Raw genomic sequence first — 57,671 nt, 5'->3', positions numbered from 1 at the left:
CACTGATGTGGCCATCAAGCTGGCTTTGCAGTGTCTGCATGCCATCGCCATGATGCGCCGACACTTCCAGCACCGGGTAACCCAGTGTGCGGTAGACCGCCAGTAACGCATTGAGCGCGGGCGCGTTCTGTTCGTCGATCAGGTCAGCCTTGTTGAGCAGCAGCAGCGGACGAATCCCGGCATGCTCGGCGGCCACCAGATAGCGGTCAATCAGGTTGGCATGTGGCTCGGGCATGGGCGCGAACACGATCACGATCAGATCGACGTTGGCAGCCACAGGCTTGAGCTGGCCACGTGAGTCCGGGCGGCGCAGTTCGGTGGTGCGGGGCAGTTGCGCAACGATGACGCCAATGCCCTGATTGCCGGCGCGCCATACAACGCGATCACCCGTGACCAGTGCCGGCAGGTTGGCGCGCAGGTGGCAGCGAAATACCTGACCGCTTGCTTCGCCTTCCTGAGCCTCGACTTCGACCTGTACACCGAAGTGAGCAATCACAAGGCCGGTCTGTTCGGGGCCGAGGTCGCCGCCTTCCAGTGTTTCAAGCGTAGCGGACTCGCGTTTTGCCGCGCGGGCAGCACGCTCGCCCTGAATTTTTTCGATGCGCCAGTTCTGACGACGATTGAGTTGGCGTTTGGCCATGGGTGTTCCGATGTGATGTAACCGATGAATTAGGCAGTACGATTGATCGGCAGGAGTCTAGCACGGCAGGGTGAGCTAAACTGCGCGCCTACGCTGAGGAGTCGACACATGCAGAACAAGCAGAACCTGATCTGGATCGATCTGGAAATGACCGGTCTGGACCCTGATACCGATGTCATCATCGAAATGGCCACGATCATCACTGATAGCGAGCTGAACACCCTGGCCGAAGGCCCGGTGATCGCTGTGCACCAGAGTGACGAAACGCTGGCGAAAATGGACGAGTGGAACACCCGCCAGCACGGTGGCTCGGGCCTGACCCAGCGAGTACGCGAAAGCACCATCAGCATGGCTGAAGCCGAGGCGCAGACCCTTGAGTTCATCAAGCTGTGGGTGCCGGAGCGCAGTTCGCCGATCTGCGGCAACAGCATCTGCCAGGATCGCCGCTTCCTGTATCGCCACATGCCGACGCTGGAAAACTGGTTCCACTACCGCAATCTGGATGTCTCGACCCTCAAGGAACTGGCGGCGCGCTGGTCCCCCGAGCTGAAATTCAAGAAAGGCAGCACCCACCTGGCGCTCGATGACATCCGCGAGTCGATTGCCGAGCTGCGCTTTTATCGTGAGCACTTCATCAAGCCTTGATCAAGACTCGCGCGTGCAGTGAATAATCTTCGCTGCACTCTTTCAGTGCGCTGGTCGGCTGGTTAGACTGCGCGCCTTTGTCGCAGAGTCCCCGCCATGTTGCTGATGCTTTATCTGATTGCCATCACTGCTGAAGCCATGACTGGCGCGCTGTCTGCGGGCCGTCGAGGAATGGACTGGTTCGGTGTGGTGCTGATCGCTTGCGTCACAGCGCTGGGCGGCGGCTCGGTGCGCGATGTGCTGATCGGCCATTACCCGCTGACCTGGGTCAAGCACCCGGAATACCTCATATTGACCAGTATGGCAGCGTTGGTGACGATCTTTATCGCGCCATTGATGCGCCACCTGCGCTCGTTGTTTCTGGTGCTGGATGCACTGGGGCTGGTGGCCTTCACCCTGATCGGCTGCATGACTGCGCTGGAAGCCGGGCATGGTCTGGTGATCGCGTCAGTGTGCGGTGTCATCACTGGGGTCTTCGGTGGCATCCTGCGCGACATCTTCTGCAACGACATCCCGCTGATCTTCCGTCGCGAACTGTATGCCAGCGTTTCATTTCTGGTCGCGTGGTGTTTTTTGCTGTGCCAGTACCTGCAACTGCCGGATGAACAGGCCGTGCTCATCACCTTGTTCGGCGGCCTGCTGCTGCGCCTGCTGGCGATCCGATTCCGCTGGGAAATGCCCAAGTTCGTCTATAAAGACGAGCCCTGAAGAGGGCGCAGAACGCCCGGAGCTGCATGCCCATACGCAGCACTCTGCTTCATTCACATCCTGAGATGCCCGCAGAGTGGTCTTCTGCCCGGAGGGCGTGGGAGCTTCAGGAGGTCACGACGGCTGCGATGGGCTGCGAAGCGGCCCTGAAACCTGCTGACGCTGTTGTGTCTGATGCACCAAGGCGACCGTTTTTGCTGCCGGTTCCCGACAGTTCGCGGACAAGTCCGCTCCCACGCAAGTTAAGCGTCGCTCGGCCCGCTCAGACGCGTTAGCCCCCTGCGTCTGCCACCCCATGCCTCTGCAACGCCCATTCCACATGTTCCCTGACCAGCTCCGACGGGTAATCTCGCCGTGCTTGCAGGGCTTCGATCACCGGGATGGTGGAGGGCGCGTTGCCCAGTCCAACAGCCAGATTGCGTAGCCAGCGTTCGTACCCGGCGCGGCGCAGGGGCGAGCCTTCTGTACTACTGAGGAATTTGTCTTCATCCCATAAAAACAGCTCGGCCAGCCCAGCGTTGTCCAGGTTATGGCGCGGCTGGAAATCGCTCTGGTCGGTTGGTCGTGCAAAGCGGTTCCACGGGCAGACAATCTGGCAATCGTCGCAACCGAACACCCGGTTGCCGATCAGTGGCCGCAGCTCTTCTGGAATCGCGGTCTTGAGCTCGATGGTCAGGTAGGAAATGCAGCGCCGTGCGTCCAGCACATAAGGCCCGACAAAGGCCGCCGTCGGGCAGATGTCCAGACAGGCCGTGCAGCGCCCGCAATGTTCCGTCGCATGCGGCGCATCGACCGGCAGCGGGATGTCGACAAACAGCTCGCCGAGAAAGAAAAAGCTGCCCGCCTTGCGGTTGAGCACCAGCGTGTTCTTGCCGATCCAGCCGAGCCCGGCCTGTTCGGCAATGGCCTTTTCCAGCACTGGCGCGCTGTCCACGAACGCCCGAAAACCAAACGGCCCGATGGCCTGCTGAATGCGCTCGGCCAGTTGCTGCAAGCGCTTGCGGATCAACTTGTGATAGTCACGGCCCAGGGCGTAGCGTGACACATAGGCTTTTTCCGGTTCTGTCAGGCGCTGGGCCATCTCGGTGTCGCCGGGCAGATAGTCCATGCGCAGCGACACCACGCGCAACGTTCCCGGCACCAGCTCGTCCGGATGGGAACGTTTACTGCCGTGGGCTGCCATATAGTCCATTTCGCCGTGATAGCCTGCATCGAGCCAGCGTTGCAGGTGCTGCTCGTGCTCTGCCAGGTCCAGACCGCTGATCCCCACTTCCTGAAAGCCCAGCTCACGCCCCCATGCCTTGATTGACAGGGCAAGGGCGGCAAGATCGTCGCGAGTGGGGAGTGCAGCAGTAATAGCGGACATGCGCAGAGAGAAACCGGGGCCAAGGTGCGTATAATTCTGCCAGACATCGGAGCCTATAGACGCATGTTCGACACGAAACCTCATTTACCCGACGCGCTGTACAGCGCTGCGCAGGTCCGCGACCTCGATGCACGGCTGATTGCTGCCGGTACGCCAGGCCTGGAATTGATGCTGCGCGCTGCCCAGGCGCTATGGCGGACGATACTCCGACGCTGGCCGAAGGCCAATGAACTGACCGTGCTGGCCGGACGTGGCAACAATGCCGGTGACGGGTATCTGGTGGCCGCGCTGGCGCACAAGGCAGGCTGGCAAGTCAGGGTGCTGGCTGTCGGCGACCCGGCTGCATTGACCGGTGATGCCGCTTCGGCGCACGCGGCAGCTTCCGGCATCGACACTCAGGCATGGGCCGGACAACCGCTGAGCGGCGTGGTGCTGGATGCCTTGCTCGGCACCGGGCTCAACGGCGAAGTGCGCGAGCCCTATGTTTCGGCCATCAAGGCGATCAATGCCAGCGGCCTGCCGGTCGCCGCCGTGGACATCCCGTCGGGCTTGAGTGCAGACACCGGCCAGACGCTGGGCGTGGCGGTGCGTGCCGATGTGACCGTTACCTTCATCGGCCTCAAACTGGGCTTGTTGACAGGCGATGCGGCGGACCTGGTGGGCGAACTGGTGTTTGATGATTTGCGCGCCGACCCTGCGCTGGTTGCGCAGGTGCCGGTCAGCGCGAAACGTCTGGGCGCATCCAGTCTGCCGACGCTGGCACCGCGTCCGCGTACTGCTCATAAAGGCATGTTCGGCCGAGTGCTGGTCATCGGTGGCGATCACGGTTTTGGCGGTGCTGCCTTGCTCAGCGCCGAAAGCGCCTTGCGCAGCGGGGCGGGCATGCTGACGCTGGCGACCCGCGCCGAACATATTCCGGCCGCCCTGACGCGCATGCCGGAAATCATGAGTGCGGCCATTCGCTCGGCTAACCAGTTGATGGCTTTGATCGAGCCGGCCAGCGTATTGGTGGTCGGGCCCGGCCTGGGGCAGGCGTCCTGGGGGCGCAGCCTGCTGTCGGCTGCTGCCAACGCTGAGCGGCCCCAAGTGTGGGATGCCGATGCTCTGAATATGCTGGCCGCCGGTCTGGTGAGTCTGCCCAAGGGCTGCGTCATCACTCCTCATCCGGGAGAGGCCGCGCGTTTGCTGGGCGTTGGCATCAAGGACGTTCAGGCTGACCGGGCCGCTGCTGTGCGGGCGCTGGCGCGTAAGTTCGATACGGTCTTTGTGCTTAAGGGCTCCGGCAGCCTGATCGCCGATGCGAGCGGGCAACTGGCGTTGTGCGACCGTGGTCATCCGGCCATGGCCACCGCCGGACTGGGTGACGTATTGGCCGGGTTGATCGGTGCGCTGCTGGCGCAGCATCTAACGCCATTCGATGCGGCCTGTCTGGCGGTGTGGCTGCACGCAAGCGCCGGTCAGAAAGTCAGTGAATACGGTCGCGGGCTGGCTGCCAGCGATATTATTCCTGCCATTCGTCAGTTATTGGAGGAGCTGCAACCGTGTCTGATTTAACGCTGCATGTGGTTGGCGAAGAGGCAATGATGAGTTTTGGTGCACGCCTGGCAACGGTTACCGAAGGCGTGGGCGTCATCTTTCTCGATGGCGATCTTGGCGCTGGAAAAACAACTCTTTCGCGGGGAATGATTCGCGGGTTCGGGCATGCCGGGGCTGTCAAGAGTCCTACTTTCACGCTGGTCGAGCCCTACGAAATAGGTGCCGTCCGGGTCTTTCACTTTGACCTGTATCGTCTGGTCGATCCCGAAGAACTCGAGTACATGGGGGTGCGTGATTACTTCGACGGCGATGCACTTTGTCTGATTGAATGGCCCCAGCGTGGTGCAGGCTTTTTGCCAAAGCCTGACCTGACCATTACCATTGGCCCGCACGGAGAAGGTCGGTCCGTGATATTGAGCCCGCTGGGCTCGCGTGGCGAACGCTGGTGTGCCACTTTGGCTTTGGAATTCAAATAGATATGGGGTTAGGTATGCGCATGCGCGCGCTGGTTACTGTAGTTGGTCTGCTGCTGATGGCCCTGGCTGTCGAGGCGGTTGCCGCTACGCAAGTAAAAAGTGTCCGCTTATGGCGAGCACCGGACAACACACGTCTGGTATTCGACCTGTCCGGGCCTGTCCAGCACAGCGTATTCACACTGACTTCACCTGATCGTCTGGTGATCGATATCAATGGCGCGACACTCGGTGGTCCGCTGAATGTATCGACAGCCAATACGCCGATCAGCAGCATGCGCTCTGCCCAGCGCATGCCGACCGATCTGCGCGTGGTCATCGACCTGAAAAAGGCGGTGACGCCCAAAAGCTTTACGCTTGCGCCGAACCAGCAGTATGGCAACCGTCTGGTGGTCGATCTGTTCGATAACGCCGCAGATGCCAACCCGACACCAGTGATCCAGGATACTGCCGCCAATACCGCGCCCGCTGTCCCGGTCAGCCCGGCCAAGCCTGAAATCAAGCTGACCCCGGTGCCCAATGGCAAGCGCGACATTGTCGTGGTGATCGATGCCGGGCACGGCGGTGAAGACCCGGGTGCCTCCGGCGGTGCCGGGCAGAAAGAGAAAAACGTAGTGCTGTCGATCGCCAAGGAGCTGCAGCGCCAGGTCAATGCCGAGAAAGGCTATCGCGCTGAGCTGACGCGGACCGGTGACTACTTTATTCCGTTGCGCAAACGTACCGAGATCGCCCGCTCCAAGGGGGCCGACCTGTTTGTGTCCATTCACGCCGACGCTGCGCCGTCCACCGCGGCGTTTGGCGCTTCGGTGTTCGCCTTGTCTGATCGCGGTGCGACCTCCGAAACCGCACGCTGGCTGGCGGACAGTGAAAACCGTTCCGACCTGATCGGTGGTGCCGGTGCGGTAAGCCTCGACGACAAGGACCGCATGCTCGCCGGGGTGTTGCTGGACTTGTCCATGACCGCTTCGCTGTCTTCCAGCCTGAACGTAGGCCAGAAAGTGCTGAGCAATATTGGCCGCGTCACCTCGTTGCACAAATCGCGCGTCGAGCAGGCAGGTTTCATGGTGCTCAAATCGCCGGATATCCCGTCGATTCTGGTGGAAACCGGCTTTATCTCCAACGCCAACGAAGCCAACAAGCTGAGTTCTGCGTCGCACCAACAGGCGTTGGCGCGTTCGATCAATTCCGGGGTAAAGCAGTTCTTCCAGCAGAACCCGCCACAGGGCACTTATATTGCCTGGCTGCGTGACAACGGCAAGCTGGCTCAAGGGCCACGCAACCATGTGGTCCGCTCTGGCGAAACCCTGGCCATGCTCGCGGCGCGCTATGACATGAACATTGCCACGCTGCGCAGCGCCAACAATCTGAAAACCGATGAATTGAAGATTGGCCAGGATCTGCGAATTCCAAGTTCCGAGGTGGCGACTCAGCAATGACCGATCTTCTGCTCGACGGCACCGAAGCCGATAACGCTCAGACTGTCCTGAACGCTGCGCGCATCGAATTGCTAAGCCCGCGTCTGGCCAACCAGATTGCGGCTGGCGAAGTCGTCGAGCGTCCGGCATCGGTTATCAAGGAGCTGCTGGAAAACAGCCTTGATTCCGGCGCGCGGCGCATAGATGTCGATGTAGAGCAGGCCGGTATCAAGCTGCTGAAAGTGCGTGACGACGGTGGCGGTATTTCCTCGGATGACCTGCCGCTGGCGCTGGCGCGACATGCCACCAGCAAGATTCGCGATCTGGAGGACCTCGAGCGCGTCATGAGCCTAGGGTTTCGCGGCGAGGCCCTGGCTTCGATCAGCTCCGTGGCGCGCCTGACGCTGACCTCGCGCACCCGCGACGCCGATCAGGCCTGGCAGGTGGAGACCGAAGGTCGTGACATGGCACCGCGCGTCCAGCCAGCAGCGCATCCGGTAGGCACCTCCGTTGAAGTGCGCGATCTGTTCTTCAACACGCCTGCCCGGCGCAAGTTTCTCAAGGCCGAAAAAACCGAATTCGATCACCTGCAGGAAGTCATCAAGCGCATGGCGCTGGCACGTTTCGACGTGGCCTTCCATTTGCGTCACAACGGCAAGACCGTGCTGAGCCTGCATGAAGCGCATGACGACACTTCCAGAGCACGACGTGTCTCGGCGATCTGCGGGCCGGGCTTCCTGGAGCAGGCGCTGCCTATCCAGATCGAACGCAACGGCCTTCATCTGTTGGGCTGGGTAGGGCTGCCGACATTTTCGCGCAGCCAGGCCGACCTGCAATATTTCTTCGTAAACGGGCGTGCGGTGCGCGACAAACTGGTCGCTCATGCGGTGCGTCAGGCGTATCGCGACGTGTTGTTCAATGGCCGTCACCCCACGTTCGTGCTGTTTTTCGAGGTCGACCCGGCTGCTGTAGACGTCAACGTTCACCCGACCAAGCATGAAGTACGCTTTCGCGACGGGCGCATGGTGCATGACTTCCTTTATGGCACCCTGCACCGTGCATTGGGTGATGTGCGCCCGGAAAACCAGCTGGGCGGCAGCGTACCGGTCGCCGTCGAGCCTCGGCCTACCGGGCCTGAGGCCGGTGAGTTCGGGCCGCAGGGTGAAATGCGTCTGGCCAACAACTTGCTGGAACAGCCGCAGGGCGAGCCTTTTGCCCGGCCTGCTGCCGGTGGCGGCGCTGGCAGCGGTTATCAGTATCAATATACGCCTCGGCCCACCTCTGGCGTGCCGGTGGCCGAAGCGCAAAGCGCCTACCGTGAATTCTTCGCACCGCTGCCCAGCACCGCACCCTCGTCGCTGCCGGAGTCGCCCGGCGATATCCCGCCGCTGGGTTATGCGCTGGCGCAGCTCAAAGGTATCTACATCCTCGCTGAAAACGCTCACGGGCTGGTGCTGGTGGACATGCACGCCGCCCACGAGCGAATCATGTACGAGCGCCTGAAAATAGCGATGGCCAATGAAGGCCTGAGTGGTCAGCCATTGCTGGTGCCCGAATCTCTCGCGGTCAGCCAGCGTGAAGCGGACTGCGCCGAAGAACATATCGCGACGTTTCAGCGCCTGGGCTTCGAGCTGCAGCGGCTTGGTCCGGAAACCCTGGCGATCCGCCAGATCCCTGCGTTGCTCAAGCAGGCCGAGGCCAATCGGCTGGTCAGCGATGTGCTGGCGGATCTGATGGAGTACGGCACCAGCGACCGGGTGCAGGCACACATGAACGAGTTGCTCGGGACCATGGCCTGTCACGGCGCGATTCGCGCCAATCGGCGGCTGGCCATCCCGGAAATGAACGGCCTGTTGCGTGACATGGAAAACACCGAACGCAGCGGGCAATGTAACCACGGTCGTCCTACCTGGACCCAGATGGGTCTCAATGACCTGGATAAATTATTCCTGCGCGGTCAATGAATGAATGCTTTACCTCCGGCCATCTTTCTCATGGGGCCTACCGCCGCAGGCAAGACCGACCTTGCGATAGAACTGAGCAAAGTGTTGCCTTGCGAGCTGATCAGCGTCGATTCGGCGTTGGTCTATCGCGGCATGGACATCGGCACCGCCAAGCCTTCAAAAGCACAGCTGGCTGAATATCCACACCGTCTGATCGACATCCTCGACCCAGCGCAAAGCTACTCCGCAGCCGATTTTCGCAGTGACGCCCTGGCGGCCATGGCGGAAATTACCGCGCGCGGAAATATTCCTTTGCTGGTCGGCGGCACTATGTTGTATTTCAAGGCTCTATTGCACGGGCTGGCGGATATGCCGGCTGCCGATGCGCAGGTAAGGGCACAGCTTGAAGCTGATGCACAGGCCTATGGCTGGCAGTCATTGCACGATCAATTGGCGGTGGTCGACCCCGTTTCGGCGGCGCGCATTCACCCCAATGATCCGCAACGACTGATCAGGGCGCTCGAGGTGTATCGGGTCAGCGGAATGAGCATGACGGCACACCGCGAGCAACAAACTGCGCAAAGTACCGAAGCGGCGGCATCAGGGCGTCAGCAATTGCCCTATACTGTCGCGAACCTTGCCATCGCTCCGGCGGATCGCAAGGTGCTGCACCAACGCATCGCGCTACGTTTTGAGCAAATGCTGGATCAGGGGTTTCTGGACGAAGTACTGGCATTGCGCTCAAGAGGCGACCTGCATTCCGGGTTGCCCTCGATAAGAGCCGTCGGTTATCGCCAGGTCTGGGATCACCTGGATGGGAAGCTGACGCGGGATGAAATGCAGGAGCGCGGCATTATTGCAACGCGCCAGTTGGCCAAAAGGCAGTTCACCTGGCTGCGCAGCTGGGAGGATTTGCACTGGCTGGACAGTCTGGCCAGCGACAATCTGTCGCGCGCCTTGAAATACCTGGGATCGGTCTCCATATTGAGCTGAGTCCCTGCAATAGCCGTCTATCCTTGGGGGGTGGCCGGTAAGCCAATCGAATTCGATTTATTATTTATTGATCCTTAAAGGAGTGCGGCACATGTCAAAAGGGCATTCGCTACAAGACCCTTACTTGAATACCTTGCGAAAAGAGAAGGTCGGGGTATCGATCTACCTGGTCAACGGTATCAAGCTGCAGGGCACGATCGAGTCTTTCGACCAGTTCGTCATTTTGCTAAAGAATACTGTCAGCCAGATGGTCTACAAACACGCCATTTCCACCGTCGTACCGGTTCGCCCGATTCGCCTTCCCAGCGCTACCGACGCTGACGGCGCAGACGCCGAGCCAGGTAACGCCTGATAGGAGTCTGCCTTGTTCTTTGAGCGCCACAGTGGTGGTGAACGTGCAATTCTCGTTCATCTGGATGGTCAGGACCCTGAGGCGCGCGAAGATCCGCAGGAGTTTCAGGAGCTGGCCATATCGGCCGGTGCCGATACCGTTGCGTTTATCAACGTGCCGCGTCATCGGCCATCGGCCAAATACCTGATTGGCTCTGGCAAGGTCGAGGAGCTTCGCGACCAGGTCAAGGCCGAACAGGCTGATCTCGTTATCTTCAATCACACCCTCACGCCCAGTCAGGAACGTAACCTCGAACGCGTTTTCGAGTGCCGCGTGCTTGATCGTACGGGTCTGATCCTCGATATCTTTGCGCAGCGCGCACGTACCCACGAAGGCAAGCTTCAGGTCGAACTGGCCCAGCTTGAGCATATGAGTACGCGTCTGGTCCGTGGCTGGACTCACCTTGAGCGTCAGAAAGGTGGTATCGGCCTGCGCGGCCCAGGCGAAACCCAGCTCGAAACCGACCGACGTCTTCTGCGGGTTCGCCTGCGGCAGATCAAGGGGCGGCTGGAGAAGGTTCGCAGCCAGCGCGATCAGGCACGTCGTGGACGCCGTCGCGCCGATATCCCTTCGGTTTCTCTGGTGGGGTATACCAACGCCGGTAAATCGACCCTTTTCAACTCGGTGACCGATTCGGATGTGTTTGCGGCGGACCAGCTGTTCGCCACGCTCGATCCGACCTTGCGTCGTCTGCAGCTCGATGATCTGGGCCCTATCGTGCTGGCCGATACCGTAGGCTTCATTCGCCATCTGCCGCACAAACTGGTAGAAGCCTTTCGAGCGACGCTTGAAGAGTCGAGCAACTCCGATTTACTGCTGCATGTGATCGACTCCCACGAGCCTGACCGCATGTCGCAGATCGAGCAGGTCATGGCCGTGCTCGGTGAGATCGGTGCCGAGGGCTTGCCGATCCTTGAGGTCTATAACAAACTCGATCTGCTTGAAGGCGTGGAGCCTCAGATACAGCGGGATGCCGATGGCAAGCCGCAGCGTGTCTGGGTGTCTGCCCGCGATGGTCGAGGGCTGGATCTGCTCAAGCAGGCCATCGCCGAACTGCTCGGCGACGACCTGTTTGTCGGCACGCTGCTTTTGCCTCAGAGTCTTGCCCGGCTGCGCGCCCAGTTTTTTGAATTGGGTGCGGTGCAGAGCGAAACGCATGACGAGGAAGGTGCCAGCGTGTTGGCCGTACGACTGCTGCGCGTTGAACTCAATCGACTGGTGAGTCGCGAAGGATTGCAGCCGCTGGAGTTCATCGAGCAACACACTTTGCAATAAAAGCACGAGAAAGCCGTTGTACGGCTTTCGCGAGCATTCTGTAGCATTGGTCGGCGCGCCGCGGGCGCGTCTTTGCTTTATCAGATGGAGAGCGCTATGGCTTGGAATGAGCCGGGTGGCAACTCGAATAATCAAGATCCCTGGGGTGGCAAACGCCGTGGCGGCGACCGCAAGGGACCACCTGATCTCGACGAGGCCTTCCGTAAGCTGCAGGAAAGCCTGAAGGGGTTGTTCGGCGGCGGTAACAAACGCGGCAGCGATGGCGGCGGCAGTGGTGGCGGTTCAGGCAAGGGCGGTGGCTTTGGCTTGCTCGGTATCGGCCTGGTCGTGCTCGTCGCTTTCTGGCTCTACAGCGCTATATATGTTGTTGACGAGCAGGAGCAGGCTGTCGTGCTGCGTTTCGGTCAATACCACGAAACCGTAGGGCCGGGTCTCAACATCTACTTCCCGCCGTTCGATCGCAAGTACATGGAAAACGTGACTCGCGAGCGAGCCTACAGCAAGCAGGGCCAGATGCTCACCGAAGACGAGAACATCGTCGAAGTGCCACTGACCGCGCAATACAAGATCAGCAACCTGCAGGACTTCGTCCTGAACGTCGACCAGCCTGAAATCAGCCTGCAGCACGCCACTGAAAGTGCGCTGCGCCATGTCGTGGGTTCCACGGCAATGGATCAGGTGCTGACTGAAGGTCGTGAACTGATGGCCAGCGAAATCAAGGAGCGTCTGCAACGCTTCCTCGATACCTACCGCACCGGCATCACCGTCACTCAGGTGAACGTACAGAGCGCTGCGGCACCGCGTGAAGTGCAGGAAGCGTTCGATGACGTGATCCGCGCCCGTGAAGACGAGCAGCGTGCACGCAATCAGGCCGAAAGCTATGCCAATGGCGTGATTCCGGAAGCCCGTGGTCAGGCTCAGCGCATCCTTGAGGATGCCAACGGCTACCGCGATGAAGTCGTTTCGCGCGCCAAGGGTGAGGCGGATCGCTTTACCAAACTGGTTGCCGAGTACCGCAAGGCTCCTGAAGTTACCCGCCAGCGTCTGTATCTGGACACCATGCAGGAAGTCTTCAGCAATACCAGCAAGGTGCTCGTGACCGGCGACAAGGGGCAGAACAATCTGCTTTATCTGCCGCTCGACAAGATGATCGAGAGCAGCCGCAGCAGTAACGGCAATGGCTCCAATTCAGGTACGCCATCGCAGTCGGCTAATGATGCTGCCGCTGCTGCCGCCGCTGCCCGGGCGAATGAGGCTCAGCAGCGTGGTGAAGTACGTACCAGGGAGACTCGCTGATGAGTAACAAATCACTGATCACCCTTATTGTCGGCGTGGTACTGGCAGTCATCGCCTGGAACAGCTTTTACATAGTGTCCCAGACCGAGCGCGCGGTTCTGCTGCAATTCGGTCGCGTGGTCCAGGCGGACGTTCAGCCGGGTCTGCATGTGAAGGTTCCTTATGTGAACCAGGTGCGCAAGTTCGACGGTCGTTTGCTGACCCTCGATGCACCGACCCAGCGTTTCCTGACGCTGGAAAAGAAAGCGGTCATGGTCGATGCCTACGCCAAGTGGCGTGTGAAGGATGCGGAGCGTTTCTACACCGCGACTTCCGGCCTCAAGCAGATTGCCGACGAGCGTCTTTCGCGTCGTCTGGAGTCGGGCCTGCGTGACCAGTTCGGCAAGCGCACCCTGCACGAAGTCGTGTCGGGTGAGCGTGATGCGCTGATGGCTGATATAACCGGTTCGCTGAACCGCATGGCCGAGAAAGAGCTGGGTATCGAAGTTGTCGATGTCCGGGTCAAGGCCATCGACCTGCCGAAGGAAGTGAATCGCAGCGTTTTCGAGCGTATGAGCACCGAGCGTGAGCGTGAAGCTCGCGAGCACCGTGCCAAGGGTAACGAGCTGGCTGAGGGCATTCGTGCCGACGCTGATCGTCAGCGTCGTGTGTTGCTGGCAGAAGCCTATCGCGAGTCGGAAGAAGCGCGTGGTGATGGTGATGCCCAGGCTGCCGCGATCTACTCCAAGGCATATTGTCAGGACCAGGAGTTCTACGCGTTTTATCGCAGCCTGCGCGCCTACCGTGAAAGCTTTGCGAACAAGAGCGACGTGATGGTGCTCGATCCGAACAGCGAATTCTTTCGCTATCTGGAAAAAGCCAAGCCGTAATTAATCACCCGCCGGGCGGCAAAACCGCCCGGTGGGGTGAACGTACGGTGAAACGTGTGTATCATGCGGCAGCCGGGAAATTCCCGGCTTTTTTGCGTCTGCACGATTGATTGGCCGTATCTGAATCAGAGCACGGCAAGATTTTTCGAGGAAAGTGGTCTGCAAGACCTGTCTCGGGCATTTGTCGTGCCCGTCATACAGCGCACCACTTTCTGCTTCACTCAAGGCTGGCCTGTAGGCTGGCCGCCTGGATCACAGGGGAATGGCGTAATGGCAACGGTCGACCGCTGGCTGCTACCAGATGGCATCGAAGAAGTACTGCCACCGGAAGCGGCGCGCATTGAAGTAGCGCGCCGTCAGGTGTTGGATCTGTTTCAGAGCTGGGGCTATGAGTTTGTCGTCACCCCGCATATCGAGTATCTCGAATCCCTGCTGACCGGCGCGGGTTCGGATCTGGACCTGCGCACCTTCAAGGTTATCGACCCGCAATCGGGCCGGCAGATGGGCTTTCGCGCCGACATCACGCCGCAGGTTGCACGCATCGATGCTCACACCCTCAAGCGTGAAGGCCCGAGCCGTCTGTGCTATGCGGGCAGCGTTCTGCACGCCCAGCCGCGCGCACTGTCCTCCTCGCGCAGCCCCATTCAACTGGGCGCCGAGCTGTACGGCGATGCCAGCCCGAGCAGTGACGTCGAAGTCATCAGTCTGATGCTGGCCATGCTGCAACTGGCCGATGTGCCGGACGTGCACATGGACCTTGGACATGTCGGCATCTACCGTGGTCTGGCGCGTGCCGCTGGCCTGTCGGGAGAAGTCGAGCAGCAGTTGTTCGATGCACTGCAGCGCAAGGCCATTGATGAAGTGGTTGCCCTGACCGCCGATCTCCCGCAAGAGCTCGCAACAATGCTGCGCGCGCTGGTTGATCTGTGTGGTGGACGTGAGGTGCTGGACGCGGCGCGTGATCGTCTGGCTGGGGCACCTGCGCCGGTGCTGGCCGCGCTGGACGACTTGCTGGCAATAGCCGAGCGTCTGGCTGCGCGTTTCCCGCAGTTGCCGCTGTACTTCGATCTCGGCGAGCTGCGTGGCTATCACTACCACACCGGTGTGGTGTTTGCGGTGTTCGTGCCGGGCGTGGGCCAGTCGATCGCGCAGGGCGGTCGTTACGATGACATCGGCGCCGACTTCGGCCGCGCCCGTCCGGCGACCGGCTTTTCCACCGACCTGAAAACCCTGGTAACCCTGGGGCAGGCAGAAATCGTCTTACCGTCTGGTGGCATCTGGGTGCCGGACAGTACGGATGCGGCACTCTGGCAGATGGTTTGCCAGTTGCGCAGTGAAGGTCAGCGTGTGGTTCAGGCTTTGCCTGGGCAGCAGGCGAGCGCCGCGCGTGAAGCCGACTGTGACCGGCAATTGATTCAGCATGGCGAGCACTGGCAGGTAATGCCGCTGGCTTCTTGAGTATTCCTGCCGGCCGCCGCCGGCACCAAGTTTGCGTGAATGAGGACAAGTGTTATGGGTAAGAATGTCGTAGTCCTGGGCACTCAATGGGGTGATGAGGGCAAAGGCAAGATCGTTGATCTGCTGACCGAACATGCTACCGCCGTAGTTCGCTATCAGGGTGGCCACAACGCTGGTCACACACTGGTGATCGACGGTGAGAAAACCGTATTGCACCTGATTCCGTCCGGTGTACTGCGCGAAGGCGTGCAGTGCCTGATCGGTAACGGTGTAGTGGTTGCTCCCGACGCGCTCCTGCGCGAAATCATCAAGCTGGAAGAGAAAGGCATTCCAGTGCGTGAGCGTCTGCGCATCAGCCCGTCCTGCCCGCTGATCCTGTCGTATCATGTTGCACTGGACCAGGCGCGTGAAAAAGCCCGCGGCGAATTCAAGATCGGCACCACCGGTCGTGGTATCGGCCCGGCTTACGAAGACAAGGTTGCGCGTCGCGGTCTGCGCATTGGCGACCTGTTCCATCGCGAACGCTTCGCGGCCAAGCTGGGCGAGCTGCTCGACTACCACAACTTCGTGCTGGTCAATTACTACAAAGAGCCTGCCATCGACTTCCAGAAGACACTCGACGAGTGCATGGAATATGCCGATCTGCTCAAGCCGCTGATGCTCGACGTCACCGCTGCGCTGCATGAGATGCGTCGCGACGGCAAGGACATTATGTTCGAAGGTGCCCAGGGTTCGTTGCTGGACATCGACCACGGTACTTATCCGTACGTCACCAGCTCCAACACCACTGCTGGCGGTATCGCTACCGGTTCGGGTTTTGGTCCGATGTACCTGGATTACATTCTGGGCATCACCAAGGCCTACACCACGCGTGTGGGTTCGGGTCCGTTCCCGACCGAGCTGTTCGACGATGTCGGTGCTTTCCTGGCCAAGCGTGGCCACGAGTTCGGCGCTACCACCGGTCGCGCTCGTCGTTGCGGCTGGTTCGATGCCGTCATCCTGCGTCGCGCCATCGAAATCAACAGCATCTCGGGCCTGTGCCTGACCAAGCTGGACGTGCTTGACGGTCTTGAGACCATCAACATCTGCGTCGGCTACGAGAACGAAGAAGGCGCGGTCATCGACGCACCTACTGACGCCGACAGCTACCTGGGTCTGCGTCCGGTCTACGAGCAGATGCCTGGCTGGAGCGAATCCACGCTGGGTGCCAAGACCCTGGAAGAGTTGCCTGCAGCCGCTCGCGCCTACATCAAGCGCGTCGAAGAGCTGGTTGGCGCGCCTATCGATATCATTTCGACCGGTCCTGACCGTAACGAAACCATCGTGCTGCGTCACCCGTTCGGCTAATACTTCGCCGCGCTGTATCAAGAGGGCCGCGTTTGCGGCCCTTTTTGTTTTCAGCGTCCGCAGGATTCAATCGCGGCAAAAGTGAGACTTGTGTCACGGCACGGCGCTTGCTACAAAGATGACAGAAAAGTGCCATCATTTTAATGGCGCTGAGGGTGGAGGGATTCTCCTGTGTCTGCTGTCTTATCTCTATTGCAAAGCCGTCTGCTGCGCCCGGTCTTCATTGCCCTGGGCATTGCCCTTTTGGTGCAGGTCATCGTGGCGGTTGCTCTTACCCGGAGCACAGTCACAGCGCTTGAGGCTGACCTTGCCAATCGCCTTGGGGTAGATTCGCAACATCTTTCCTCCGAGCTGGAGCTGGCGAGTAGCGAAGTGACGTCGAGCCTCGACTCGCTTTCAGCCAGTACGCGTCAGCGCTTGAGCGTCGGACTTTCTACCCGCCTGAAGGAAGAGCAGGCCCAACTGCGTGCCACGCTGGAAAAAGACCTGAGAGAGTCCGCCACTGACATGGCCGAGCTACTGGCTGCGGTTGCCCCGCGCGCCATGTGGGACAACGACACGCCAACCCTTTCCGAATTTGCCCGACGCGCCCAGCGCAATCCCAACGTGTTGTTTGTGGTCTATGACGACGCCGCAGGTGAGCACCTTACGCGGTACATGAACCGCGATAACCCGCTGGTCAAGGCGCTGCTGGCCAAGGGTGAAGGCGAGCGTGCGATGGACAAGATCCTCATTGCCGCGAAAAACGACCCGTCGGTGTATTACGTCGAGGCCTCTATCAGCCCTAACGGTGTCGAGATCGGCAAGGTGCGCATGGGAGTGTCGACGGCAACGGTCGAGGAAAATCTTGCTGCGCTGGACAAGCGTTTCGCCACCCTGATAACCAGTGGCGAGCAACTGGTTTCCGACAGCCTTGCCAGTGCCTCCAAAGACAGTTCGACCGCCTTGCGCACGCGCTTGCAATCCGCTCAGACGGCGGGTGCTGCAATGACCACCAATACACGTGTGGCGGTTCAGGAAGCCGCCGAAACGTTGCGCTGGCGGATCGGCATGGGGTTGGCGCTGGTCGGCCTGGGCGTACTGCTGTTACTGGCGGTGGTGCTCGGTCGTCGAGTCGTCAGCAAGCTGCATCTGCTGATCGCTGCGCTCAATGATCTGGCGGCGGGTGAGGGCGACCTGACCAAGCGCGTCAAGCTGGACAGTAATGACGAAATCGGCGACATGTCGGCGGCGGTCAATCGCTTCATCGACAAGTTGCAGCCTATCGTTCGTGAGGCGGGCGAGGTGGCGCAGCGCACCGGGCAGGAAATCGGCGTGATGAGCCAGCGCAACGCCGGCGCCGATGCTGCAGCCGAACTGCAGCGAGACGAAGTGGCGGCCAGCCTCAAGGCGCTGGAGCAGATGGCCGATGAGGCGCAGTCGGAAAGCCAGGCGATGCAGGCAGCCCTACGTCAAGTGGTCGATATCAAGCAGGCGACCGATGAAAACACCCGCACGTCCAATCAGGTCGGCGGTTTGATCGAGGCGCTGGCCGGGCAGGTCGAAACCGGTGCGCAGGTCATCGAGCGTCTGGCGCAGCAAAGCCAGCAGATTGAGGTTGTGCTGGAAGTTATCCACGGCATTGCCGAACAAACCAACCTGCTCGCACTCAACGCAGCCATCGAAGCGGCCCGCGCGGGTGAAACGGGCAGGGGCTTCGCCGTGGTAGCTGACGAGGTGCGTGCGCTGGCCAGCAAGACACAAAGCTCGACGGGCGATATCCAGGAACACATCATCGCCCTGCAGCGTGGAGCGAAAGAGGCGGTCGCCGCCATCGGCATCGCTGGCCGACAGGCCAAGGAAGGGTTGGAGGTATTACGTGGCAGCGCCAAACGCCAGCAGACCGTGCAGGCGTCCGTCGAGCAGGTGCATGCGGCCATCGGTCTGGCAACCAAGGCGGCTGTACATCAGGCTGAAGGCGCGCAGGCCGTTCGCGGTCGGGTCGAGGTGATTCACGCACAGGCCGAGCGTGCTGCCGAGGCGGTGGTCGAGACGACTGCTAGCGGCAAGGTACTCAGCGGTCTGGCTGCGCAGTTGTAGGCGAGCCTGGGGCAGTTTCGGGCTTGAGCATCATGCAGCGCTGCAAATGTGGCGCTGCTATGCCCGCGGGATGGCAGCTTTTCTGAAGTCGGAAAGCAAAAAACCGAGCCATTGGCTCGGTTTTTTTGAATTGGTGCCCAGAAGAAGACTCGAACTTCCACGACCTTGCGGTCACCAGCACCTGAAGCTGGCGTGTCTACCAATTTCACCATCTGGGCAGTATCGGAAGGCATCAACCTGCCGATGGCGCGCACTATACGGAGCGCTTTTTAGGCTGTAAACCCCGGCGATGAAAAAAAGTCGAAAAAAATCGCGGGCGGTGTGTTTCGGGTCTTGCAGCGTGGTCGGGGAGGCTTTTTGTCGAGTGGTTTGAGCGTGAAATTTCCCGTTTCATGAGGTCTATGCCAAACTAACCCCTATATATACAAGGTGAAAACTATCTAATGGCCGATTGGCAGTCCCTCGATCCCGAGGCCGCTCGTGAAGCGGAAAAATACGAAAACCCTATTCCCAGCCGTGAGCTGATCTTGCAGCACCTTGCCGAGCGCGGTTCGCCGGCCAGTCGCGAGCAACTGGTCGAAGAATTCGGCCTGACCACCGAAGATCAATTCGAGGCTCTGCGCCGCCGCATTCGGGCAATGGAGCGTGACGCCCAGTTGATCTATACCCGTCGTGGCACGTATGCACCGGTAGACAAGCTTGACCTTATTCTGGGTCGCATCTCCGGGCACCGTGACGGTTTCGGTTTTCTGGTTCCAGATGACGGTTCCGATGACCTGTTCATGAGCCCGGCGCAGATGCGTCTGGTGTTCGACGGTGACCGGGCGCTGGCGCGCGTTTCCGGCCTTGACCGTCGCGGTCGTCGCGAAGGCGTTATTGTCGAAGTCATCTCGCGTGCTCACGAAACCATTGTTGGTCGCTACTTCGAAGAGAGTGGCATTGGTTTTGTTGTACCCGATAACCCGAAAATCCAGCAGGAAGTGCTGGTAACACCGGGCCGCAACAATAATGCGAAGATCGGCCAGTTCGTCGAGGTGAAAATCACCCACTGGCCAACGCCGCGCTTCCAGCCGCAGGGTGATGTGGTCGAAGTGGTCGGCAACTACATGGCGCCGGGCATGGAGATCGATGTTGCGTTACGCACTTACGATATTCCGCACGTGTGGCCCGAGGCTGTACTCAAGGAAGCTGCGAAGCTCAAGCCGGAAGTCGAAGAGAAGGACAAGGAAAACCGCGTAGACCTGCGCCACCTGCCTTTCGTGACCATCGATGGCGAAGACGCTCGCGACTTCGATGATGCGGTTTATTGCGAAGCCAAGCCGGGCAAACTGCGCTTGTTCTCCGGTGGCTGGAAGCTCTACGTGGCCATTGCCGACGTATCGAGCTACGTGAAAATCGGCTCGGCGCTGGATGCTGAATCCCAGGTTCGCGGCAACTCGGTGTACTTCCCCGAGCGCGTCGTGCCCATGCTGCCTGAGCAATTGTCCAACGGCCTGTGCTCGCTGAACCCGCACGTTGATCGTCTGGCCATGGTTTGCGAGATGACCATCTCCAAGACCGGCGAGATGACTGACTACGTATTCTACGAAGGCATCATCCACTCCCACGCTCGACTGACCTACAACAAGGTCAGCACGATCCTGGAACAGCCGAAAACGGCTGAAGCCAAAAGCCTTCGTGGCGAATACGGCGACGTGGTTCCGCACCTCAAGCAGCTTTACGCCATGTACAAGGTTTTGCTGGGTGCGCGTCATGTGCGCGGTGCGATCGATTTCGAAACTCAGGAAACCCGGATCATCTTCGGTTCCGAGCGCAAGATTGCCGAAATCCGTCCGACCACTCGCAACGATGCTCACAAGCTGATCGAAGAGTGCATGCTGGCCGCCAACGTGGCCACCGCGCAGTTCTTGAAGAAGTACGAAATTCCCGCGTTGTACCGCGTCCACGATGGCCCGCCGCCAGAGCGTCTGGAAAAACTGCGTGCATTCCTGGGTGAGCTGGGTCTGACGCTGCACAAAGGCAAGGAAGGTCCGACACCGAAGGATTATCAGGCGCTGCTTGAAACCGTTCGTGACCGCCCGGATTACCACCTGATTCAGACCGTCATGCTGCGTTCGTTGAGCCAGGCCGTTTACAGCTCGGACAACAACGGCCACTTCGGTCTGAATTACGAAGCGTATACGCACTTCACCTCGCCGATCCGTCGTTATCCGGATCTGCTGACGCACCGTGCTATTCGCAGCGTTATCCGCTCCAAGCAGGATACTCCACACGTACGTCGTGCCGGTGCTGCAACGATTCCGAAGGCGCGTATCTACCCGTACGACGACGCGCTGCTCGATCAGTTGGGCGAACAATGCTCGATGAGCGAGCGCCGTGCCGACGAGGCTACGCGCGACGTGGTCAACTGGCTCAAGTGCGAGTACATGAAAGATCGCGTGGGCGAGTCATTCCCGGGCGTGATCACGGCGGTAACCGGCTTTGGCCTGTTCGTCGAGCTGACTGACATCTACGTCGAAGGTCTGGTCCACGTCACGGCTCTGCCGGGTGATTACTACCATTTCGACCCCCTGCATCACCGCCTTGCCGGCGAGCGTACCGGACGTAATTTCCGTCTGGGCGACAGCGTCGAAGTGCGCGTCATGCGTGTTGATCTGGATGAGCGCAAGATCGACTTCGAGATTTCCGAAACCGCAGCGGCTGCAACGCCGGCTGGTCGCAAGCGTCGTGGTCATGACACTGCGCCGCCTGCCGCCACTACAACGACGGAAAAGGAAAAGGCGCCTGCCAAGTCCGGTCGCCGTAGCGCTTCTGCCAAGGAGAGCAGTACCGAAGCGTATCGCCCGAGCGATGCGGCGGCGAAAAACGCAGAAGTGCGTAAAAGCCGCGAGCTGAAAAAAGCCCTTCTGGCTGACGCGAAGGGTGGTAGCAAGGCGTCGTCGGGAAAGTCTGACAGGTCGGGCTCTGCTCCTTCGTCGAGCAAGCCGGCCAGTAAACACCGTAAAGGTCCGTCGAAATCGGGCTCCGCGCCAACCGCGAAAAGCGGTGGCGCTCGTAAACCCAAGGCCAAGTCATGAGTCAGCTGGAAAAAATCTACGGCGTTCACGCCGTAGAAGCGTTACTTCGTCATCACCCGAAACGCGTCAAGCACATCTGGCTGGCCGAGGGTCGTAACGACCCTCGCGTACAGACGCTGGTGGCGCTGGCGGGCGAGAATCGCGTGACCATCGGTCAGGCGGAACGCCGCGAAATGGATGCCTGGGTCGAAGGCGTGCATCAGGGTGTGGTTGCCGATGTGAGTCCGAGTCAGGTCTGGGGCGAGGCAATGCTCGACGAGCTACTCGACCGCAGCGAAGGTTCGCCGTTGCTGCTGGTGCTTGATGGTGTGACCGATCCGCACAACCTCGGCGCCTGTCTGCGTACCGCCGATGCGGCAGGTGCGCTGGCCGTGATCGTGCCCAAGGACAAGTCTGCGACCTTGACGCCAGCCGTGCGCAAAGTCGCCTGCGGTGCGGCCGAAGTCATCCCGCTGGTGGCTGTGACCAATCTGGCGCGCACGCTGGAAAAGCTTCAGCAGCGCGGCTTGTGGGTTGTCGGTACGGCAGGCGAGGCCGAGGTCGAGTTGTATCAACAGGATCTGACCGGCCCGACCATCATCATCATGGGCGCGGAAGGCAAGGGCATGCGTCGCCTGACCCGCGAGCACTGCGATTATCTGGTACGCCTGCCGATGGCGGGCAGTGTCAGCAGTCTCAACGTGTCGGTCGCGACCGGCGTTTGTCTGTTTGAAGCGCTGCGTCAGCGCAGTGTCAAGACTGCCGTCAAAAAGGCCTGATTTCGGCGCCTGGCCAGAGTGAGCAGGTCGCGCCATGCGATCTGCTCATTAATTCACCAATTGCCTTGCGCCTCCCTCGACCCTTCTCTACAATTGCGCCCCTTGCTGTCACGGCAGGCGCGCATGTGCCTGTCCCTGAGCAAGACCAACAGTGTCATTCACTCCTTGTCTGACCGCTTTTGAGCGGCAGGCTACAACCCGTAAGGAGCATTCATGCGTCATTACGAAATTATCTTTTTGGTCCACCCGGATCAAAGCGAGCAAGTCGGCGGCATGGTAGAGCGTTACACCAAGCTGATCGAAGAAGACGGCGGCAAAATCCACCGTCTGGAAGATTGGGGCCGTCGTCAACTGGCTTACGCAATCAACAATGTTCATAAGGCTCACTACGTGATGCTGAACGTTGAGTGCACTGGCAAGGCTCTGGCCGAGCTGGAAGACAACTTCCGTTACAACGATGCTGTGATCCGTAACCTGGTCATCCGTCGCGACGAAGCCGTAACTGGCCAGTCCGAGATGCTCAAGGCTGAAGAGAACCGCAGTGAGCGCCGTGAGCGTCGTGACCGTCCTGAGCACTCCGACAGCGCCGATGGCGATGACGGCGACAACAGCGACGTTAGCGATAACGCTGACGAGTAATCCACGGACCTTTTGAGGAGCCAATTACATGGCACGTTTCTTCCGTCGTCGTAAATTCTGCCGCTTCACCGCTGAAGACGTCAAAGAGATCGATTACAAAGATCTCAACACTCTGAAAGCCTACGTATCCGAGACCGGCAAAATCGTTCCAAGCCGTATCACTGGTACCAAAGCACGTTATCAGCGTCAGCTGGCCACCGCTATCAAGCGTGCCCGCTTCCTGGCCCTGCTGGCCTACACCGACAGCCACGGCCGCTGAGACCAGGTAGTCGACAAAACGTAACAAAGGATAGAAAGCATGCGTGCCCTGGCTGAATTCATCATGCGCGGCCGTATGCAGGCCACTCTCGTAGTGGCTGGATGTGCGGCATTGCCGCTGTTGTTCTGGTTGAGTGCTGCCGCAGGGTGCCTTGTGCTTCTGCGACGCGGGTTCAGTGATGCCGTTGGTGTCCTGTCCTGGGCTCTGCTGCCGGCTTTGGTCTGGTGGTATTTCGGCGAACCTCGTACAGCCATGGTGCTGGCCGGTTCGCTGAGTTTGGCAATGGTTTTGCGTGCCAGCGAGTCTTGGGTCCGCGTGCTGCTGGTCAGCGTGGCGTTGGGCGTGGTGTATGCAGTAATTCTGGGCACGGTTTTTCGCGAACCTCTGGAAGCAATGTCGCAGGAGCTGCAAAAGCATCTGCCGACAATGCTGGCCGGGCTCTACGAGCAGTTGAACGTAGAAGAGCGAAGGCGTCTGGGGGCACTGATTGCACCCGTCCTGAATGGCCTGATAGCGGCTGTGCTGCAAATCGTCAGTGTGCTGTGCCTGATTCTTGGGCGGTACTGGCAAGCGATGTTGTACAACCCTGGTGGTTTCGGGCGTGAATTTCGCGCTGTGAAACTCCCGCTGGTGCCTGCGTTGGCGCTGTTGGTGTGCATGCTGGTGGGGCCGAATTTCGGTCCGCAGATAGCAATGCTTACACCGCTTTGCAGCGTACCGCTGGTGTTTGCGGGGCTGGCTCTGATCCACGGTCTGGTTGCTGAAAAGCGGCTTTCCCGGTTCTGGCTGGTAGGGATGTACATAACGCTGCTGGTGTTCATGCAACTGATCTATCCGTTGCTCGTGGTAATTGCCATTGTCGACAGCCTGATTGATTTTCGCGGTCGCCGGAGTTCGAAAGATTCCGGCAATGGTCCTGCGAACGGTGAAGGTTAAAAGTTAAGAGGATTTCCACATGCAACTGATCCTTCTGGAAAAAGTCGCCAACCTGGGCAACCTGGGCGACAAAGTAAACGTTAAGGCCGGCTACGGTCGTAACTACCTGCTGCCTTACGGCAAAGCAACCGCTGCAACCGCTGCCAACGTGGCTGCGTTTGAAGAGCGTCGTGCAGAGCTGGAAAAACTGGCTGCAGACAAGAAAGCATCTGCCGAAACTCGCGCTGCCCAACTGGCTGAGCTGGAAGTGACTATCACTGCCACCGCTGGTGACGAAGGCAAGCTGTTCGGTTCGATCGGTACGCACGACATCGCTGATGCACTGACCGCCTCCGGCGTTGAAGTTGCAAAAAGCGAAGTTCGTCTGCCGAACGGCACTATCCGCAACGTTGGCGAATACGACGTAGCCGTGCACCTGCACAGCGACGTAGAAGCGACCGTACGCGTTGTCGTAGTGGCTGCTTAAGCAATACGTAATCGTCTGGCGGCATTGCTGCCAGAGGATTAACATCGGGCACGATCCTGTTCACAGGTCGTGCCCTTTGTCTTTGTGCCATCCCCATTCTGCAAACCTCGAATTGAAGTGGCCATGAACGATATTTCCACCCCCGAGCAATACGATCTGCAAACCGCTGCCCTGAAGGTGCCGCCACATTCCATCGAGGCCGAACAGGCCGTGCTCGGTGGTTTGATGCTGGATAACAACGCCTGGGAGCGGGTGCTTGATCAAGTTTCCGATGGTGATTTCTATCGACATGACCACCGCCTGATTTTCCGCGCCATCGCTCGTTTGGCCGATCAGAACAGCCCGATTGACGTGGTCACCCTGGCTGAGCAACTGGATAAGGAAGGGCAGACCTCACAAGTAGGCGGCCTGGGCTACCTCAGTGAGCTGGCGAAAAACACGCCTTCTGTCGCCAACATCAAGGCCTACGCGCAGATTGTGCGGGCCCGTGCCACATTGCGGCAATTGATCGGCATCAGCACCGAAATCGCCGACAGTGCGTTCAACCCGGAAGGTCGCACCGCCGAAGAAATTCTTGACGAGGCTGAGCGGCAGATCTTCCAGATCGCCGAAGCGCGCCCCAAGACTGGCGGCCCGGTCAGCGTCAACGACCTGCTGACCAAGGCCATCGACCGTATCGATACCCTGTTCAACAGTGATAACGCCATTACCGGCCTGTCCACCGGGTATACAGACCTCGACGAAAAGACCAGCGGAATGCAGCCCGCCGACCTGATTATCGTTGCCGGACGTCCGTCGATGGGCAAGACCACGTTTGCCATGAACCTTGTCGAGAACGCAGTGCTGCGCAGTGACAAGGTGGTTCTGGTCTACTCGCTGGAGATGCCAGGTGAATCGCTGATCATGCGTATGTTGTCGTCACTGGGGCGCATTGACCAGACCAAGGTGCGCGCGGGTCAGCTCGACGACGATGACTGGCCGCGGCTGACGTCTGCGGTCAATCTGCTCAATGATCGCAAGCTGTTCATCGATGACACTGCCGGTATCAGCCCGTCCGAAATGCGTGCGCGTACACGGCGAATCGTACGTGAGCACGGCGATATCGCCATGATCATGATCGACTACCTGCAATTGATGCAGATTCCCGGATCGAGCGGTGACAACCGGACCAACGAAATTTCCGAGATTTCGCGCTCGCTGAAAGCGCTGGCCAAGGAATTCAACTGCCCGGTCATTGCCCTGTCGCAGCTCAACCGCTCCCTGGAGCAGCGGCCGAACAAGCGTCCGATCAACTCCGACCTTCGGGAATCCGGAGCGATCGAGCAGGACGCCGACGTGATCATGTTCGTCTACCGGGACGAGGTGTATCACCCGGAAACCGAGCATAAAGGCATTGCCGAGATCATCATCGGCAAGCAGCGTAACGGGCCGATCGGCACCACGCGCCTCGCATTCATCGGCAAATACACGCGTTTCGAGAACCTGGCACCGGGCAGTTACAACTTCGACGACGATTGACCCGAGGTCAGGCTCATCAAATCCGACCACTGTCGTCGGGTTTGATCAAAAAATGTGCTATATTCCGCGCCCGCGATTTTTCCAACGTGCAAACGTAGGTCCTGAACATGCAAGCAGCCAAGCCGTTATTTGACTATCCCAAGTACTGGGCCGAATGTTTCGGACCAGCACCTTTCCTGCCCATGAGCCGGGAAGAGATGGATCTGCTTGGCTGGGATTCCTGCGATATCATCATCGTTACCGGTGATGCGTACGTCGATCACCCGTCTTTCGGCATGGCGATCATCGGCCGTCTGCTTGAGTCCCAGGGCTTTCGGGTCGGGATCATTGCGCAGCCAAACTGGCAGTCCAAAGACGATTTCATGAAGCTCGGCGAGCCGAACCTGTTCTTCGGTGTCGCTGCAGGCAACATGGACTCGATGATCAACCGCTATACCGCGGACAAGAAAATTCGCTCCGATGACGCTTATACCCCTGGCGGCATGGCCGGCAAGCGTCCGGATCGCGCAAGTCTGGTCTACAGCCAGCGCTGCAAGGAAGCTTACAAGCATGTGCCTATCGTGCTGGGCGGCATCGAAGCTTCCCTGCGTCGTATTGCCCACTATGACTATTGGCAGGACAAGGTTCGCAACTCGATCCTGATCGATGCCTGCGCCGACATCCTGCTGTACGGCAACGCCGAGCGTGCGATTGTCGAAGTCGCTCAGCGCCTGTCCTACGGCCACAAGATCGAAGACATCACCGATGTGCGCGGCACCGCGTTCATTCGTCGCGACACGCCGCAGGGCTGGTACGAAGTCGATTCCACGCGTATTGACCGTCCGGGCAAGGTCGACAAGATCATCAACCCGTACGTCAACACCCAGGACACGCAGGCCTGCGCCATCGAGCAGGAAAAAGGCAACGTCGAGGACCCTAACGAAGCCAAGGTGGTGCAGATTCTTGCCAGCCCGCGCATGACCCGGGACAAGACGGTCATCCGCTTGCCATCGGTGGAAAAAGTCCGCAACGACGCCGTGCTATATGCCCACGCCAACCGCGTCCTGCACCTTGAAACCAACCCTGGCAACGCCCATGCGTTGGTGCAGAAGCATGGAGAGGTCGACGTCTGGTTCAACCCGCCGCCCATTCCGATGACCACTGAAGAAATGGACTACGTGTTTGGCATGCCTTACGCGCGTGTCCCGCATCCTGCGTACGGCAAGGAAAAGATCCCTGCCTACGACATGATTCGTTTCTCGGTGAACATCATGCGTGGCTGCTTCGGCGGCTGCACCTTCTGCTCGATCACCGAGCACGAAGGGCGGATCATTCAGAACCGCTCCGAAGAGTCGATCATTCGCGAAATAGAAGAGATTCGCGACAAGGTGCCGGGCTTTACGGGCGTGATTTCCGACCTGGGCGGGCCGACCGCGAACATGTACCGCATCGCCTGCAAAAGCCCGGAGATCGAATCGGCCTGCCGTAAGCCGTCCTGCGTGTTCCCTGGTATCTGCCCGAATCTGAACACCGATCACTCATCGCTGATTCAGTTGTATCGCAGCGCCCGCGCCCTGCCGGGCGTGAAGAAAATCCTGATCGCCTCTGGCCTGCGCTACGACCTGGCGGTCGAGTCGCCGGAGTATGTCAAAGAGCTGGTAACGCACCACGTGGGTGGTTACCTGAAGATCGCCCCGGAACACACCGAGGAAGGTCCGCTCAACCAGATGATGAAGCCGGGCATTGGCAGCTACGACAAGTTCAAGCGCATGTTCGAGAAGTACACCAAGGAAGCCGGCAAGGAGCAGTACCTGATTCCTTACTTCATCGCCGCACACCCCGGCACCACCGATGAAGACATGATGAACCTGGCGCTGTGGCTCAAGGGCAATGGCTTCCGCGCGGATCAGGTGCAGGCGTTCTACCCGTCGCCAATGGCCACTGCCACGGCCATGTACCACTCCGGCAAGAACCCTTTGCGCAAGGTCACCTACAAGAGCGACGCAGTCACGATTGTGAAGAGTGAAGCGCAGCGTCGTCTGCACAAGGCTTTCCTGCGCTATCACGACCCTAAAGGCTGGCCGATGTTGCGCGAGGCCCTTGAACGCATGGGCCGTGCCGATCTGATCGGGCCTGGCAAGGATCAACTGATCCCGTTGCATCAGCCGGCGACCGACAGCTATCAAAGTGCGCGCCGCAAGAACTCGACGCCAGCCGGCAGCCACAAGGTTGCCAGGAACGCGAAGACTACGCTGATCCAGACCCAGCATACTGGCCTGCCACCGCGTGGCAGCGATGGTAGCAAGCCGTGGGACAAACGCGAAGAGGCCAAGGCCGCCGCAATGGCGCGCAACAAGCAGGCCGCCAAGGAGCGCATGGATGCAGCCAAGGGTGGCAAGGGCAAAGGCGGCAAGCCAGCCCGCAAGCCTGTAGTGCCTCGCTGATAGCTATGGGCCGTAGGTACGCTTGTACCTGCTGCTGGGCTGTTCTTCAGGTCAGGTAGCCTTTTGCTCTTCAGCTTGAGGCTCCTGCGTGCCCATACTGGCGATCAGTCTGCGACTGTAACCCTTGCCTACGTTTATCGCCAAAAACTTCCAGGTGACGTGCTTCATGACGAATTGCGAGACGCCAGTCAATACTTCCCCCGTCACGTCAGGGGCTGACCTGATATTGATCGAGGTGGTACCTCTGAGTGTAATGCGCGTTTTCATGAGCAATTTCGAAACATGAACTTTGCCAACTCGGGCTATCAGCTTTTTGCCTAAACGCGTGGCGACCTTTGCAGTACCTGCAAGCAGCTTTCCGGCGAAGCCACCGTACGGAATCATGTAGACCGTCAGCCCTAGTGCTCCTGCCCTCATGCGGTTTTTCTCTCCGGACAGGAGGCTTTTGAATTCGGGCCAGGGCGTCAGAGATATCAGGATATTGGTTATCTCTTCGATAGCCCCGGGCGCGCTTTTGTCCTTTTCTATTTTGGTAATGCCTTTGCATTGTGCATAAAGGTCATCCTCATTAACGTAGAACAACTGGCTGTAGACAATACTGGCGATGCCGGTACAGCTTTTTGAAAACGTGGTTATGGGCATATGCAGGGCTGTCTCAGTGTTCGATGGGCCGAATGGCTCGCCAACAATTTCTGCAATCATGGTGGCGGTCGCGCCATCACGCGGTTCATCGCCGCGCAGGTAGGCGTTTTGATCAAACGGCAATGTTCTTCCCTTATTGACAATCACCGGCGTCGGGATTGTGGATGTAATCGTCCAGAACTCGATCCCGGGTACACCATTCTCGATAAGCGCCTTCAGATCAGGGCGATAACGCACCATCATCAACAGCGGGAAAACTTCGTAGAACCTTGTTTTGCCTTCGTAGACAGCCTCAATGATAAAACCGGCGCGGCCTCGCAGTGGTTCTCGATGCTTCTCGCTTTCTGCAACAGCCATCAGGTCTTGGGTCGGTAGTCTGAGCGAGTAGAGTGATACGGCACCATTTTCGATGGCCAGGCGATGCTTGAAAGGCAGTTGAGTCAGCAACTTTTTAATGATTGTCGCGTAAGCCTTGCGGGCATCAGCCAGATAAGCCTGAAACTCATGCTCGAATTGTTGATTGATGTCTGGCAGCGCCTTGTACAGCAACTGCATTTCACGGTTTATGGGAAGCAGGCCTTCCGTGCTGTCGCGCCCCGGCAGTCTCCAGTCATCAATGTTTTCACCGGCCATGTAGACATCCAGCAACGACGACGAATCGTGTTTTATGCCGTAAGCGTTATAGGGCAGATTGGATGCTGAGAGGGTGCCTTTATGATCGCGATAGACAGGCGTATGGCTTTTCCGTAGCACTGCCAGCCTGGGGCGTAGATCAATGGGCGGGAATGGGTAATCTTCCTGCTCAAGTATCTGTTGAATTGCAGGCGTCCTTCGCGCTTCTGTCATGGCGACGATGGCCATCGCCTTGCGTTCTGGCGCTGTGCGAACCAGTGCATTCACAGCTTCAAGTGATTCGGTTTCGGATTCTTCGAACGCGCTGACTGCCTGTGCTATCTCTTGTTCAGAATAAGGCAGGTTGCCCTGAATACGGATATAACCGTTGGCCTGCGCCCATGCCAGAAGGATGGGCAGGCGGGTTGTGAGATAGGCTGCCTGCTGTTCTTCGGTGTCCATCTTTTTGTTGAAGATCACTGGCAGTTCGATCAGGTCGTCAAAGCTCATCCAGCGTGAAGAACCAAACTCGATGGCTTCCGCAAGGGTGACCCCATGCTGAAAATTGACCCACACTTCAGTACAACCATATGGCAGATCGTCGGGAACACCGTTGACCAGCCATTCAGGGCAGTTCTCCAGTGCCAGTATGACGCGTGCGAGTATTGCTTCGTTGATCGACGCCGCTTTGCCCGTGTTGATCAGGTGGCTGTGCATATCGTTCAGGATGTCAGCGTGGCTACGCCCCAGGTTTTCTGTTCTGGAGAATGTGTAGCCGGCAATTTCTCCAGGCTTTCGATCCTCAGGTTGCTGAAGATCGCTGCTGATGGCATGCCATAAAATTCGGTCCATGAGTGTCATCAGGGACGCGGACGTTTCTCCCTCAGGTCGATCAAGTTGTGCCAGCAGCGTTTGTCCCAATGCCCTTGCCGGTCCGGATCTGAGAACCCGGGCCATAACCGCCACTGGGGAGTCCTGCACATCTGCCAGTGGACAGGAGGCAATGATTTCAGCACCCAGCTTGCTTAGCAGCGTGCCACCTTTGTTGCCCAGGTACTCGGTGCGGGCTCGTTTCAGGTCCTGCAGATTTTTCGGTGTCAGCATGACCTTGATGTCGAACTGATCAATAAGCCCCAATTCCTGACTGGCGCGAAGTTCTGCCAGCGTATTGAGCAGGGTTTTGATTACCGTTTTGTCAGGCGATGGTGGAAGCGACAACCCGTAGTTGTAGCTCAGCATCAATGCCAGGCTGACGCTGCCATCGCTGTCTATCTGAAACGGCAACTCCTGCTTTTCGGCTTGGAGCGGTGCAGGCAGAGCCGCGTTCTCAGCGCAGTATTCGCCGAATCCGGACGCTGGATCTGGCTTGATCCGTATGTCTTCAAGGCTGATAGGGGCATTGCTGCTCTGCATTACCGCAAGCAATGCTTTTCGTGTCGTCTCGTAGTCAGCACTTTCGGCCGGATCCATGAGGTCGATGTGAGCGTCGACAGCCTGGGTCGGTTCTGAAAGCGGTTGTTGCGCGGGATTTAGCTGTGTCATTACAAGTGCTCCGATAATGGTTAATCATTGGAGGACGATGTAATCAGGCATCAATCTGGCTGTGGCACTAAGTAAATATTGCGTGCGGGTCCAACCTTATTGCCCTGTGCGCCCCGTTTCCGTGCGACCCTTGCACCTTCAGTTCAGGCGAGCACAATTATGGTGCTGCGCCTGATCGGGCGGGGAATGTCACTCTCGTTGGCGCACGACTTTGACCGGATGGCATAAGTCTTGCGCGGCTCAATTACCGTTCAGGCTCGCAGGAGGCACGCCGTGTCGATTCATATTGCCTTGCACCATGTCACGCACTATCGCTACGAACGCGCGGTCGAACTGGGTCCTCAGATCGTTCGCCTGCGCCCGGCCGCTCACAGCCGCACGCGCGTACTGTCGTATTCGCTGAAAGTCCTGCCTGAAAACCACTTCATCAACTGGCAGCAGGACCCTCAAGGTAATTACCTGGCGCGTCTGGTCTTCCCGGAAAAGACCAGGGAATTTCGCGTCGAGGTCGATCTGGTCGCCGAGATGGCGGTGTTCAATCCGTTCGACTTCTTTCTGGAGCCTTACGCCGAAAACATCCCCTTCACCTATGCCAGCGAAGAACAGCGCGAGCTGGCGCCGTACCTGGAAAAACTGCCGCTGACCCCAAGATTTCAGGCGTATCTGGACAGCATCAGTCGCGAGCCGATACCCGCCATCGACTTTCTGGTGGGTCTCAACCAGCGCCTGAGTCAGGATGTCGCTTACCTGATCCGTATGGAACCGGGTGTGCAGACCCCGGAATTCACCCTGGAAAACGCTTCAGGTTCTTGCCGTGACTCCGCGTGGCTGCTGGTGCAACTGTTGCGCCATCTGGGTATGGCGGCGCGATTTGTATCGGGCTATCTCATCCAGCTCAAGGCCGATGTCGAGGCGCTGGACGGGCCGTCGGGCACTGATGTCGACTTCACCGACCTGCATGCCTGGTGCGAGGTCTATCTGCCGGGTGCTGGCTGGGTCGGTCTGGATGCTACTTCCGGCCTCTTTGCAGGCGAAGGGCATATTCCGCTGGCGTGCAGCCCGGAACCGTCTTCCGCAGCGCCGATCAGCGGTCTGGTCGAGCCGTGCGAAACCGATTTCAGCCACGAAATGTCGGTCGAGCGCATCTGGGAGGCCCCGCGGGTCACCAAGCCGTACACCGAAGAGCAATGGCAGGACATTCAGTCCCTCGGCCGACAGATCGACGCGGACCTGACCCGTGACGACGTGCGCCTGACCATGGGCGGCGAACCGACGTTCGTGTCCATCGATGATCGCGACGGTGCCGAATGGAACACGGCTGCGCTGGGGCCTCGCAAGCGCGAGCTGTCTGCCGAGCTGTTTCAGCGCATGCGCGCGCATTACGCGCCACTGGGGATCGTGCATTTTGGCCAGGGCAAATGGTATCCGGGCGAACAGTTGCCACGCTGGTCACTGAACTGTTTCTGGCGCAAGGATGGCAAACCGGTCTGGCGCAACAATGCGCTGATCGCCGATGAAACCCAGGATTACGGCGCTACCGGCGAGCTGGCCGGGCGCTTTCTGGCCAGCGTTGCCGAGCGTCTGAAACTACCGGCCCGTTTCGTTTTTCCGGCTTACGAAGACAATTTCTACTACCTGTGGCGCGAAGGCGCATTGCCAGTCAACGTGACTGCCGAAGACTCGCGGCTGGGTGATGAGCTGGAGCGCGCGCGTCTGCGCAAGGTATTCGCTCAGGGGCTGGACAAGATGATTGGTCAGGTCCTGCCGTTGGCCCGTAATGCAGGCGGCGATAGCTGGCAGAGTGGCCGCTGGTACTTGCGTGACGAACACTGCCGTCTGGTGCCGGGTGATTCCGCGCTGGGCTATCGCCTGCCATTGGCCTCGCAACCCTGGGTCAAGGCGGCGGAGTACCCGTTCACTCATCCGACCGATCATAACCAGGACTTCCCGGAGCTTGCCGACAGCGACTCGTTGACCTCAGCGCTCAAGTCCACAGACACGGACGCCGAGCGCCCGCCGAAGATCGACGAGTCGGCCGTCTGGCTGACCCGTACGGCGCTGTGTGCCGAAGCGCGCGACGGGCGTCTGTATCTGTTTATGCCGCCACTGCAAAAGCTTGAGGAATACCTTGAACTGGTGGCCGTGATCGAAGCGACCGCTGAAGAACTGCAATGCCCGATTCTGCTGGAAGGCTACGAGCCACCGAGCGATCCGCGTCTGTGTAACTTCCGCATTACCCCGGACCCTGGTGTGATCGAGGTCAACGTGCAGCCGTCCGCCAGTTGGGACGAGTTGGTCGAGCGCACCGAGTTTCTTTACGAGCAGGCGCGTCTCACACGTCTGACCACAGAGAAATTCATGATCGACGGCCGCCACACCGGCACAGGCGGCGGCAACCACTTCGTGCTGGGCGGTGCGACACCGGCGGATTCGCCGTTTTTGCGTCGTCCAGACCTGCTGCGCAGTCTGATCAGCTATTGGCACAACCATCCTTCGCTGTCGTATCTGTTTTCCGGCCTGTTCATCGGCCCGACGTCCCAGGCACCACGCATCGATGAGGCGCGCAACGACTCGCTTTATGAAATGGAAATCGCCTTCGCGCAGATGCCGGAGCCTGGTGAAGAAGTCGCGCCGTGGATCGTCGATCGTCTGTTGCGCAATCTGTTGATCGACGTCACCGGCAATACCCATCGCGCCGAATTCTGTATCGACAAGCTGTACTCGCCCGATGGTGCGACCGGGCGTCTTGGCCTGCTGGAGCTGCGTGCCTTCGAGATGCCGCCGCATGCGCGCATGAGCCTGGCGCAGCAGTTACTGCTACGCGCACTGGTGGCGCGTTTCTGGCGTGAACCCTATGCACCGGCCAAGCTGGCACGCTGGGGCACGCAATTGCATGATCGCTTCATGCTGCTGCACTTCATCGAGCAGGATTTCGCCGATGTGGTCGCCGACCTCAACTCGGCAGGCTACCCGGTGCAGGCCGACTGGTTCTCTGCGCATTTGGAGTTTCGCTTTCCGAAAGTGGGTGATTACGCCGTCAATGGCATCGAGCTGGAGCTGCGGCAGGCGCTGGAGCCCTGGCACGTTCTAGGTGAAGAAGGCTCGGCCGGTGGCGCGGTGCGCTACGTCGATTCGTCGCTGGAGCGCTTGCAGGTGCATCTCAGCGGGCTACCACCGCAGCGCTACGTATTGACCTGCAACGGCGTCGCGGTGCCTTTGCAGCCCACTGGACGGGTTGGCGAGTTCGTCGCGGGTGTGCGTTATCGCGCCTGGCAACCGGCCAACTGCCTGCAACCGACCATCGGCGTGCATGCGCCACTGGTTTTTGATCTGCTCGATACCTGGATGCACCGCTCGCTGGGTGGCTGCGAGTATCATGTCGCCCATCCGGGCGGCCGTAACTACGAAACCTTGCCGGTCAACGCCAACGAAGCGGAAAGTCGTCGCCTGTCACGTTTCTTCCGCATCGGTCACACCCCGGGCAAACTGGACGTTCCGTCGCTCAACATTAACGACGAGCTGCCGATGACGCTGGATATGCGTCTGCATTAGAAAAACAGTGGCTCTGTGCGTCAGATGCACACGGACGTGACATCTGACTGCACTAATCTGAAGTCCTTACGTTGCCTGCCGAGCCTTCCATGCCCGACCTGCTTGACCATTACCCGCTGTCCGAGGGTACTTACCACGAAATGCTCGATGCCGACGGTGCCGTCCGCCCGCACTGGCGTCGTCTGTACGAACACATGCAGCGCAGCACCTCGGCGCAGCTGATCCAGCGCCAAGCCTTGCTGACCCGGCAGATCCAGGAAAACGGTGTCACCTATAACGTTTACGCCGACCCCAAAGGTGCGGACCGCCCATGGGAGCTGGACCTGTTGCCGCACATCATTGCGGCCGATGAGTGGCAGCACGTGGCGGCAGGGATTGCCCAGCGTGCACGGCTGCTCAACGCAGTGCTTGCGGACCTTTACGGCCCGCAGACGCTGATTGCCAATGGCTTGCTGCCCGCTGAACTGGTATTTGGCCATAACAACTTTCTGTGGCCGTGTCAGGGCGTAAAACCTCCAGAAGGCACGTTCCTGCATATGTACGCGGTCGATCTGGCACGCACCCCGGACGGGCGCTGGTGGGTGACTGCCGACCGCACCCAGGCGCCTTCGGGTGCCGGTTATGCGCTGGAAAATCGCCAGAGCGTCGCGCGTGCCTTGCCGGAAACCTATCGTGACCTGCAAGTCCGGCACCTCTCGGGTTTCTTCGACGCATTGCAACAGACGCTTGCCCGGCAGGCACCGACCAGCAGCGAGGCGCCTCTGGTGGTGCTGCTGACGCCGGGGCGTTTCAACGAAAGTTACTTCGAGCATTTGTATTTAGCGCGGCAGTTGGGTTATCCGCTGGTCGAGGGCGGCGATCTGACCGTACGCGATGCCACTGTTTACCTGAAAACCCTCAGCGGCTTGCGTCGGGTTCACGCGATCATGCGCCGTCTGGACGACGACTTCTGCGATCCTCTGGAATTACGTACCGATTCCGCGCTCGGTGTGCCGGGGCTGCTGGAGGCTGTGCGTCAGGGCAATGTGCTGGTCGCCAACGCATTGGGCAGTGGTGTTCTGGAGTCGCCTGGCCTGCTGGGCTTTTTGCCGAAAATCAGTCAGTACCTGTTTGGCGAAGATCTGATCCTGCCATCGGTCGCAACCTGGTGGTGCGGAGAACCGCCCGTGCTGGCGCAAGCGCTGGAGAAACTGCCTGATCTGTTGATCAAACCTGCATTTCCTTCGCAGCATTTCGCCCCGGTGTTCGGTCGCGATTTGAATGAGGAGCAGCGCAACGCGCTTGCCCTGCGCATGCAGTCGCGCCCCTATGCCTACGTCGCCCAGGAGCTGGCGCAGTTGTCTCATGCACCGGTGCTGCAGGCCGATGGTACCGGTTTGCAGCCGCGCGCCATCGGCATGCGTGTCTACGCAGTGGCGAGCCTCGACGGCTATCGCGTGCTACCGGGCGGCCTGACCCGAGTGGCCGCCGAAGCCGATGCCGACGTGGTGTCGATGCAGCGCGGCGGTGCGAGCAAGGACACCTGGGTGCTGGGCGAACGCTCGCACCTTGGCGAGCCCTGGAAGGGGCAGCGCACGCTGGGCGTCTATGACCTGATTCGCCGTGATCCTTACCTGCCGTCGCGGGTGGTGGAGAACCTGTTCTGGTTCGGGCGTTATTGCGAACGTTGCGACGACAGTGCTCGTCTGCTGCGCATCATGTTGACGCGCTATGTCGATGACGACGATCCCCTCGCGTTGCAGGCGGCCGTCGCTCTGGCCGAGAGCCTGGGCATGCTGCCCGAAGCCGAGGAGGGCGAAGAGTTGAAGGACCGCCTGCTGGTTGCTCTGTTGGGCGACGAGTGGCCGTTCAGCCTGCGCGCCAATTTGCAGCGTCTGCAGTGGGCCGCTTCGCAAGTGCGCGGCAAGCTCTCACGGGAAAACTGGCAGGCGCTGGTCGAATTGCAGCGCGAAGCCTCGAGCCTGGAAACCGACGAGCCGGATTTTGGCGAATTGCTGGATTTCCTCAACCGTCTGGTGATGTCTCTGGCAGCGCTTTCCGGTTTTGCGCTGGACGACATGACCCGCGACGAAGGCTGGAGCTTTTTGATGATCGGGCGACGTATCGAGCGCCTGAAGTTTCTCAGCACCAGTCTGGCGGCGTTTTTGCGCGGCTCGGCAGTCTCGGAGAAAGCCGGGCTGGAGTGGTTGCTGGAGCTGGGCAACAGCAGCATCACCTATCGCTCGCGCTACATGGCGGTGCCGCACCTGATTCCGGTGCTGGACCTGTTGCTGCTCGACGAGCAGAACCCGCATGCGGTGCTGTTCCAGCTCAAACTGGTGCAGCGCTCGTTGCGCCGCCTGAACGACGAGTTCGATGCGCCACGTGACAGCAGCCTGACGGTGTTGGCGCAGCGTCTTGCCGCGTTCGACCTGGGCAGCCTGGAGAATCCTTTGTTTGGCCAGAGCAGTATCGACGCCGTACTCGACGGGCTGGCGGACCTGCTGCAGAGCATTGGCGACAGCAGTGGCCTGGCGTCCGATCGCTTGGCGTTGCGCCATTTTGCCCACGTCGATGATGTCAGCCAACGTACGGTGTCTGTCTGATGAGCGCTTTCTACCAGATTTTCCATGACACACATTACAAGTACGACAGCCCGGTCTCGTTGGCCCAGCAACTGGCGCACCTGTGGCCGCGCAGCAGTCCCTGGCAGCGTTGCACCGAGCAGGCGCTGGAGATTCTTCCTGAACCCACCACGCGTCGCGATGAGCTGGATGTATTCGGCAACCCGCTGACCCGTCTGGCCTTCGAGCGTCCACATGATGAATTGCAGGTCAATGCGCGGTTGCGTATCGAGGTGATGGAGAAGCCGTTTCTGGACTTCAATCTGTCGCCCGAATGGGAAGTTACCCGCAGCGCGCTGACATACAGCGCCAAGCCGATGACCGAAGATATTCTGGAGGCCTGCCGCTATCGTTTCGAATCCCCCTACGTTCACCTGAAGCGCTCATTCGTCGAGTTCTCGCAGGTCTGTTTCCCGCCGGGCCGTCCATTGTTGCTGTGTGTGCAGGCCTTGATGGAAAAGATCTTCGAGGAGTTTACCTTCGATGAAGAGGCCACTCAGGTCGCCACGCCGCTGGTGGAAGTGCTGGAGCGGCGGCGAGGCGTGTGTCAGGACTTCGCCCACTTGATGCTGGCGTGTCTACGCTCTCGTGGCCTGGCGGCGCGCTATGTGAGCGGCTATCTGCTGACCCAGCCGCCACCGGGCCAGCCTCGGTTGATCGGTGCCGACGCCTCGCACGCCTGGGTATCGGTGTTCTGTCCGGCTTCGGGCTGGGTCGACTTCGACCCCACCAACAATGTGCAACCTGCGCTGGAGCACATCAGCCTGGCCTGGGGGCGTGACTTCTCTGACGTCTCGCCTTTGCGCGGCGTGATTCTGGGCGGCGGCACGCATGATCCCGATGTCCGGGTGACGTTGATGCCGGTCAGCGCCTAATTACCTGCTCCCGTGAATCGTTCTTCAGAAGGGCGCTCCGTCGCGAGCGCCCGAGGGACCATTTGACGCACGTCCTTGGAACCCCGGCCCTGATCGGGCACTCTCTTCTTACGTCAGTTATCACGTTAATCAAGTCCTGCCCTGGAGATTCAAATGATTCGCAAGCTTGTAGCGATTTCGCTGTTGTCGTTGGCCAGTAGCCAGTTGCTGGCTGCCGAGTGTTCGGCCACAGTCGATTCGACCGATCAAATGATGTACAACACCAAAGCCATTGAGATCGACAAGAGCTGCAAGGAATTCACCGTCAACCTGACGCACTCCGGCAGCCTGCCGAAGAATGTCATGGGCCATAACTGGGTGCTGAGCAAGAAGTCCGATACCCAGGCAATCGTTACCGACGGCATGGCTGTCGGCATCGACAAGGATTACCTGAAGCCCGACGACAGCCGCGTCATCGCCCACACCAAAGTCATCGGCGCTGGTGAAAAAGACTCGGTTACCTTTGATGTATCGAAGCTGGACCCGGCACAGGAATATCAGTTCTTCTGCACATTTCCAGGGCACATCAGCATGATGAAAGGCGCTGTGACCCTGAAGTAATGACACGCCCCCGAACGAGGACGCGGAGCGTCCAGAACGGCATGCCGACGCGGAGCGTCGCACGATAGTTGAGATTATCGTTCCGCACGCCGCAGCGTGGGGATGCCTTGGTTGACGCTCCGCGTCGCAGATATGCGCCGCGCCGCAAACGCAAGACCAGACGCAGAGCGTCGTACGATAGTTGAGATTATCGTTCCGCACGCTCCAGCGTGGGAATGCCGTGGGTGACGCTCTGCGTCACAGAACTGTGCCGCGCCGCACATTCAGGAACGGACGCAGAGCGTCCAGAAAGGCGTACCCACGCGGAGCATGGGCACGATGGTGTTGCTGCTCTCTCGTTCCGCACGCACCCACTCAAGGCGCGTACGGCAGCTCGCGTTTGTGCTGGGTCTTGGCGTAGGTTTCGCAGATGATCTTGAAGGCTTCCTCACGCACCGGTTCACCGTGCAGGAAAGCGTCGATCTCGGCGTAGGTCACGCCGTGCGAGGCTTCGTCCGGTTTGCCGGGGGACAGGTCTTCCAGGTCCGCCGTCGGTACTTTCTCGACCAGTGATTCCGGTGCGCCGAAATGGCGGGCAATAGCGCGTACCTGGTTTTTCACCAGACCGCTCAACGGCGCCAGATCGCATGCGCCGTCGCCGAACTTGGTGAAGAAGCCCATGACCGCTTCGGCAGCGTGGTCAGTACCGATCACCAGCCCCTGATAAGCGCCGGCGACGGTGTACTGCGCGACCATGCGCATGCGCGCCTTGGTATTGCCGAGGACGAAATCCACCGAGCTGGCCGGCAGCCCATCGAACGCCTTCACCTCGGCAGCCAGCGCCTTGACGCTGCTACCGATGTTGATGGTATGGCGCTCGTCCGGCTCGATGAAGTCGACCGAGGCCTGGGCTTCGTGCTCATCGGCCTGCACGACATAGGGCAGACGCACGGCGATAAAGCGGTAGCTGTTATCGCCTGTGCTCGCGCGCAATTCCTTCACCGCACGCTGAGCGAGCAAGCCGGCCGTCAGTGAGTCGACCCCGCCGCTGATGCCGAGCACCAGGGTCTTGAGCCGTGCGTTCTGCAGGCATTCCTTGATGAAACTGACGCGGCGGGCGACTTCGGCCTGTAGCGCGTTCTGGTCCGCGAAAGGTGGCTGGACCTTGAGCTGTTCAGCAATCTGGCGCTGTACGGCGTGCATGATTCACTCCTCGTAAATAGGACAATTCAAGCTGGTTTTTCAGGGCTCGGCAAATCCGGCACCTTGAACACATGTCGCAGGTAGGCGACAAAGTTCGGGTCCTTGCACTGCGTCTTGCCGGGCTCGTCGGAAATCTTTGCCACAGCCTGACCGGCGCATGCGGTCATTTTCAGCACCATGTTCATGGGCGCGATGCCGGGTATGTCGGCGGTCAGGTTGGTGCCGATCCCGAAGCTGACATTGATGCGTCCGCGCAACGCCCGGAAGATGTCGAGTGCCTTGGGCAGGTTCAGCCCGTCGGAAAACACCAGCGTCTTGCTCATCGGGTCGATACCGAGCTTCTGGTAATGCGAGATGCATTTTTCGGCCCACTTCACCGGGTCGCCCGAATCATGGCGCAAACCGTCGAACAGTTTGGCGAAGTACAGATCGAAGTCATTCAGGAATGCGTCAGTGGTGATGCAGTCTGTCAGCGCGATACCCAGCAGGCCGCGGTACTCGCGAACCCAGCAATCAAGCGCGGCGATCTGGCTGTCGATCAGGCGCGGTCCCAGTTGCTGGTGGGCCATGATCCATTCATGAGCCATTGTGCCCAGTGGTTTCAGGTCAAGCTGACGGGCCAGATGAACGTTGCTGGTGCCGACAAACTGGCCTGGGAAGTCATTTTTCAGGACGCCAAGCATTTCTTCCTGCACGCGATAGGAAAAACGCCTGCGCGTGCCGAAGTCTGCCACTTTCAGCTCGGCCAGTTCATCGGCCGTGGCATGAGTGGTCAGCCATTCGAACTTGTCATACAGACGATCCCGCGCCTGACTGAGCAGGGTGTCAGGATAGCGGTGCCGGTTACGCACCTCACTGACGATCGCCAGCAGTGGCACTTCGAACAGAATGACGTGCAACCAGGGGCCGTGCAGGCGAATGCACAGCTCATCGTTTTCGATGCTGGTTTTCACATAGCGGGTGTTAAAGCGGAACAGTCCCAGAAACCTCAGAAAGTCCGGTTTTATGAACGTGATGCGCTCCAGAAAAGCCAGGTGTTCCGGGCTCAGGGACAGCTCGCACAGCAACTCGATCTGGTGTCTGATCTCGTCCAGATAGGGGCGAAGATCCTCCCCGTTGCGGCACCGAAACTCCCACTCAACGTCGACGTTGGGGTAGTTGTGCAGCACTGCCTGCATCATGGTCAGCTTGTAGAAATCGGTGTCGAGCAGGCTTTGCACGATACGATTTGAAAAGGCGCTCTCGCTCATTGAATCGGGCTCTCCAGAGCAGCCGGATAATGTCGGACCCGCGACTTCCTGTCTGTCACCACGGAAAGCTCACGGCCGGATGGGTGGGCATTGTCGCCCTTAACGGGCCGGTTGATCCAACTGTTCCAGCATCCACTGCAGAAAAACCCGGATTTTGGGCACGTCGGCAGTGTGTTCCGGATAGGACAGGTAGTACGCACTGTTAGTGCTGGGCAATGCGTAATCCCAGGCAATCACCAGTTTGCCCTCGGCCAGTTCCTCCTCGACCAGAAAGCGTGGCAGCAGCGCAACTCCGCAGCCAACCTGTGCGGCGCGGATGCACATATAGAACGTCTCAAAACGCGGCCCGTGATAGCTATGGTCGGTGTGATAACCCTGGCTTTCGAACCATTCGTGCCAGGCCTCGGGGCGGAAGGCATTCTGCAGCAGGACCAGTTCGCTCAACTGAGTCGGGTCGCTGAGGGGTTCAACCGGCAGGCTCTCGGGTGAACACACCGCTACCAGTTCTTCGCCAAACAGCTTCACGCTTTCCGCGCCCGGTATGGCGGCCTGACCGAAGTAGAACGACACGTCGCAACGTCCCTTGATCAGGTCGTCGGACTCCTGTTCGTTGATCAGGTCCAGGTGAATATGCGGATGACGCAAGCGCCAGCCCTTCAGGCGTGGCACCAGCCACCGGGCACCGAACGTCGAGGGCGTGGACACCCGCAGTACCTCGGTTTCTCCGCCGTAAGAGCGCAGGAAGTGCGTGGACATCTCTATCTGGGTCAGGATCTTGCGCACTTCGGCCAGATACAGCGCCCCGGCTGGCGTCAACTGCAAACGGCGGCGGACGCGCTGAAACAGCAGGTGCTGAACCAGCTCCTCAAGCTGCGCAACCTGTTTGCTGACGGCGCTCTGGGTCAGGTTGAGTTCTTCGGCCGCGCGGGTGAAGCTCAGCTGCCGGGTCACCGCCTCAAAGCATTGCAATGCGGCTATCGAGGGCAGATGACGTTTGTTCAGCATGATGGTTTCTCTGTTCGAGGCGCGAGGGTGCAGACACGGTCACTATGAATAATCGGAATGATATCTCGCTTAAAGGTCGTTTGTCGGTCGCATGCGGGAAGGTTATTACTGCGGTTACGTGACGTGTTTTTCAGATTAAGGCGTTGATTCCGGCAGTTGCGGCTGAATCCGCTAGCCTCAAATGGTGCGTCTCGTAGCGTTCGCGCACCGGGCGTGTGCAATTCGGTGACGCGTGTTGTTACAGGTGGGTTGTCCAAAGGTCTTGGGTCGGGTTGCTATTTGATCTGGCTTGGGTTGCACTTTTTATGGGGAGGGTTGCACCTTTGGCGTCTCAAGCGGTTGTACGGCCAGCGACTTGAGCAGTCGTGTTATTGAATGGCTGGAAACGCATGACATTTTCAATAAGAAAAAAGTGATGGCACGGGCCTTGCTCTAAGCAAACGCGTATCCGGGCAATCATGTAACCGCACTGCTAATTAAAAAAATATCCTCAGGAGCACCACTCATGTCGCATACGTTTTACAGGAAAGGTTTTCTGGCAATCGCAGTGGCAACTGCATTGGGCGTGTCTTCGTTTGCACAGGCGGACGTGAAAATCGGCGTTGCGGGTCCGATGACCGGCGCGAACGCATCATTTGGGCAGCAGTACATGAAAGGTGCGCAGGCTGCGGCCGACGCGATCAACGCTGCGGGCGGTGTGAACGGGGAAAAAATCGTGCTGGTCGCAGGCGATGACGCCTGTGAGCCGAAACAGGCCGTGGCGGTGGCCAACCGTCTGGTCGATAACGACAAGGTGATCGGGGTGGTCGGCCACTTCTGCTCGTCATCGACCATTCCTGCTTCAGAGGTTTACAGCGATGCGGGAGTAATTGCCATCACGCCGGGTTCGACCAACCCGACGGTGACCGAGCGTGGCCTGAAGGAAATGTTCCGCATGTGTGGCCGTGACGATCAGCAAGGTGTGGTCGCCGGTGATTACATCGTTGATGTGCTCAAGGGCAAGAAAGTCGCGGTCATCAATGACAAGGACACGTACGGCAAAGGGCTTGCTGATGCCACTGCCAAACAACTGGTAGCGCGTGGCGTGAAGCCGGTACTTGAGGAGGGGCTGACCCGAGGCGAAAAGGATTTCAGTGCGCTGGTAACGAAAATCCGTTCGACCGGTGCCGACGTTGTGTATTTCGGTGGCCTGCATCCGGAGGCCGGTCCACTGGTTCGCCAGATGCGCGAGCAGGGCCTCAAGGACGTCAAGTTCATGTCCGATGACGGCATCGTGACTGACGAACTGGTCACCACTGCCGGTGGTGCGCAATACGTAGACGGCGTGTACATGACCTTCGGTGCCGACCCGCGCGTACTGCCGGACAGCAAGGCAGTCGTGGACGAATTCCGCAAGTCCGGTTACGAGCCTGAAGGCTATACCCTCTACGCGTACGCTTCGATACAGGCCCTGGCTGCCGGTTTCAATGGTGCCAAATCCAACAAGGGCGACAAAGCCGCAGAGTGGCTTAAAGCGCACCCGGTCAAGACCGTCATGGGTGAAAAAGCCTGGGATGCCAAGGGCGACCTGAAAGTTTCCGACTACGTTGTTTACCAGTGGGACGCCGCCGGCAAATACAAGCAACTCGAAAAACAGAAGTGAGATAGACCTCGTGTCAGTTCTGCCCGGCAGACGTTGACCCGGTGATGGGCTCGCCCATGAGCGAGCCTGCATCTCTTTTATTGTTTTCGGACCTGTCGGTCGCACCTCACGAGGGTGTGATCGGCGGGGTGCTGAGCTGCCTTTCAGTGTGAGCGTGCGTGATGGATGGGATCTTCCTGCAACAAATGGTCAACGGACTCACCCTCGGGTCTGTCTATGGCCTCATCGCCATCGGCTATACGATGGTCTACGGCATCATCGGCATGATCAACTTCGCCCACGGCGACGTTTATATGATTTCCGCCTACCTGGCCGCTATCGGTCTGGCGGTTCTGTCTTTCTTCGGACTGGAATCCTTTCCATTCCTGATTCTCGGCACACTGGTCTTCACCATCGTGGTGACGGGGGTATACGGGTTTGTCATCGAGCGCGTGGCCTACAAGCCGCTGCGCAACTCGACCCGGCTGGCACCGCTGATCAGCGCCATCGGTATTTCCCTGATCCTGCAAAACTACGCGCAGATCAGTCAGGGCGCTCGCCAGCAGGGCGTGCCCACGTTGCTTGAAGGTGCGTGGCGCTTCGAGATTGGCAGCGGCTTTGTGCAAATTACCTACACCAAGATCTTCATTCTCATCGCCGCTTTTGTCGGCATGGGCGTGCTGACCTACATCATCAAATACACAAAGCTGGGCCGCATGTGCCGCGCCACGCAGCAGGACCGCAAGATGGCGTCGATTCTGGGCATCAACACTGATCGGGTCATCTCCTACGTGTTCATCATCGGTGCTGCCATGGCGGCGCTGGCCGGTGTGCTGATCACCATGAATTACGGCACGTTCGACTTCTATGCTGGCTTCATCATCGGCATCAAGGCGTTCACTGCCGCAGTGCTGGGCGGGATCGGCTCGCTGCCGGGTGCCATGTTGGGCGGCTTGATCCTGGGGGTTGCCGAGTCGCAGTTCTCCGGCCTGATCAACTCCGATTACAAAGACGTGTTCAGTTTCGGGCTGTTGGTGCTGATCCTGATTTTCCGTCCTCAAGGCCTGCTGGGTCGCCCACTCGTGGCGAAGGTATAAGTATGTCCGCTCCTGTTGCTGCTCCTGTCGTCAAACCTGTTGAAATCAAGAAAAGCCTGATAGATGCCGTGGTCGCGGGGCTGCTGGCGCTGATCGTGTTCGGTCCCATCGTCGGGATAGTGCTCGATGGCTACAGCTTCAACCTGCAACCCACTCGCGTGGCCTGGCTGGTGGCCGTGGTCATGGTCGGTCGTTTTCTGATCAGCCTGTTTCTGCAAACACCCAAAGGCATACGTGTTTCCCAGAGCTTCGAAAGCTCCGACTCCGGGGTGCATGTGCTCAAGCCTGATCACAAGTCCCGCCTGTACTGGATCATTCCGCTACTGATCGTGATTGCCATCGTGTTTCCGATCTTCGCCAACAAGTACATTCTGACCGTGGTTATCCTCGGGCTGATCTACGTATTGCTGGGGCTTGGCCTGAATATCGTGGTCGGCCTGGCCGGCCTGCTCGATCTGGGCTACGTGGCGTTCTATGCCATCGGAGCCTATGGTCTGGCGCTTGGCTATCAGTACCTTGGCCTGGGCTTCTGGTCGGCGCTGCCGCTGGCGGCAATTGCGGCAGCGCTGGCCGGATGTATTCTGGGCTTTCCGGTGTTACGCATGCATGGCGATTATCTGGCCATCGTGACGTTGGGGTTCGGGGAAATCATCCGTCTGGTGCTGAACAACTGGCTGTCGTTCACCGGCGGCCCGAATGGTGTACCGGTGCCGTCACCGACCTTTTTCGGCCTGGAGTTCGGGCGTCGTGCCAAGGATGGTGGCATTCCGATTCATGAATATTTCGGCTTCGATTACAACCCGGACCTGAAATTCCTGTTCATCTACACCGTGCTGTTTCTCGTCGTGCTGGCCGTGTTGTTCATCAAGCATCGTCTGACTCGCATGCCGATCGGCCGCGCTTGGGAAGCCCTGCGCGAGGACGAGATCGCCTGCCGTTCGATGGGCCTCAATCATGTTCTGGTCAAGCTCTCGGCGTTCACCATTGGTGCTTCGACGGCGGGACTGGCCGGGGTGTTTTGCGCCAGCTATCAGGGCTTCGTCAACCCGACGTCGTTCACCTTCTTCGAGTCTGCACTGATTCTGGCGATCGTGGTGCTGGGCGGTATGGGGTCGACCGTAGGGGTGGTTATCGCTGCGTTCGTGCTGACCGTTGCGCCTGAACTGTTGCGCAGCTTCTCCGAGTACCGCGTGCTGCTGTTCGGCATCCTGATGGTGTTGATGATGATCTGGCGCCCACGCGGGCTGATCCGCATCAGCCGTACCGGCGTGAAACCGCGCAAGGGTACGCTGGTGACAGAAGGAGGTGCGCGATGAGTAATGAAGTGATTCTTTCCGTCGAGCACCTGATGATGCACTTCGGCGGCATCAAGGCTCTCAGCGATGTCAGCCTCAAAGTCCGCCGCAACTCTATCTTCGCTCTGATCGGCCCCAACGGCGCAGGCAAGACCACCGTGTTCAACTGCCTGACCGGCTTCTACAAGGCCACAGGCGGACGCATCGAGCTGCATACTCGTGGCAAGACCACCAATGTGATCAGGCTGCTGGGCGAGTCGTTCAAGGCGACCGACTTTGTTTCGCCGAAAAGCTTCTTCAGCCGGGTGTACTACAAAATGTTCGGCGGTACCCATCTGGTCAACAGGGCAGGGCTGGCGCGTACGTTTCAGAACATTCGTCTGTTCAAGGAAATGTCGGTCGTTGAAAACCTGCTGGTTGCCCAGCACATGTGGGTCAACCGCAGCCTGATCAGCGGGATCTCAACACCAAAGGCTATCGCAAGGCTGAAGAGGATGCGCTCAATACGGCGTTCTACTGGCTGGAAGTCGTGGACCTGGTGGACTGCGCCAATCGTCTGGCCGGAGAGCTGTCCTACGGGCAGCAACGTCGTCTGGAAATCGCCCGGGCCATGTGCACGCGTCCGCAGGTGATCTGCCTGGATGAACCGGCTGCCGGTCTCAACCCGCAGGAAACCGAGGCGCTCAGCGGCATGATCCGACTGCTGCGCGATGAACACGACATGACCATTGTGCTGATCGAGCACGACATGGGCATGGTGATGGGGATTTCCGACGATATTGTGGTGCTCGACCATGGCAACGTGATTGCCGCGGGCGGGCCGGAACAGATCCGCAACGATCCGAAAGTGATTGCTGCGTACCTGGGCGCTGATGAAGAGGAGCTGGTATGAGCAAGCCGATCCTCGAACTGAAAGAGATCGATGTGTTTTACGGGCCGATTCAGGCTTTGAAGAAGGTCTCGCTGCACATAAACGAGGGCGAAACAGTCAGCCTGATCGGCTCCAACGGTGCAGGCAAGTCGACGCTGTTGATGTCGATCTTCGGCCAGCCGCGCGCCGCCAGCGGGCAGATCATCTATCAGGGCACCGACATCACCCAGAAGTCCTCGCATTACATCGCCTCCAACGGCATTGCGCAGTCGCCGGAAGGGCGGCGGGTGTTTCCCGACATGTCGGTCGAGGAGAACCTGATGATGGGCACCATACCGATTGGCGACAAGCATTCGGCCGAAGACATGCAGCGCATGTTCGAACTGTTCCCCAGGCTCAAGGAACGCCGCAACCAGCGCACCATGACCATGTCCGGAGGCGAGCAGCAAATGCTCGCCATCGCCCGTGCGCTGATGAGTCGTCCCAGGCTGTTGTTGCTTGATGAGCCGAGCCTTGGGCTGGCGCCGATCATCGTCAAACAGATCTTCTCGACCCTGCGGGAACTGGCAGCGACTGGCATGACAATCTTTCTGGTCGAGCAGAACGCCAACCATGCGCTGAAGCTGTCTGATCGCGCCTACGTGATGGTTAATGGCGAGATCCGGCTGTCCGGCACCGGGCAGGAATTGCTGGTAAATGAAGAGGTAAGGAACGCTTAGCTGGGCGGGCATTGAGTTCGTCAAAACCCTGCCGTTTTCTTCGCGCGCCCCGGATGCTCAAACATCCGGGGCGCGGTCGTATGCAATTGTGGAAAACAATTTTGGCGCGTCTGATAAGTGCGACATAAAACCGCTGCAAATGGTTGTTTTGTCACCGTTTTGACTTGTTCAGGTTTGCTGTGGAACCGGCTGTTAATAACTTGGGAGTATTTGCCTGCAGCCCTTTATGCATAAGGCCTGTAGAGGAGTGGTTAAATTTCGCACAGTGGTTTTCGACCGGCCTGATGGGCCGTTTGTCAACAGCATGGGGGCTGGTCGTTCATACAAGGTTTTCAGGTGGGCAGCCTGTGGATAAGTCTGTTAACAAGCCTTGGAAAGACTGCCCCGGACGTTATAGGGTCTGGGCTACAGGCCACCACCGTTTTCTGACGCTTTCCGGCCTCTTGCCAGTGTCGGGCAAAGTCAAGGAAAAAACTTCGCCTGATACGCTGCAGGCCCCGAAACACGTGATGTCCAGCGCCACTGACTTGCCCCCAGAGATTGTGGGTCTGACTGTGGATAAGGTGGGCAAAAGTACCTGCGAGGCCCGTGGCGCAAGGCTTGCTCCGGGTTGGTTGTTTTTTGTACAAATGCACTCGGTTGTTGCATCGATGTCCCGCTGACGGGCATTCTGCTGCCCTTGCCAGAAACTTATTAACAGGCAGCGCTGTTTTTGCGCCATGTCAGGAGAATGAAATGACTTCCACTGTATTCATCACGGGCGCCACTTCCGGTTTTGGCGAGGCGTGTGCCCGCCGTTTCGCCGAGGCGGGCTGGTCGCTGGTGCTGACCGGTCGTCGCAAGGACCGTCTGGATGCCTTGAGCGCCGAGCTGTCGAAGCAGACCAAGGTGCATACGCTGGTGCTGGATGTGCGTGACCGCAAGGCGATGGAGAGTGCTATCGCAGATTTGCCTGAAGAGTTCGGCAGCATTCGCGGGCTGATCAACAACGCCGGTCTGGCGCTGGGGATCGACCCTGCGCCCAAGTGCGATCTGGATGACTGGGACACCATGATCGACACCAACGTCAAAGGTCTGGTCTACACCACACGCCTGTTGCTTCCACGTCTGATTGCGCATGGTCGCGGGGCAAGTATCGTCAACCTGGGCTCGGTAGTCGGCAACTATCCTTATCCGGGTGGTAACGTCTACGGTGGCACCAAGGCGTTTGTCGGGCAGTTCTCGCTGAACCTGCGCAACGATCTGATCGGCACTGGCGTACGCGTCACCAACCTGGAACCCGGGCTGTGCGAGAGTGAGTTTTCGCTGGTACGTTTCGGCGGTGATCAGGCCAAGTACGATGCGACCTACGCAGGTGCCGAGCCGATTCAGCCGCAGGACATCGCCGACACCATCTTCTGGATCATGAACACGCCAGCGCACGTCAACATCAACAGCCTGGAACTGATGCCCGTCAGCCAGACCTGGGCCGGTTTTGCGATTGATCGTAACCGCGGTTGATTGCTTGCTGATCGGGCCGCACAGGTGGTGCGGTTCGATCGATCAGTCTTCTACAGGCGTCGGCGGCGGGAAAGCGTTCACGAAGCGGTTCTCGACAAAGTCAGCCAGCCCGATGTAACAGGTTGCCAAGTGGTAAGGCGTGGTCGACGGCATGTCACTGCGGCTGACCGCGCCATCGGGCTCTACGCACTCGTTCCAGCCTTTGGCATGCAGGAAGCGCTGCGAAAAGGCTGACATTTGCGCAGCCAGGTTCGCCTCGCACTCTGGCCGCATGGCCATGGCTCGCAGGTATTCCGCCTGAGCCCAGATACGCTGGGTGGCGTCGCGTACCGTGCCATCAAGTGTCAGCATTGCAGTCACCGCGCCGCTCTGTGGCTCGACACCCTGTGCCTGAGCGTAGGCAAACGCGCGGGTCATGGATTCGTGCAGCTCACGTCCATGCAGCTCTGGCGACGATTGCAGCAGGAAGAACCATTCGAACTGATGACCTGGCTCGTACCAGTTATCCACAGCGCCCAAGGGTTTCTCCAGCATCACGCCGGTGGCGGTGTCGACAAAGCGACGCTGCATGTGGATAACCAGGGCGTCCAGCGCTGACTGGGTTGCAGGTTCGGCGCGCACTGACAGCGTTGCCAGAAAGGCCTCTGCCAGATGCATCAAGGGGTTCTGGAGCGGGCCGCTGCCCAGCGTCGACCAGTCCTCATCGAGTTGCGCTTCGTACAGCCCGTCATCGTCGGCAAAGCGCTCCGCTACAACGCTGAGCGCCGCATTGAGCACTGACTCTGCCAGCGGGTCCTGCACCTTCGCCCAGTAATGTGCGCAGGCGAAAATAATGAAGGCGTGAGTGTAGAGGTCCTTGCGGCGATCCAGAGGTTTGCCCTGTGGATCGATGCTATAGAACCAGCCGCCATGCTCGCCATCGTGGAAGTGCTGTTGCAGGGAGCGAAACAGCTCACCGGCCCGCGCCCGAGCGTTCGGCACTTCGACGTTATCGATAAGGCTGGAAAACAGAAACAGCTGACGTGCGCAGGCCATGGCTCGATAGCGTTGCGGCGCTAGAGGCTGATCGTTGGCGTCGAGCGCTTCGTAAGGCAATGCCAATTGTGCGTTCCAGCCAGGGCCCTGCCAGAGCGGAACGACGACCTGCAGAAAATGCTGCTGCAAGGCAGCGAACACCGAGGTCAATTCAGGCGTGGGGGCGGAACGGGTCACATGAGGCATCGGCTGGCATCGCGGCAGTGTCGAAGTGCGCAGCATGTTATCAGGATTGCTGCATGCGGGGTCGTGGTGATGATTCCTCACGCTCGGCGCGTGAGGAACCTCTGCCACTCAGCCAATCAACGCCAACCGCGCATTGATCGCCGCTTCGATCCCCTGGGCGTCCAGCCCGCACTCAGCCAGCATCTGCGCAGGCTTGGCATGCTCGACGTAGGTGTCCGGCAGGCCCAGGTGGAGTACCGACTTGAGGATATTGGCGCGTGCCAGAAACTCACTGACCGCAGCACCGGCACCGCCCATCACTGCGTTTTCTTCCAGTGTGACCAGTAACTCGTGGTTGGCGGCCGCTTCGCTCACCAAGGCTTCGTCCAGTGGCTTGACGAAGCGCATATCGATCACCGTCGCGTCGAGCTTCTCGGCCACCACCAGCGCATCGGCCAGTTGCACGCCAAACACCAGAATCGCAACGCCCTGGCCCTGACGACGCACAACGCCCTTGCCGATTTCGACCGGGTCAAGGCCTGTCTCGATCAACGCGTCCGGACCGGTACCGCGTGGGTAACGCACTGCCGCGGGGCCGGTGTGCAGGTAACCGGTGTTGAGCAGCTTGCGCAGTTCGTTTTCGTCACTCGGCGTCATGACCACCATGCCGGGGATGCAGCGCAGGTAGGACAGGTCGAAGCTGCCTGCGTGGGTCGGGCCGTCTTCGCCCACAAGCCCGGCGCGGTCGATGGCAAACAGTACGTCGAGGTTCTGCACCGCGACGTCATGCACCAGTTGATCGTAGCCGCGTTGCAGGAAGGTCGAGTAGATAGCCACGACCGGCTTGCTGCCTTCGCAGGCCATACCGGCCGCCAGTGTTACAGCGTGTTGTTCGGCGATGGCAACATCGAAGTAGCGCTCTGGAAAGCGTTCGCTGAATGCCACCAGGTCCGAGCCTTCCTTCATGGCTGGCGTGATGCCCACCAGCCGTGAGTCAGCCTCGGCCATGTCACATATCCACTGGCCAAACACTGCGGAATACTTCGGAGCGCTGATTTTTTTCGGGACGACAGGCGCATTCAGCGGCTCAAGCTTGGTAATGGCGTGATAACCGATCGGGTCGACTTCGGCTGGCGCAAAACCTTTGCCCTTCTTGGTGACCACGTGCAGAAACTGCGGGCCTTTCAGATCACGCATGTTGCGCAGAGTGGCGATCAGAGTCGGCAGGTCGTGGCCATCGATAGGGCCGATGTAGTTCCAGCCCAGCTCTTCGAAAAGTGTGCCCGGGACCAGCATGCCTTTGGCATATTCTTCGGTGCGACGTGCGATTTCCCAGGCGCCGGGCAGGCGCGAAAGCACCTTTTTGCTGCCTTCGCGCATGCTGCTGTACGTGCGGCTGGAAAGAATCTTGGCCAGGTAATTCGACAGACCGCCGACATTGCGCGAGATCGACATGTCGTTGTCGTTGAGAATTACCAGCATGTTGGCTGCCACTTCCGGCGCGTGGTTCAACGCTTCGAAGGCCATGCCGGCAGTCAGCGCACCGTCGCCGATCACGGCAATGGATTTACGCTCGCTGCCTTGCAGGCGCGAGGCAATCGCCATGCCGAGTGCGGCGCTGATCGAGGTGCTGGAATGCCCGACGCCGAAGGTGTCGTACTCGCTCTCGCTACGACGCGGAAAGGCCGCCACCCCATCCTTCTGGCGCAGGGTGGACATGCGCGCGCGACGGCCGGTGAGGATCTTGTGCGGATAGGCTTGATGACCCACGTCCCACACAAGGCGATCGTCCGGGGTGTCGAAAACGTAATGCAGCGCGATGGTCAGCTCGATGACCCCAAGACCGGCACCAAAATGCCCTCCGGTCTGGCCAACGGAATACAGCAATTCCAGGCGCAGCTCATCGGCCAGGGTTTCCAGCTCGGCTTCGCCCAGACGGCGCAGGCCGTGCGGGGTATCGGCTCGGTCGAGCAGCGGCGTGACCGGGCGCTCGCGGGGGATCTCTTTGAACGTCGTGGGCATCAGGCGAATCGTTATAAGTAAAAGAGGCGGCAGTTTACCTTATGCATCGCAAGCTGCCCATGAAGTGAGTCGGCGGATAGTCCGCCGACTGACACGCTTAATGACTGAGACCTGACGAACCGTGGTTGATTCAGCAGATTTCCGGCTTCGGTGACGGTGATCAGTGGCGACGTTCGACGATATAGCGTGCCAGCTCGCGCAACGGTTCTGCGGCGGCATCGAACGGGCTCAGCGCCGTCAGCGCCTGATCACGCAGTTCCAGTGCATAGCGCTTGGCCGCTTCCAGGCCCAGCAACGCAGGGTAGGTCGGCTTGTCGCGGGCGATATCGGCACCCTGACGCTTGCCGAGGGTCGCAGTATCGCTTTCGACATCGAGAATGTCGTCCTGAACCTGAAAGGCCAGACCGACCGCGCGCGCATAAATCTGCAAGGCGTCAAGACGCGGCTGATCGGCTTGACCACTGGCCAGTGCGCCAAGCCGGACGCTGGCTTCGATCAACGCACCGGTCTTGTGCCGATGCATGTATTCCAGCGCTGCCTGATCAAGCTTCAGCCCCACAGAGCCCAGATCGATCGCCTGCCCGCCCACCATACCTGCCGGGCCGGCAGCGGCTGCGAGGGTATTGACCATCTGCAGACGCGTTTCAGCATCGCGTGAGGTCAGGTGCGGCGCGAGCAGTGCAGTAAACGCCAGGCTTTGCAGGCCGTCACCTGCGAGGATCGCGCAGGCCTCATCGAAAGCCTTGTGCGTGGTCGGCTGGCCGCGACGCAGGTCGTCATCGTCCATCGCCGGTAAATCGTCGTGCACCAGCGAGTAAGCGTGAATCAGTTCAACCGCACAGGCGGCACCGTTGGCATCCTCGGCTACGCCGCCCAGCGCTTCGCAGGCCGCGTAGGCCAGCAGCGGGCGCACGCGCTTGCCGCCGTTCATCACGCTGTAGCGCACGGCTTCGTAAAGCCGGTTCAGCTCAGGGCTCGGTGCCTGAAACAGTTTTTCGAGTGCTGCGTTGACGCGAGTCTGGCTTTGCGCTTGATAGCTCGCGATCATTCGGGAAGTTCCGCATCGTCGAACGGCTCTTCGCTCAGTTCGCCATCGCGCTCCAGCAGCACCTGGACCTTCTGTTCGGCTTGGGTAAGTGCGCTTTGGCAGTCGCGGGTCAGGCGTACACCTTGCTCGAAGGCGGTCAGGGAGTCTTCCAGAGACAACTCGCCATTCTCCAGCCGCTCTACCAGCGCTTGCAGGTCAGCGAGTGACTGTTCGAAATCCAGTGCAGCTTTCTTGCGGGCCATGGGGGCATTTCCGGTAGAGGTTGAACCGCGCGACACTAGCAGAGCGAGGGCTTCTGGGCAAATAACGGCGACGGAGCAATGCAAGGGCAGCAACTATCAGGATTAACCCGCAGCGAACCCGTTCTGCAGGTCTGCAATCAGGTCTTCCGGGCTTTCCAGGCCAACCTGCAGCCGCAGCATCGGGCCGGTGCCGCGCTCAGGACCATATTGCTCGACTTCAGTGATCAGGCTTTCAAAACCGCCCCAGGAGTAACCAATCCCGAACAGTTTCAACGCGCCGGTAAATCGGTCCAGCACCTGCCGGTCAACGGCATGGAATTCGAAACTGAGCAAGCCGTTGCAGCCATGGAAATCGCGCTTCCAGATGGTATGGCCCGGATCGTCCGGCAATGCGGGATACAGCACGCGTGCAACCTGAGGCTGGTCCTGCAGCCATTGTGCAATTTGCATCGCGTGGCGTTCATGCATGGCCATGCGTGCCGCCAGACTGCGGGCACCGCGCAGCACCAGATACGCATCGTCGGGGCTGACGGTATTGCCCACGGCGGTGTTCATGGTCTTGAGGGTTTTCCAGTGCGCTTCGGTGGTGCTGACGCTGCCCATCATGACGTCGGAATGCCCGGCCACGTACTTGGTCAGGGCCATCAGGGAAATGTCCGCGCCCAGTTCCAGCGGCTTGAACAGAATTCCCGAGCCCCACGAGTTATCCACAGCCAGCAGTAGATCCCTGGCCTTGCACACCTGTGACAGTGCAGGCAGGTCGCACATGTCGAACGTCAGCGAGCCGGGCACTTCAGCGTAGATCATCCGTGTGTTGGTCTTGATCAGCGATTCCACATCACTACCGTCAGCCGCGTAGAAATCGAACTGGATGTCGAAGGCCGTCAGCATCGTTTTCGCCAGGCGCCGAACGGGGCCATACACCGATTCAGTAATCAGCACATGGTCGCCTGGGCGCAGAAACGATTGAAACATCTGCGCCACTGCCGCCAGCCCGGTCGGGTACAGGCAAGTACCGTGTGCGCCCTCAAGCCCGGAAATCAGATCCTGCAAGGCAAACGCCGTCGGGTTGCCGTTGGCACCGTAAGTCAGCGAGCGCTCAGGCCCCGTGGTGCGAATTTCCGCCTCGCGCAAACTCTCCAGACTGTCGAACAGCACCGTACTCAGACGCACGACCGGCGGGTTGACCGCCAGCCCTGGCCCGCTGCTGGCGCTACGGCCGCGTTGCGACAGGGCGGTGTGGGCGCGAGGGTCCTTATCGTGCGGCATTGGAGGCTCCAGTCAGGGAAAGGGCAAGCAGGCAGACTGCCGCTCAGGCATGCACAAGCGTAATGCATCGTGCGTCTGGCAGGTATCACTGATCGCTCAGCACAGCACTCGCATAGAACTCATGCAGCTTCGCCTGCAATAGCTGCCTGTCCGGCAAGCGGGTCTGGTACTCGGCAATCAGCGCGGGTGAAAGCGAGCGGTTCAGGGCGTACTCGACCACTTCATCGTTTTTGCTGGCGCAGAGTAAAACGCCGATGGCCGGGTTTTCATGGGGTTTGCGTACATTCCGGTCCAGCGCTTCAAGATAAAAGTCCAGCTTGCCCAGGTATTCGGGTTCAAAGCGGCCGACCTTGAGTTCGATGGCAACAAGGCAGTTGAGGCCGCGATGGAAAAACAGCAGATCCAGCGCAAAATCCTGGCCGCCGACCTGCAACGCGTACTCGGAGCCGACAAAACAGAAGTCGCGGCCCAGCTCGATCAGAAAATCCCTCAGGCGTTGCAGCAAACCGCGGTGCAGGTCAGCTTCGGCGTGTCCCGATGGCAGCTCGAGAAACTCCACCATGTAGGCATCACGGAACACATCCAGTGCTGCCGGTCGGGTTTCCTTGAGCATCGCCGAGGCCTTGGCTGGCTGGGTGATACTGCGCTCGAACAAGGCTGTCTTGAACTGGCGCTCCAGCTCTCGGCTGGACCAGTTTTCCCTGATTGCCACGCGCAGATAAAACTCACGCTCTTCGGGGCGCTTGCTTTGGCTGAAGATGATCAGGTGATGAGTCCATGGCAATTGTGTCAGCACTGCTGACACTTTCTCATCGTCGCGGTAAACCTCGAAGAACTGGCGCATACGAAATAGGTTTCGACGCGTAAACCCGCGCAACCCTGGCTGGGTTACAGCCAGATGCTCGGCAAGCTGGCTGACCACCGCGTCACCCCATTCGGCGTTTTCAATCTTGCGGCTGATGTAAGCGCCTACCTGCCAGTAAAGCTCGATCAGGCGAGTGTTGACCGCCTGTGCAGCTTGCTGTCGAGCGCCCTGAATCATTGCGAGCACTTCATCAAAGCGATCATTTACAGGCGTATGCGGTGCATTGGGAGTACTCATGCTGCAAGTACTCCACTGCATGGAAAACCGGTGTCGAGTTGCAAGTGAAAATCTGGATGGGCAGTTGTCCGGCTCATAGGGCGCGTCCTTGGGCAGTGGCTAAGGACGCTACTTTACGTTCAGATCACGACTGTCCGACCCAGAATCTCTTTTGAGTGTGTAGCAACAGGTTTCTGTTTGCGCAGGCCTTGACTTGCGTCTTATTTATCCAGGTCGGATGCCTGATGCCGCTCCGGCACCTGATCCGCCTCTTCGCCCCAGGTGCGGTTGACCTTCTGGACTTTGATGACGGCAGGGCGCGCGGCGATTTCTTCCGTCCAGCGAATCAGGTTCGGGTATTCGTGCACCGACAGGAACTCGGCGGCCGAATAAACCTTGTTCCTTACCAGCGCGCCATACCATGGCCAGACCGCGATATCGGCAATCGTGTAGGTATCGCCAGCCAGGTAGCGGTGCTCGCCCAGTCGGCGGTTCAGCACATCGAGTTGGCGCTTGGCCTCCATCGCGAAGCGATTGATGGGGTATTCGAGTTTCTCCGGCGCGTAGGCGTAGAAGTGCCCGAACCCGCCACCCAGGTAGGGCGCCGCGCCCATCTGCCAGAACAGCCAGTTCAGCGTTTCGGTACGGCCTGCCGGGTCGGCGGGCAGGAAACTGGAAAACTTCTCAGCCAGGTACAGCAGAATCGAACCGGACTCGAATACCCGAACAGGTGTTTCATGGCTTCGGTCCAGCAATGCAGGGATCTTGGAGTTGGGATTGATCTCGACAAAGCCGCTGGAGAACTGATCGCCCTCGGAAATGCGGATCAGCCAGGCATCGTATTCCGCGCCGCTATGCCCCAGCGCCATCAGCTCTTCGAGCATGATCGTGACCTTCACCCCGTTGGGTGTGGCCATAGAATAAAGCTGCAGTGGGTGCTTGCCGACGGGCAGTACCTTGTCATGCGTGGGACCGGCTACGGGCCGGTTGATGCTGGCGAACGTACCGCCTGCTTTTGTTTCCTGCTGCCATACCTTCGGTGGGGTGTAAGGGGTTTGGGTCATGAGTAGCCTCGCTTGTTCAAGGGTGATCGCTGGACCGGTCGTATTGCGAATGACCATTGACGTTATAGATCAACGTGCGCGGATGGAAGTGCCTTGCGATTCTGATCGAGCGTGGCGAGGCCTCGAAAGGGCCATTTAGCTGCCGCCGGTAGTTTGTGGAATATTCCTACAGTAACTAAGGAAATCCTGAAAAAGACTTCCTGATTTGGCAAAATCTCCGGGCACCAATCGCCGAGCTTTTCGATGATGAATCAAATGACCTTCGCCGA

General features: G+C 59.3%; 44 protein-coding genes, 1 tRNA gene and 1 pseudogene (1 of these 46 running past the window's edge). 32 read left to right on the top strand and 14 right to left on the bottom strand.

Going from position 1 to position 57,671, the window contains the following annotated elements; all coding sequences use genetic code 11:
• A protein-coding gene (rsgA, locus tag AO277_RS03230; protein WP_044317840.1) for a small ribosomal subunit biogenesis GTPase RsgA crosses the window boundary here: on the bottom strand, positions 1-640 show its 5' portion. 392 nt of this gene lie to the left of the window's left edge; the window shows 640 of its 1,032 coding nt (coding positions 1-640); its start codon is at positions 638-640; the stop codon falls past the left edge of the window.
• 108 nt (positions 641-748) lie between these two features.
• Here rsgA and orn point away from each other — a divergent pair, with 108 nt between their 5' ends.
• Both orn and AO277_RS03220 read left to right on the top strand, forming a co-directional pair.
• Complete coding sequence (gene orn / locus AO277_RS03225) at positions 749-1,285, top strand: oligoribonuclease (protein WP_002551812.1); 537 nt, start codon at positions 749-751, stop codon at positions 1,283-1,285.
• Between the two features lie 96 nt (positions 1,286-1,381).
• The gene (locus AO277_RS03220) at positions 1,382-1,993 is read left to right on the top strand and encodes a trimeric intracellular cation channel family protein (RefSeq protein ID WP_044317839.1); all 612 of its coding nucleotides are present in this window, start codon (positions 1,382-1,384) and stop codon (positions 1,991-1,993) included.
• 271 nt (positions 1,994-2,264) lie between these two features.
• Here AO277_RS03220 and queG read toward each other — a convergent pair whose 3' ends face one another.
• Positions 2,265-3,359, bottom strand: coding sequence for a tRNA epoxyqueuosine(34) reductase QueG (queG, locus tag AO277_RS03215; protein WP_044317838.1), 1,095 nt, complete (start codon positions 3,357-3,359; stop codon positions 2,265-2,267).
• Between the two features lie 63 nt (positions 3,360-3,422).
• Here queG and AO277_RS03210 point away from each other — a divergent pair, with 63 nt between their 5' ends.
• From AO277_RS03210 to AO277_RS03155, 12 genes are all read left to right on the top strand, one after another.
• Entirely contained in the window at positions 3,423-4,913 is a 1,491-nt protein-coding gene (locus tag AO277_RS03210) for a bifunctional ADP-dependent NAD(P)H-hydrate dehydratase/NAD(P)H-hydrate epimerase (RefSeq protein ID WP_044317837.1), read from the top strand.
• A gap of 29 nt (positions 4,914-4,942) precedes the next feature.
• Complete coding sequence (gene tsaE / locus AO277_RS03205) at positions 4,943-5,371, top strand: tRNA (adenosine(37)-N6)-threonylcarbamoyltransferase complex ATPase subunit type 1 TsaE (RefSeq protein ID WP_232923074.1); 429 nt, start codon at positions 4,943-4,945, stop codon at positions 5,369-5,371.
• A gap of 14 nt (positions 5,372-5,385) precedes the next feature.
• Complete coding sequence (locus tag AO277_RS03200; RefSeq protein WP_044317836.1) at positions 5,386-6,804, top strand: N-acetylmuramoyl-L-alanine amidase; 1,419 nt, start codon at positions 5,386-5,388, stop codon at positions 6,802-6,804.
• The gene (gene mutL / locus AO277_RS03195; protein ID WP_044317835.1) at positions 6,801-8,747 is read left to right on the top strand and encodes a DNA mismatch repair endonuclease MutL; all 1,947 of its coding nucleotides are present in this window, start codon (positions 6,801-6,803) and stop codon (positions 8,745-8,747) included. Before AO277_RS03200 ends, mutL begins: the two co-directional genes overlap by 4 nt.
• Entirely contained in the window at positions 8,748-9,719 is a 972-nt protein-coding gene (gene miaA / locus AO277_RS03190; protein ID WP_011167564.1) for a tRNA (adenosine(37)-N6)-dimethylallyltransferase MiaA, read from the top strand. It begins immediately after the preceding gene.
• 91 nt (positions 9,720-9,810) lie between these two features.
• The gene (hfq, locus tag AO277_RS03185; protein ID WP_002551819.1) at positions 9,811-10,071 is read left to right on the top strand and encodes an RNA chaperone Hfq; all 261 of its coding nucleotides are present in this window, start codon (positions 9,811-9,813) and stop codon (positions 10,069-10,071) included.
• A gap of 12 nt (positions 10,072-10,083) precedes the next feature.
• Complete coding sequence (hflX, locus tag AO277_RS03180; RefSeq protein ID WP_044317834.1) at positions 10,084-11,385, top strand: ribosome rescue GTPase HflX; 1,302 nt, start codon at positions 10,084-10,086, stop codon at positions 11,383-11,385.
• A gap of 96 nt (positions 11,386-11,481) precedes the next feature.
• Entirely contained in the window at positions 11,482-12,681 is a 1,200-nt protein-coding gene (gene hflK, locus AO277_RS03175) for an FtsH protease activity modulator HflK (protein ID WP_044317833.1), read from the top strand.
• Positions 12,681-13,550, top strand: a complete 870-nt coding sequence (gene hflC / locus AO277_RS03170; protein ID WP_044317832.1) for a protease modulator HflC — start codon at positions 12,681-12,683, stop codon at positions 13,548-13,550. The genes hflK and hflC overlap by 1 nt, the downstream gene beginning before the upstream one ends.
• 270 nt (positions 13,551-13,820) lie before the next feature.
• Positions 13,821-15,008: an ATP phosphoribosyltransferase regulatory subunit gene (locus AO277_RS03165; protein WP_005778895.1), complete on the top strand. Its 1,188-nt coding sequence runs from the start codon at positions 13,821-13,823 to the stop codon at positions 15,006-15,008.
• Between the two features lie 54 nt (positions 15,009-15,062).
• Positions 15,063-16,355 carry an adenylosuccinate synthase gene (locus AO277_RS03160; RefSeq protein ID WP_002551824.1) on the top strand — a complete coding sequence of 431 codons (1,293 nt, stop codon included), beginning with the start codon at positions 15,063-15,065 and terminating at the stop codon, positions 16,353-16,355.
• Positions 16,356-16,526: 171 nt separating this feature from the next.
• Positions 16,527-18,434: a methyl-accepting chemotaxis protein gene (locus tag AO277_RS03155; protein ID WP_044317831.1), complete on the top strand. Its 1,908-nt coding sequence runs from the start codon at positions 16,527-16,529 to the stop codon at positions 18,432-18,434.
• Between the two features lie 131 nt (positions 18,435-18,565).
• Here the strand turns inward: AO277_RS03155 and AO277_RS03150 are convergent.
• A tRNA-Leu gene (locus tag AO277_RS03150) sits at positions 18,566-18,652 on the bottom strand.
• 225 nt (positions 18,653-18,877) lie between these two features.
• On the opposite strand from AO277_RS03150, the gene rnr reads away from it, so the two are divergent.
• The 8 genes from rnr (at position 18,878) to AO277_RS03110 (ending at position 28,510) form a co-directional block, all read left to right on the top strand.
• Positions 18,878-21,511, top strand: a complete 2,634-nt coding sequence (rnr, locus tag AO277_RS03145) for a ribonuclease R (RefSeq protein ID WP_044317830.1) — start codon at positions 18,878-18,880, stop codon at positions 21,509-21,511.
• Positions 21,508-22,269 carry a 23S rRNA (guanosine(2251)-2'-O)-methyltransferase RlmB gene (gene rlmB / locus AO277_RS03140; RefSeq protein ID WP_044317829.1) on the top strand — a complete coding sequence of 254 codons (762 nt, stop codon included), beginning with the start codon at positions 21,508-21,510 and terminating at the stop codon, positions 22,267-22,269. The genes rnr and rlmB overlap by 4 nt, the downstream gene beginning before the upstream one ends.
• 213 nt (positions 22,270-22,482) lie before the next feature.
• Positions 22,483-22,908 (top strand): 30S ribosomal protein S6, encoded by a 426-nt coding sequence (rpsF, locus tag AO277_RS03135; RefSeq protein ID WP_002551828.1) that lies wholly within the window; start codon positions 22,483-22,485, stop codon positions 22,906-22,908.
• 28 nt (positions 22,909-22,936) lie between these two features.
• On the top strand, positions 22,937-23,167 hold the full coding sequence (gene rpsR, locus AO277_RS03130) for a 30S ribosomal protein S18 (RefSeq protein WP_002551829.1): 231 nt from the start codon (positions 22,937-22,939) through the stop codon (positions 23,165-23,167).
• Positions 23,168-23,206: 39 nt separating this feature from the next.
• Complete coding sequence (locus AO277_RS03125; RefSeq protein WP_044317828.1) at positions 23,207-24,103, top strand: YybS family protein; 897 nt, start codon at positions 23,207-23,209, stop codon at positions 24,101-24,103.
• A 19-nt stretch (positions 24,104-24,122) separates the two neighbouring features.
• On the top strand, positions 24,123-24,569 hold the full coding sequence (rplI, locus tag AO277_RS03120) for a 50S ribosomal protein L9 (protein ID WP_002551831.1): 447 nt from the start codon (positions 24,123-24,125) through the stop codon (positions 24,567-24,569).
• Positions 24,570-24,692: 123 nt separating this feature from the next.
• Positions 24,693-26,087 (top strand): replicative DNA helicase, encoded by a 1,395-nt coding sequence (dnaB, locus tag AO277_RS03115; protein ID WP_002551832.1) that lies wholly within the window; start codon positions 24,693-24,695, stop codon positions 26,085-26,087.
• A gap of 107 nt (positions 26,088-26,194) precedes the next feature.
• Positions 26,195-28,510: a YgiQ family radical SAM protein gene (locus AO277_RS03110; protein WP_044317827.1), complete on the top strand. Its 2,316-nt coding sequence runs from the start codon at positions 26,195-26,197 to the stop codon at positions 28,508-28,510.
• Positions 28,511-28,561: 51 nt separating this feature from the next.
• On the opposite strand, the gene AO277_RS03105 is transcribed toward AO277_RS03110, so the two are convergent.
• Entirely contained in the window at positions 28,562-31,306 is a 2,745-nt protein-coding gene (locus tag AO277_RS03105; RefSeq protein WP_044317826.1) for a hypothetical protein, read from the bottom strand.
• A gap of 273 nt (positions 31,307-31,579) precedes the next feature.
• Here AO277_RS03105 and AO277_RS03100 point away from each other — a divergent pair, with 273 nt between their 5' ends.
• The 4 genes from AO277_RS03100 (at position 31,580) to azu (ending at position 38,936) form a co-directional block, all read left to right on the top strand.
• Positions 31,580-34,858 (top strand): transglutaminase family protein, encoded by a 3,279-nt coding sequence (locus AO277_RS03100; protein ID WP_044317825.1) that lies wholly within the window; start codon positions 31,580-31,582, stop codon positions 34,856-34,858.
• Between the two features lie 89 nt (positions 34,859-34,947).
• Entirely contained in the window at positions 34,948-37,443 is a 2,496-nt protein-coding gene (locus AO277_RS03095) for a circularly permuted type 2 ATP-grasp protein (protein WP_044317824.1), read from the top strand.
• Positions 37,443-38,336, top strand: a complete 894-nt coding sequence (locus AO277_RS03090; RefSeq protein ID WP_044317823.1) for a transglutaminase family protein — start codon at positions 37,443-37,445, stop codon at positions 38,334-38,336. Before AO277_RS03095 ends, AO277_RS03090 begins: the two co-directional genes overlap by 1 nt.
• A gap of 153 nt (positions 38,337-38,489) precedes the next feature.
• A complete protein-coding gene (gene azu / locus AO277_RS03085) occupies positions 38,490-38,936 on the top strand; it encodes an azurin (protein WP_005731138.1) in 447 nt (148 codons plus the stop codon).
• Between the two features lie 354 nt (positions 38,937-39,290).
• On the opposite strand, the gene nadE is transcribed toward azu, so the two are convergent.
• The 3 genes from nadE to AO277_RS03065 all read right to left on the bottom strand — a co-directional run bounded on the left by nadE (position 39,291) and on the right by AO277_RS03065 (position 42,373).
• Positions 39,291-40,118, bottom strand: coding sequence for an NAD(+) synthase (gene nadE, locus AO277_RS03075; RefSeq protein WP_004654655.1), 828 nt, complete (start codon positions 40,116-40,118; stop codon positions 39,291-39,293).
• A 26-nt stretch (positions 40,119-40,144) separates the two neighbouring features.
• Positions 40,145-41,368 carry a nicotinate phosphoribosyltransferase gene (gene pncB / locus AO277_RS03070; protein ID WP_002551841.1) on the bottom strand — a complete coding sequence of 408 codons (1,224 nt, stop codon included), beginning with the start codon at positions 41,366-41,368 and terminating at the stop codon, positions 40,145-40,147.
• 99 nt (positions 41,369-41,467) lie between these two features.
• The gene (locus tag AO277_RS03065; RefSeq protein WP_044317822.1) at positions 41,468-42,373 is read right to left on the bottom strand and encodes a LysR substrate-binding domain-containing protein; all 906 of its coding nucleotides are present in this window, start codon (positions 42,371-42,373) and stop codon (positions 41,468-41,470) included.
• Positions 42,374-42,878: 505 nt separating this feature from the next.
• On the opposite strand from AO277_RS03065, the gene AO277_RS03060 reads away from it, so the two are divergent.
• The 6 genes and pseudogenes from AO277_RS03060 to AO277_RS03030 all read left to right on the top strand — a co-directional run bounded on the left by AO277_RS03060 (position 42,879) and on the right by AO277_RS03030 (position 49,476).
• On the top strand, positions 42,879-44,015 hold the full coding sequence (locus AO277_RS03060) for a branched-chain amino acid ABC transporter substrate-binding protein (protein ID WP_044317821.1): 1,137 nt from the start codon (positions 42,879-42,881) through the stop codon (positions 44,013-44,015).
• A 161-nt stretch (positions 44,016-44,176) separates the two neighbouring features.
• A complete protein-coding gene (locus AO277_RS03055) occupies positions 44,177-45,091 on the top strand; it encodes an ABC transporter permease subunit (RefSeq protein ID WP_002551844.1) in 915 nt (304 codons plus the stop codon).
• Positions 45,092-45,093: 2 nt separating this feature from the next.
• Positions 45,094-46,407 (top strand): high-affinity branched-chain amino acid ABC transporter permease LivM, encoded by a 1,314-nt coding sequence (gene livM / locus AO277_RS03050; RefSeq protein WP_044317820.1) that lies wholly within the window; start codon positions 45,094-45,096, stop codon positions 46,405-46,407.
• Positions 46,404-47,278, top strand: a pseudogene (locus AO277_RS03045) (ABC transporter ATP-binding protein). The gene livM and the pseudogene AO277_RS03045 overlap by 4 nt, the downstream one beginning before the upstream one ends.
• Positions 47,275-47,976: an ABC transporter ATP-binding protein gene (locus tag AO277_RS03040; protein WP_044317819.1), complete on the top strand. Its 702-nt coding sequence runs from the start codon at positions 47,275-47,277 to the stop codon at positions 47,974-47,976. Before AO277_RS03045 ends, AO277_RS03040 begins: the two are co-directional and overlap by 4 nt.
• A gap of 735 nt (positions 47,977-48,711) precedes the next feature.
• Positions 48,712-49,476, top strand: coding sequence for an SDR family oxidoreductase (locus AO277_RS03030; protein ID WP_044317818.1), 765 nt, complete (start codon positions 48,712-48,714; stop codon positions 49,474-49,476).
• A 42-nt stretch (positions 49,477-49,518) separates the two neighbouring features.
• On the opposite strand, the gene AO277_RS03025 is transcribed toward AO277_RS03030, so the two are convergent.
• The 7 genes from AO277_RS03025 to yghU form a co-directional block, all read right to left on the bottom strand.
• Positions 49,519-50,733: an AGE family epimerase/isomerase gene (locus AO277_RS03025; protein ID WP_044317817.1), complete on the bottom strand. Its 1,215-nt coding sequence runs from the start codon at positions 50,731-50,733 to the stop codon at positions 49,519-49,521.
• Positions 50,734-50,805: 72 nt separating this feature from the next.
• Complete coding sequence (gene dxs, locus AO277_RS03020; protein ID WP_002551850.1) at positions 50,806-52,698, bottom strand: 1-deoxy-D-xylulose-5-phosphate synthase; 1,893 nt, start codon at positions 52,696-52,698, stop codon at positions 50,806-50,808.
• 160 nt (positions 52,699-52,858) lie between these two features.
• Positions 52,859-53,746 carry a polyprenyl synthetase family protein gene (locus tag AO277_RS03015; protein WP_044317816.1) on the bottom strand — a complete coding sequence of 296 codons (888 nt, stop codon included), beginning with the start codon at positions 53,744-53,746 and terminating at the stop codon, positions 52,859-52,861.
• Positions 53,743-53,988 carry an exodeoxyribonuclease VII small subunit gene (locus AO277_RS03010; protein ID WP_002551852.1) on the bottom strand — a complete coding sequence of 82 codons (246 nt, stop codon included), beginning with the start codon at positions 53,986-53,988 and terminating at the stop codon, positions 53,743-53,745. The genes AO277_RS03015 and AO277_RS03010 overlap by 4 nt, the downstream gene beginning before the upstream one ends.
• A gap of 102 nt (positions 53,989-54,090) precedes the next feature.
• Positions 54,091-55,257, bottom strand: a complete 1,167-nt coding sequence (gene metC / locus AO277_RS03005; RefSeq protein WP_044317815.1) for a cystathionine beta-lyase — start codon at positions 55,255-55,257, stop codon at positions 54,091-54,093.
• Between the two features lie 85 nt (positions 55,258-55,342).
• Entirely contained in the window at positions 55,343-56,359 is a 1,017-nt protein-coding gene (locus tag AO277_RS03000) for a PDDEXK nuclease domain-containing protein (protein WP_044317814.1), read from the bottom strand.
• A 200-nt stretch (positions 56,360-56,559) separates the two neighbouring features.
• Complete coding sequence (yghU, locus tag AO277_RS02995) at positions 56,560-57,402, bottom strand: glutathione-dependent disulfide-bond oxidoreductase (RefSeq protein ID WP_044317845.1); 843 nt, start codon at positions 57,400-57,402, stop codon at positions 56,560-56,562.
• Between the last annotated feature and the right edge of the window lie 269 nt (positions 57,403-57,671).

The sequence above is a fragment of the Pseudomonas amygdali genome (assembly GCF_002699855.1).
Taxonomy (GTDB): Bacteria; Pseudomonadota; Gammaproteobacteria; order Pseudomonadales; family Pseudomonadaceae; genus Aquipseudomonas; species Aquipseudomonas amygdali.
The sequence above is the reverse complement of the archived record's forward strand: the minus strand, read 5'-3'. Positions and strand labels throughout refer to the sequence as shown.

Excerpts from the sequence above, each read along its gene's own strand:
- orn (WP_002551812.1), top strand. The coding sequence starts at position 749 with ATGCAGAACAAGCAGAACCTGATCTGGATCGATCTGGAAATGACCGGT.
- AO277_RS03220 (WP_044317839.1), top strand. The coding sequence starts at position 1,382 with ATGTTGCTGATGCTTTATCTGATTGCCATCACTGCTGAAGCCATGACT.
- queG (WP_044317838.1), bottom strand. The coding sequence starts at position 3,359 with ATGTCCGCTATTACTGCTGCACTCCCCACTCGCGACGATCTTGCCGCC.
- AO277_RS03210 (WP_044317837.1), top strand. The coding sequence starts at position 3,423 with ATGTTCGACACGAAACCTCATTTACCCGACGCGCTGTACAGCGCTGCG.
- tsaE (WP_232923074.1), top strand. The coding sequence starts at position 4,943 with ATGAGTTTTGGTGCACGCCTGGCAACGGTTACCGAAGGCGTGGGCGTC.
- AO277_RS03200 (WP_044317836.1), top strand. The coding sequence starts at position 5,386 with ATGCGCATGCGCGCGCTGGTTACTGTAGTTGGTCTGCTGCTGATGGCC.
- mutL (WP_044317835.1), top strand. The coding sequence starts at position 6,801 with ATGACCGATCTTCTGCTCGACGGCACCGAAGCCGATAACGCTCAGACT.
- miaA (WP_011167564.1), top strand. The coding sequence starts at position 8,748 with ATGAATGCTTTACCTCCGGCCATCTTTCTCATGGGGCCTACCGCCGCA.
- hfq (WP_002551819.1), top strand. The coding sequence starts at position 9,811 with ATGTCAAAAGGGCATTCGCTACAAGACCCTTACTTGAATACCTTGCGA.
- hflK (WP_044317833.1), top strand. The coding sequence starts at position 11,482 with ATGGCTTGGAATGAGCCGGGTGGCAACTCGAATAATCAAGATCCCTGG.
- hflC (WP_044317832.1), top strand. The coding sequence starts at position 12,681 with ATGAGTAACAAATCACTGATCACCCTTATTGTCGGCGTGGTACTGGCA.
- AO277_RS03165 (WP_005778895.1), top strand. The coding sequence starts at position 13,821 with ATGGCAACGGTCGACCGCTGGCTGCTACCAGATGGCATCGAAGAAGTA.
- AO277_RS03160 (WP_002551824.1), top strand. The coding sequence starts at position 15,063 with ATGGGTAAGAATGTCGTAGTCCTGGGCACTCAATGGGGTGATGAGGGC.
- rnr (WP_044317830.1), top strand. The coding sequence starts at position 18,878 with ATGGCCGATTGGCAGTCCCTCGATCCCGAGGCCGCTCGTGAAGCGGAA.
- rlmB (WP_044317829.1), top strand. The coding sequence starts at position 21,508 with ATGAGTCAGCTGGAAAAAATCTACGGCGTTCACGCCGTAGAAGCGTTA.
- rpsF (WP_002551828.1), top strand. The coding sequence starts at position 22,483 with ATGCGTCATTACGAAATTATCTTTTTGGTCCACCCGGATCAAAGCGAG.
- rpsR (WP_002551829.1), top strand. The coding sequence starts at position 22,937 with ATGGCACGTTTCTTCCGTCGTCGTAAATTCTGCCGCTTCACCGCTGAA.
- AO277_RS03125 (WP_044317828.1), top strand. The coding sequence starts at position 23,207 with ATGCGTGCCCTGGCTGAATTCATCATGCGCGGCCGTATGCAGGCCACT.
- rplI (WP_002551831.1), top strand. The coding sequence starts at position 24,123 with ATGCAACTGATCCTTCTGGAAAAAGTCGCCAACCTGGGCAACCTGGGC.
- dnaB (WP_002551832.1), top strand. The coding sequence starts at position 24,693 with ATGAACGATATTTCCACCCCCGAGCAATACGATCTGCAAACCGCTGCC.
- AO277_RS03110 (WP_044317827.1), top strand. The coding sequence starts at position 26,195 with ATGCAAGCAGCCAAGCCGTTATTTGACTATCCCAAGTACTGGGCCGAA.
- AO277_RS03105 (WP_044317826.1), bottom strand. The coding sequence starts at position 31,306 with ATGACACAGCTAAATCCCGCGCAACAACCGCTTTCAGAACCGACCCAG.
- AO277_RS03095 (WP_044317824.1), top strand. The coding sequence starts at position 34,948 with ATGCCCGACCTGCTTGACCATTACCCGCTGTCCGAGGGTACTTACCAC.
- AO277_RS03090 (WP_044317823.1), top strand. The coding sequence starts at position 37,443 with ATGAGCGCTTTCTACCAGATTTTCCATGACACACATTACAAGTACGAC.
- azu (WP_005731138.1), top strand. The coding sequence starts at position 38,490 with ATGATTCGCAAGCTTGTAGCGATTTCGCTGTTGTCGTTGGCCAGTAGC.
- nadE (WP_004654655.1), bottom strand. The coding sequence starts at position 40,118 with ATGCACGCCGTACAGCGCCAGATTGCTGAACAGCTCAAGGTCCAGCCA.
- pncB (WP_002551841.1), bottom strand. The coding sequence starts at position 41,368 with ATGAGCGAGAGCGCCTTTTCAAATCGTATCGTGCAAAGCCTGCTCGAC.
- AO277_RS03065 (WP_044317822.1), bottom strand. The coding sequence starts at position 42,373 with ATGCTGAACAAACGTCATCTGCCCTCGATAGCCGCATTGCAATGCTTT.
- AO277_RS03060 (WP_044317821.1), top strand. The coding sequence starts at position 42,879 with ATGTCGCATACGTTTTACAGGAAAGGTTTTCTGGCAATCGCAGTGGCA.
- AO277_RS03055 (WP_002551844.1), top strand. The coding sequence starts at position 44,177 with ATGGATGGGATCTTCCTGCAACAAATGGTCAACGGACTCACCCTCGGG.
- livM (WP_044317820.1), top strand. The coding sequence starts at position 45,094 with ATGTCCGCTCCTGTTGCTGCTCCTGTCGTCAAACCTGTTGAAATCAAG.
- AO277_RS03040 (WP_044317819.1), top strand. The coding sequence starts at position 47,275 with ATGAGCAAGCCGATCCTCGAACTGAAAGAGATCGATGTGTTTTACGGG.
- AO277_RS03030 (WP_044317818.1), top strand. The coding sequence starts at position 48,712 with ATGACTTCCACTGTATTCATCACGGGCGCCACTTCCGGTTTTGGCGAG.
- AO277_RS03025 (WP_044317817.1), bottom strand. The coding sequence starts at position 50,733 with ATGCTGCGCACTTCGACACTGCCGCGATGCCAGCCGATGCCTCATGTG.
- dxs (WP_002551850.1), bottom strand. The coding sequence starts at position 52,698 with ATGCCCACGACGTTCAAAGAGATCCCCCGCGAGCGCCCGGTCACGCCG.
- AO277_RS03015 (WP_044317816.1), bottom strand. The coding sequence starts at position 53,746 with ATGATCGCGAGCTATCAAGCGCAAAGCCAGACTCGCGTCAACGCAGCA.
- AO277_RS03010 (WP_002551852.1), bottom strand. The coding sequence starts at position 53,988 with ATGGCCCGCAAGAAAGCTGCACTGGATTTCGAACAGTCACTCGCTGAC.
- metC (WP_044317815.1), bottom strand. The coding sequence starts at position 55,257 with ATGCCGCACGATAAGGACCCTCGCGCCCACACCGCCCTGTCGCAACGC.
- AO277_RS03000 (WP_044317814.1), bottom strand. The coding sequence starts at position 56,359 with ATGAGTACTCCCAATGCACCGCATACGCCTGTAAATGATCGCTTTGAT.
- yghU (WP_044317845.1), bottom strand. The coding sequence starts at position 57,402 with ATGACCCAAACCCCTTACACCCCACCGAAGGTATGGCAGCAGGAAACA.